A 57,671-nucleotide genomic window follows, 5' to 3' on the forward strand; every position below is an offset into this window, starting at 1 on the left:
CCGGCAAGATAATGCCGAAAAACCCTCATTATGTAAAGAAGTGATGAAGATCGCCGCATTATTCACAGTGATTAAGATCGCTGTTTAAGGTGACGGCAGAGAGGGTTTGTGGTTGCCAGCAATCGGGCGCCAGCGTTAAAGGTAGTAACTGACTCAGCAGGGCCAGAAAGTCGCGTCGTGGGATGTCCCTTGCGCCTAACGAGGCCGTGTGTGAGTTCAATACCTGACAGTCTATCAGTTTTCCGCCCTGTTGCCTAAAGAAACGGCAAAAAGTCAGCAACGCGATTTTGGATGCGTTATCCCGCCGGCTGAACATGGATTCACCGCAGAACAAGGCACCTTGTGCTACGCCATACATTCCCCCGACCAATTCATCCCCATCCCAGGCTTCAACCGAATGTGCATATCCTAGGGTATGCAGCCGGTTATAGGCCTGGGCGACATCGGGGCCAATCCAGGTGCCTTGCGTGCCACGATCGGCGCACATGGCCAGCACTTCCGGGAATGCCTGGTTAAGTGAAATACGGTACGGACAGTGCCGGGAAAACCGTTTTAGGCTGCGGCTAATGTGAAACTCTTGCGGATAGAGTACGGCACGGGGATCTGGTGACCACCAGAGGATGGCGTCTCCAGGCGAATACCAGGGGAAAATACCCGATTGGTATGCCATCAGTAACCGTTCGGGAGACAGGTCGCCACCAAAGGCCAGTAGCCCGTTGGGTTCATGGAACGCCGACGCCGGCGCGGGAAAGCGCAGCGAATCGTGGGACAGTCTGTAAAGTCGCAGGTTACTTGCCGTATTATCCGCCTTGCCTGAAATGGGATCGCAGCATTATAAGCCTAAAGGCTGGTGATAGTGGTAATAATGTCCCTGTTTGGCCATCAGGCTCTGGTGGTTACCTTGTTCGCTTATCATGCCCTGTTCCATAATATAGATCCGATCCATTAATTCCAGCCCTTGTAATCGGTGGGTGACGATAATCAGCGTTTTATGCATAACGAGTCGCTGCAGTAGGACCATTATCTGCATCTCGGTGGCGGCATCCAGGCCTTCGGTGGGTTCGTCTAGCAACACCAACGGTCCGTTGTGCAGCAGGGCGCGGGCGATGCCGACCCGCCGCTGTTCGCCACCGGATAATGGGCGTCCGCCTTCGCCAAGCCAGGCATCAAACCCTTCGTTTTCCAGTAGTTTTTCCAGGCCCAATGCTTCTAGCAGGGTGGTCAACTGCTCATCGCTGGCGTTGGGGGCGCCGAGGCGCAAATTATCGCGCAGGGTAGCGCTAAAAATATGCACTCGCTGCGGGACCACGCTTATCATCGACCGCAGCGAGGGTTCATCCCAGTCGGCAAGCGGTCGGCCGTTGAGCTTAATGCAACCTGCGTCAACATCCCAGGCGCGGTTTACGAGTTGCAGCAGGGAGGATTTGCCGCTGCCGGTATGGCCGAGGATGGCCACATGCTCTCCCGCGCCGATGGGTATTGAAAGGTGGTTAACCGCCGGCTGCGTTTGTCCGGGGTAGGTAAACGATACGTTCTGAATGTCCAGCGCCGCCCGGTCGGCGGTCGAGGGTCCCGTATCAGGAAAGGTGACCGCCGGCTGACGATGTATGATGTCAGCAATACGCCCAGCGGAGGCGATGACCTGTCCGAGATGTTGAAACGCCCCGGCTACCGGTCCCAGCGCTTCGAAGGCCGCCAGGCTGGTAAAGACAAACAGCGCAATCAATGCCCCTGGTTGACTGTCGCCGCCAATACCGCCCGCCGCCAGCCATAGCACCAGAGTGACCGTGATGCCAGTGATCAGGGTGAGCAGACTCTGGGCGCCAGCGGCCAGATTGGCCTGTTGGTACTGACGCTGCTGCCAACGTTGCTCGGTGTAGTCCAACTGCTGGCGATAACGCTCAGCCGCGCCGTAGACAGTGAGATCCGCATGTCCCTGCAGCCAGGTGCCCAGTTGTAGGCGGTAGGTCGCACGCAGGTGGGTAAGGTCGCGGCCCAGGGGTTTTCCCGCTTGATAGAACAACGGGGGGATCACCAACAGCGTAGCCAACATAATGCCTCCCACTGTCAGGGCCAGGGTGACGTCAAGCCAGCACAACCCTAGTGTGACTACCAGAATGATGGTAAACGCGCTTAGCAGGGGCGATAGCACCCTTAAATAGAGATGATCCAGGGTATCAACGTCCGCCACTAGCCGATTGAGCAGTTCCGCTTGGCGAAAGCGGGCAATCACGCCAGGCGAAAGGGGCATAATCTTTTCGAAGGCATAAATGCGCAGGTGTTGCAATACGCGAAAGGTCGCGTCATGGCTGACCACGCGTTCCGCCCAGCGTCCTGCTGTGCGGGTAATGGCCGAACCGCGTACACCAGCGGCTGGCAAGAGGTAGTTGAAGCTGTAAAGGCCTGCAGTACCGGCGAGAGCGCACCCGGCCAGGAACCAGCCGGAAAGCGTTAATAAACCAATACTGGCCAACAGCGTGATGATAGACAGCAACATGCCAAGCGCTATTTGCCAGGCATGGCGGCGATATAATGCCAGAAAAGGGAGTAAAACGCGCATGTTCAAAGTCCTCCACGGCGTTGGGCAATCAGATCCGCAAAGGGACCGGGTACAGCGGCTAACTGTTTATAAATGCCTTGCTGCAGAATCTGGCCATGCCCCATCACCCAAATGGCATCATAGTCACGGATATCCGCCAATTGATGCGTCACCAATACTGTGGTTTGCCGGCGGGAAGCCTCGTCCAATGCACGCATAATCAACCTTTCACTATGGGCATCCAGGCTGGCAGTCGGTTCATCGAGCAATAACAATCCCGGTGATTTCAGTAATGCGCGCGCCAAGGCCACCCGCTGGGACTGGCCAACCGATAACTGGGCGGCATCGTCGCCAACCATCGTGTCAAGTCCTTGAGGCAGTAACGGCAGAAATTCGTCAATATAAGCACGCTTGACCACCAATGCTAACGCGGTGTCATCGGCAGTCGGTTGCCCGAGTAAAATATTATCGCGCAAAGTCGGTGCGGGTAAATACGGGTTTTGGCTGACCCAACTGAGTTGTTGGCGCCAGTGCTGTGGTGCCAGATCCCGTAGCTCATGGCCGTCGAGGGTCAGCGAGCCTTGGTAAGGTAAAAAACCGAGCAGCACCTGTAATAGCGAACTCTTGCCCGCACCACTTTGCCCGACAATAGCCAATCGGGCACCGGCGGCCAAGGTAAAGTCCAGCGGACCGACCAGGCGGGTCCCGTCGGGAGCCATGACCTCTAGACCTTGCGCGCAAATGGACAGCGCGCCGAAAGTCGGTGTGTTCTGTCCTTCACCTTGCGCACGGCCGTCGGACTGCAAAAAGTCGACCAGGGATTCCGCTGCGCCCACCGCCTGTGCCTTGGCATGATAAAACGTACCCAAGTCTCGCAGCGGCTGGAAAAATTCCGGTGCCAGGATCAATACCAGAAAACCGGCAAATAACGTTACTCCGGTGCCGTAGCTGCCAAAATTCAGTTCACCGAGATACGAAAAACCAAAATAAACCGCGACCAGGGCGATGGAAATCGAAGCAAAAAACTCCAATACTCCCGAGGAAAGAAATGCCAGACGCAGCACCTCCATGGTGCGCAAACGAAAATCATCGGTTGCCTGGCGAATATGATCAGTTTCAGCTTGCGCCCGGTTAAACAGGCGCAGTGTCTCGAGTCCGCGCAACCGGTCGAGAAAGTAGCCGGAAAGGCGCGACAGCGCCAGAAAGTTGCGGCGGTTGGCATCGGCGGCGCCCATGCCGACCAGCGCCATAAACATAGGGATCAGTGGCGCGGTGCAAAATAAAATCAGGCCTGCCATCCAGTTCACTGGAAACACCACAATGAGAATCAGCAGCGGCACCAGTCCGGCCAGATACATCTGCGGAAGATAGCGGGCATAATAGTCCTGCATGTCCTCGATTTGTTCTAGCAGCAGGCTGCTCCAACTGCCGGCGGGTTTGCCCTGAATCCAGGCCGGCCCCAGCCGCTCCAAGCGGTCGAGGGCCTGACGGCGGATTTCCCGGCGAATTTCCCGGCCGGCGATAAACCCAACACGTTCACGCAGCCATCCCAATAGCGCCCGGACACAAAACAGCACCGCCATGGCGATAAACCAGCCGGTTAATTCGTCCCGGGAACGCTGTTCGATAATGAGTGCCTGTAATAAATGAGCCAATACCCAGGCGTGGGCGACGATCACCAGACCGCTTAACGACCCTAGCACGAGGGAAAGACGCAGCCAGCGCTTAACCAGCACACTTTGCAACTTGAGCCAGCGGACGAGCACGTGTTGTCGATTTTTATTCATTGAAGACAATTTTCAGCCGATATGTGATGTGTAGGCGCAAATCCCACCAGGGGATACGAGATGCCGGCGAAAAGGTTAATCAGCCTGGCGCACCAATATATTACTCTGTTGCGGGAGCGGAGAAAATAATAAGGCGGCACATTGCCGCCTTAAGTGACTCAGCCGCTGCCCGGTGTTGCCTCGCAGCCTGCTGGCCTTTAGCGATCGTTAACCGGCGCTAGACCGTCCAGATAACGCTCGGCATCCAGTGCAGCCATGCAGCCGGTTCCGGCCGATGTAATGGCTTGACGATAAATGTGGTCCATAACGTCACCGGCGGCAAAAACACCGGGAATACTGGTTTGAGTAGCGTTCCCCTGAATACCCGACTGAACGCGAATATAGCCGTTTTCCAGTGCAAGCTGGTCAGCGAAGATTGCAGTGTTGGGGCTGTGGCCGATGGCGATAAACACCCCGGCCAGATCAATGTGTTCGATAGCGCCAGTGGCGAGGTTCTTTAGCTGTGCACCGGTCACGCCCATCTCATCGCCCACCACTTCATCCAGAGTATGGCCGGTATGCAGGACGATGTTGCCGCTGGCGACTTTCTCCATTAGCCGGTCGATGAGAATTTTCTCCGAACGGAACATATCACGCCGATGGATCAGGTGCACCTCGGCGGCAATATTGGACAGATAAAGTGCCTCTTCCACTGCAGTATTCCCGCCGCCGACCACCGCCACCTTTTGGTTGCGATAAAAAAATCCATCGCAGGTAGCACAGGCCGAAACGCCTTTGCCCTTGAAGGCTTCCTCGGAAGGCAAACCCAAATAGCGCGCCGATGCACCGGTGGCGATAATCAGTGCGTCGCAGGTGAATTCAGCCGTATCGCCAAATAAACGAAATGGGCGGCTTTGCAGGTCAACCCGGTTGATATGATCGAAGATAATTTCGGTATTGAACTTGGCTGCGTGGGCGTACATGCGTTCCATCAGCAGGGGACCGGTCAAACCTTCGGGGTCTCCCGGCCAGTTTTCTACCTCGGTGGTGGTGGTTAATTGGCCACCCTGTTCCATGCCGGTTATCAGCACCGGATGCAGATTGGCGCGAGCGGCGTAGACTGCAGCCGTGTAACCCGCAGGCCCAGACCCCAGGATAAGTAATTTACTGTGTTTCACCGTAGACATGTTTTCCTCGTTTATACCGCACACACTTCAACGGGTAGATTGTAAGAAAATTACCAGACTCTGCATAGGATGCAAAAGGTTGTTAGCTATTTTTATCATCGTTACAGACTATTGATCCGCCGATTTAAGTGGTAGATAGGACCTATTCATGAAAAAAAAACTGGTTAAGCCCCTGAGTTAGCGCTGTGATTGGTTTTATTTGGCATGTTGTTCTGATTTTCGTTGTTTTACTTTGACAATCCGCTGTGCTTTTGCGAAAACATCAGGGTAAGAAGAAATGAAGATATGGGTTTGAACAGGCAGTATGCATGGTAGTAGACGCAGATGACCTAAAAAAAAAACAGACAAGGGTCTTCAATCAAACCCTGATACATTGAAGTCTGCAGGGGTGTGGCAAGCTCAGGGAAGGAATTTAGAGAGACAAACAATAATGGTAGATAATAAGAAACGCCCGGGAAAGGATCTCGACCGAATTGACCGTAACATCCTCAATGAACTGCAAAAGGATGGACGTATTTCCAACGTTGAACTGTCAAAACGGGTAGGTTTATCCCCGACCCCTTGTCTGGAACGCGTGCGGCGCCTGGAGCGCCAGGGTTTCATTCAAGGTTATACCGCTTTACTTAATCCACATTACCTGGATGCGTCTTTATTGGTGTTTGTAGAAATAACCCTTAACCGGGGCGCACCCGATGTGTTTGAGCAATTTAATACCGCCGTACAAAAGCTTGAAGAGATTCAGGAATGTCATTTGGTGTCGGGTGATTTCGACTACCTGCTAAAAACACGGGTGCCGGATATGTCAGCCTACCGTAAGCTGCTCGGCGAGACGCTGCTGCGTCTGCCGGGAGTAAACGATACCCGCACCTACGTGGTGATGGAAGAAGTAAAACAGAGCAATCGTTTGGTGATTAAAACGCGTTGAGTAACAACACAGGTGCAAAACGGGCGATTTTTAGTTACACTCCTGTGCATCCATACAGTTTCAGCGCCGGTAAGCCTTCCGGCGCTGTTATTTAAGCAAATATAGCGGTTTAGAGAACCCTGGAGAGCCTTTCTTGAGCCAGGAATATACGGAAGATAAAGACGTAGTACTAAAAAAACTCAGCAGCGGCCGTCGGTTACTCGAGGCTGTGCTGGTGGTCATGGCTATTTTTGCCCTCTATTTGATGATTTCCCTGGTCAGCTTTGACCCTTCCGACCCCAGTTGGTCGCAAACCGCCTGGCATGGGCCTATCCACAACCTGGGTGGCGGGGTAGGGGCGTGGCTGGCCGATACACTATTTTTTACCTTCGGGGTACTGGCCTACGCCTTGCCACCGATCATGTTGATTTTCTGCTGGACGTCGTTTCGTCAGCGTGAGGAACAGGATTACGTCGATTATTTCGCCCTGTCATTGCGCTTGATCGGCTCACTGGCGCTCATCCTCACCTCATGCGGCTTAGCTGCGCTGAATGTTGACGATTTGTACTACTTCGCCTCCGGTGGTGTTATCGGTAGCCTGCTCAGTAACGCGATGTTGCCCTGGTTTAATGGCATCGGGGCTACCCTGACGCTGCTGTGTGTCTGGGCGTCGGGGTTGACGCTGTTTACCGGCTGGTCCTGGCTGACCATCGCTGAAAAAATCGGTGGCGTAGTCATGGGATGCCTGACGTTTATGTCAAACCGATCGCGTCGTGACGAACAGGATTATGACGATTGTTATGATGATGACAATCGCTATGATGATGCCAACGATGGCGATGGGGAAACGGTTTCAGCGGTGAGCGACTCAGGGGATTCACTGAAAAACACCGTGGTTGACCTTGACGACCCGCTCTTTTCACCTGCGATGACGCGGGATGCTAACCGCGCGGTATTGGCCAATGCTGTGGCACCGGCGGCTATCGGAACGGTGCCTGGGCCAGCGGCCACCACGGCTCACCCTGAGGTCGCAGCGCCCTCAGACAACAATTTGGTGGACAGCGTTGCCAAGGGGCTGGTATCACAAAACAGGATGAGCGGTGAGTTGACGACCCCTGTGATCGCCAACCCTGCGGACGTATCCACGATAACAGGGCCGATCGTACCCTCTGTTGCCTACGACGAACAGTCCTCCACGCCGCAGACCGGTATCCAGGGTGTCTCAGCCGTACCTCAGTATCGTTTTGAATTGCCTGCTGCGCCAGGCGGTTATGCCAGTGCTGACGATGGCGATGATAGCCCACGCATGGGTAACTGGCAGGTCGAAACCAGTGAACCCCGCGATCCTTATGATTTCAGTGTCGCCCAACGCGATAGCGATCAGGTAGTCGGGGCGGCGGCTGCGCTGACGTTTATGCCTGCTTTTAGCGCCACCAGTGATGACAACCCTCAGGTTAAGCAAGGCATGGGTCCCGAATTACCGCGTCCCAAGCCGGTGCGCATTCCGACGCGTCGTCAACTGGCGTCCTTCGGTATCAAAATACCCTCGCATCACAACACAGGCCAGCCGCAAGGCCAAACAGAACCAGAGCCGTTGGCTGACCCGACCCAGTCGCCGTCCGATGAAGACGATCTGGCTCAGCAGGCTGCATTACAGCAGGCATTCATGCAGCAACAGGCTCAACGCTATGGCGCTGATACCGATGCTGAAGACGAGGCTGCTGTACAACAGCAGCGCTTGGCGGCAGAATTTGAGCATCAGCAGGCGGGTCGGTACGATAAAAAAAACAGCACTGCCGATAACGCCGAAAATCGGTCGTCTTCCACCGCGCCGCGGGCTGCGGCCTCGCCGATTTCGCCCATGGCCGGCATTGATACCCATTCGGCTTTTCATTTTTCCCCGTTGACGGAATTATTGGATGATACGCCGGTGGAACCGCTGTTCACTCCAGCCATTCATGGCGAACGCAACGGCGAAAGCCATGATCCGGCGCGCAGTAACAGTCAAATGACCATGGACGCGCTATCCGCCCATCAGGATTCGACCGAGCGTAATACCCCGCCAACGGCGCCGCTAGCCAGGCCGATGGCACTGGCGCCGACGCCGCCTTCGGCTATGGACAGCCTGATCCATCCTTTTTTGATGCGCAATGAACAGCCGCTGCATAAACCGACCACGCCGCTGCCGACGCTCGATTTATTGACGTCGCCTCCGCTGGAGGATGAGCCGGTGGATATGTTTGCCCTGGAACAAACCGCCCGATTGGTTGAGGCGCGTTTGGCGGATTATCGAGTGAAGGCCGAAGTGGTCGGCATCTCCCCTGGGCCGGTGATTACCCGCTTCGAGCTGGATTTGGCCCCCGGGGTTAAAGCGGCACGAATTTCCAACCTGTCACGTGATTTGGCGCGATCCCTCTCGGCTGTGGCGGTGCGGGTCGTGGAAGTGATTCCGGGCAAACCTTATGTGGGGCTGGAGTTGCCGAATAAGCGTCGGCAGACCGTGTATCTACGCGAAGTACTCGATTGTGATCAGTTCCGCGATACGGTCTCGCCGCTGGCTATTGTTCTGGGCAAGGATATCGCCGGGCAGCCGGTGATCGCCGATTTGGCCAAAATGCCGCATTTATTGGTGGCTGGTACCACGGGTTCAGGTAAATCGGTGGGGGTCAACGCCATGATCCTCAGCATGCTGTATAAAGCGACGCCTGAAGAGGTACGCTTTATCATGATTGACCCGAAAATGCTTGAACTGTCGGTTTACGAAGGCATTCCCCATCTGCTGACCGAGGTGGTAACCGATATGAAGGATGCCGCCAACGCCCTGCGTTGGTGCGTCGGCGAGATGGAGCGCCGTTATAAGCTGATGTCGGCGCTGGGCGTGCGTAATCTGGCAGGCTATAACGAGCGCATTGAACAGGCTATTGCGATGGGCCGTCCGGTGCCGGATCCGTTCTGGAAGCCGGGTGACGGCATGGCTGATTCACCGCCGATGCTGGAAAAACTGCCGTATATCGTGGTGCTGGTAGATGAGTTCGCCGATTTGATGATGGCCGTCGGGAAAAAAGTGGAAGAGCTCATTGCCCGCTTGGCGCAAAAAGCCCGTGCCGCCGGTATCCATTTGGTGCTGGCAACCCAACGGCCTTCGGTGGATGTCATTACCGGCCTGATTAAAGCCAATATTCCTACGCGAATCGCTTTTACTGTCTCAAGCAAAATCGATTCCCGCACTATCCTCGATCAGTCTGGCGCGGAATCGCTGCTCGGCATGGGGGATATGCTCTATTTGGCACCTAACTCCTCTATTCCGGTGCGTGTGCACGGTGCGTTTGTGCGCGATCAGGAAGTGCATGCAGTGGTAAGCGACTGGAAAGCTCGAGGTCGGCCACAATATATTGACAGCATTACCCGTGCTGGCGAAGACGGCGAGCCGGGTAGCGGTGGCATGGACAATGACGAGGAACTCGACCCATTGTTTGACCAAGCGGTACAGTTCGTGGTGGATAAGCGACGGGCCTCGATATCGGGTGTGCAGCGTCAGTTTCGCATCGGTTATAACCGTGCTGCACGTATCATCGAGCAAATGGAAGTCCAGGGGATCGTCAGCTCACAAGGCCACAACGGCAATCGTGAGGTGCTGGCGCCACCATCGCAGGAATAATCACCGGTTTAAGACTGTCGCGGTAACCGCCTGTTGGCGGTGGTTATAAATAGAGACATAAAAGAGTCGTTTTCAGAGCAATAGCCTATGAATACACCTCGTTATTCCGCTACAGTAATGTTATCCGGGCGGGGTTGATTTGCCGATATAACCTGCAAATTTCATGTTGCAGGTGCATTGGCGCGCGTGTTCACCCGAATCACTTATCTCAGCAAGTTTGCCGGGGTTCTTTTGCTGGCCGCCTTCGAGCAACTCGAAATCGAGTCGGGATGTCGCGATAATGCAACGATTGGCCCGCCATTTTCCAAGGAATGTTAATAATGAAAAAAAGCGTATTTGCCGCCTGTTTGTTAGGTGCTGTAGCCGCCGCACCCGCTTTTGCCGATGATGCAGGCGTGTTGCAAAACCGTCTTAACCAGGTCAACAGTTTTCACGCCAGTTTCACCCAGACCGTCACCAGCGCTGATGGCGGTGCGGTTCAGGAAGGTAAGGGGGAACTGTGGGTTAAGCGGCCTAATCTGTTTAATTGGCATATGACCTCACCAGATGAAAGTCTGCTGATATCTGATGGTAAAACATTGTGGTTCTACAACCCCTTTGTGGAACAGGCTACTGCTACCTGGCTGAAAAATGCCACGGGTAATACGCCGTTTATGCTCATTACCCGCAATAGCCCAGATGATTGGCGCCAGTACCATGTGAAGCAAGTCAACGATAAATTTGAGCTGACGCCGAAAACCGCCAGCGGCAATCTCAAGCAGTTCACCATCAACGTCAGCCCCAGCGGCACCATCAACAGTTTTACTGCTGTCGAGCAGGATGGGCAGCGCAGCGCCTATCAGTTGAAAAGCCAGAATAATGATCAGATCGACCCAGCGAAATTTCACTTTACGCTGCCTAAAGGCGTGACGTTGGACGATCAGCGTCAATGAGGTGAAAATGAGCAATATGTCGCTTGATTTTTCCCATAACGAGTTCCAGCCGTTAGCCGCGCGCATGCGGCCAACGACCCTTGAACAGTATGTCGGTCAGCAGCATTTGCTGGCCCCCGGAAAACCGCTGCCCCGAGCCATCACCAGCGGGCAACTGCATTCGATGATTCTATGGGGGCCGCCGGGTACGGGTAAAACCACACTGGCGGAGTTGATTGCTCGTTATGGTAACGCCGATGTGGAACGTATCTCCGCCGTAACGTCGGGTATCAAGGAAATTCGCGAAGCGATAGAGCGCGCGCGGCATAATCGCGATGCGGGTCGCCGTACCATTTTGTTTGTGGATGAAGTCCACCGGTTTAATAAAAGCCAGCAAGATGCTTTTTTACCGCATGTGGAAGAAGGTACCATTACGCTGATAGGCGCGACCACCGAGAATCCCTCTTTTGAGCTTAACTCGGCGCTGCTCTCCCGCGCCAGGGTATATCTGCTCAAAGCGCTTACCGGCGAGGATATCGAACAGGTGCTTATCCAGGCCATGACCGACTCGGAACGCGGTTACGGTGGCCAGAAGATTGTTCTGCCGGACGATACCCGGCGCATGTTGGCGCAGTGGGTCAATGGCGATGCCCGGCGGGCGCTTAACAGCCTGGAAATGATGGCGGACATGGCACAAACCGATGACCAGGGAAATCGGGTGCTGACGGCGCAACTGCTAAACGAAATTTCTGGTGAGCGCAGCGCCCGGTTCGATAATAAAGGCGATCGCTATTATGATTTGATCTCCGCGCTGCATAAATCGGTGCGCGGTTCCGCCCCCGATGCGGCGTTGTACTGGTACGCCCGCATCATTACTGCGGGTGGCGATCCGCTTTATGTGGCGCGCCGTCTGTTGGCCATCGCCTCCGAAGATGTGGGTAACGCCGATCCCCGTGGCATGCAGGTGGCGCTGGCCGCCTGGGATTGTTTTACCCGTGTGGGACCGGCAGAAGGCGAGCGGGCAATTGCCCAGGCCATTGTCTATCTGGCCTGCGCGCCGAAAAGCAATGCAGTGTATACCGCTTTCACCGCAGCGATGCGGGATGCGCGGGAAAAAGCCGATTATGATGTGCCCGAACACCTGCGTAACGCCCCGACCAAGATGATGAAAGATATGGGGCTGGGCGCCGAGTACCGTTATGCACATGATGAACCGAACGCCTACGCCGCCGGCGAGGACTATTTTCCGGCCCAGATGGCTCGCACCCGTTACTACTACCCCACCGCGCGCGGATTGGAAGGTAAAATCGGTGAAAAGCTCGCCTGGCTTGACGCACAGGATCAAAATAGCCCAACAAAACGCTACCGATAAAAGGGTCATTGCGGTAAGGTTAGCGAGAAAAAACGCGTCGCGCGACGCCCGTCCGGAGAGCCTCTGGCGGGGGGTGTGAAGCCATAAACATCAATCTGATAACACTAAGCACAGGACTAGCATGCTCGATCCCAATCTACTGCGCAATGAGCTAGATGCCGTTGCCGAGAAACTGGCTCGCAGAAACTTTAAGCTGGATGTTGATACTCTGCGCAAACAAGAAGAACGCCGTAAGGTGCTGCAGGTGGAAACCGAAACGCTGCAGGCTGAACGCAACTCCCGTTCGAAAAGCATTGGCGCGGCCAAGGCGCGCGGCGAAGATATCGAGCCCTTACGCCAGGAAGTCAATCGTCTGGGTGAACGCCTGGACACTGCCAAGTCCGAGCTGGATATTCTCCAGGCGGCGATTCGCGATGTGGCATTGTCGTTGCCCAATATTCCCGACGATCGGGTGCCGACTGGCAAAGACGAAAACGACAATGAAGAAATCATCCGCTGGGGCGAGCCACGGCAGTATGATTTCGAGGTGCGTGATCATGTTTCCCTCGGTGAACTGTCCGGTGGCCTGGATTTTGCCGCCGCAGTGAAACTCACCGGGGCACGTTTTGTGGTGATGAAGGGGCAAATTGCCCGCCTGCACCGCGCACTGAGCCAGTTTATGCTGGATCTGCATACCGAGCAGCATGGCTACCAAGAAAATTATGTCCCTTATCTGGTGAACCATGACTCGCTTTATGGCACGGGCCAACTGCCAAAATTCGCCGAGGATTTGTTCCATACCCAGCCGTTGAGCGAAGAAGCGGATACCAGTGCCTATGCATTGATACCGACGGCGGAAGTGCCGTTGACCAACCTGGTGCGCGATGAGATCCTCGACGAAGACCAACTACCGCTAAAGATGACCGCCCATACCCCCTGTTTTCGCTCAGAAGCCGGCTCCTATGGTCGTGATACCCGTGGTTTGATTCGTATGCATCAATTCGACAAAGTGGAATTGGTACAAATCGTCAAACCCGAAGATTCCATGCGTGCGCTGGAAGAGTTGACCGGTCATGCGGAAAAAGTGCTGCAACTGCTTAATCTGCCTTACCGCAAAATTTTGCTGTGTACCGGTGATATGGGTTTTGGTTCGTGCAAGACGTATGACCTGGAAGTCTGGCTGCCGGCGCAAAATACCTATCGGGAAATCTCCTCGTGTTCCAATATTGGCGATTTTCAGGCGCGGCGGATGCAAGCGCGCTATCGTAGCAAAGACGATAAAAAGCCACGTCTGGTACACACGCTCAATGGCTCCGGCCTGGCAGTAGGTCGCACGCTGGTGGCTGTAATGGAAAACTACCAGTTGGCGGATGGCCGCATCGAAATACCCGCAGTGTTGTTGCCGTATATGAAAGGTCTAACGCATATCGGGTGATCGCAGTCTGGCTTTTAAAAAGCGCCTTTTGGCGCTTTTTTTATCATTCCGGGGCCAGAAAATATCGGGCCGATATCAATAAATGCTGCCCCATATTAAGGCCGATTGACTTTTGCCATAGTAGTGGCATGATGCGCGCAATCACTCTATTCTGAGCCCGGTTTCCCTATCATGTCTGTCTATTCTCGCCCTGTGGTGATGTTACTCACAGGGCTATTGTCATTGACCATCGCCATCGCGGTATTGAATACGCTGGTCCCACTGTGGTTATCCCATGAGTCCATGCCGACCTGGCAAATTGGGCTGGTCGGATCGTCTTATTTCACCGGCAATTTTGTGGGTACACTGCTGGCCGGGGTGTTAATCAAATGGGTGGGATTTAACCGCAGCTACCACTATGCTTGTCTGCTGTTTGCCGCCGCGACGCTGGGACTGGCTATCACGGTGGAATTTAACGCTTGGCTGGTTTGCCGTTTTATAGCCGGTGTGGCTTGTGCATTGATTTGGGTGGTGGTTGAGAGCGCGTTGATGCGCAGTGGCACAGTGCGTACGCGCGGGCAACTGCTGGCTGCTTACATGATGACCTACTATATGGGCACGGTTATCGGTCAACTGCTGCTCAGCGGTGTATCTACCGCACTGCTGGCGGTGTTGCCGTGGGCTGCCGCGCTTACCATCGCTGCAATCATGCCAGTACTGTTCCACCGTATTGGTGCCCAAGGCACCGAAGCACCAAGAATTGCCATCTGGCCCATGCTCCGGCGCCGCAATGCCCGCTTGGGTATCAACGGTTGTATCATCTCCGGGGTGGTGCTGGGGTCGCTGTACGGCCTGCTGCCGCTGTTTTTGTCCCATCAGGGGCTGAGCGACGGCAATGTAGGCTATTGGATGGCGCTACTGGTTAGTGCCGGGATCCTAGGACAGTGGCCGATTGGCCGATTGGCAGACCGCTATGGCCGGCTAATGGTGCTGCGGGTGCAAATTTTTATGGTGATCGTAGGCAGCCTGTCGATGCTGAGTAACGATGCCATGGCCCCTGCACTGTTTGTCCTCGGTTGCTCTGGTTTTACCCTCTATCCGGTGGCCATGGCTTGGGCCTGTGAACAGGTCGATGCACAAGAATTGGTGGCGATGAATCAGGCGTTGTTATTAAGCTACACGGTGGGCAGTCTGGTTGGGCCAAGTGCCACTGCAATGCTGATGCAGCGTTACTCGGATCCTGTGCTGTTTGTGATGATAGCCTGTGTGGCGCTGGTCTATCTGGCCATGTTGTTGCGTAAGGGCAATCATCATCACACGCCGGTTACCACCGCGTAGACTATCACCACACACGAGCGTACCCGGGGCTACCTTGACGTCTTGAGCTCATGTGGCCAGGTTGGCCCCATGAGCTCGGGGCAGATCAACTTTGCGGCAATGGACTGAGGTTCAGTACTGCACTACCCTCGCCAACCGGGCGATCGAACCGCCAGCAGCGGGTATGATAACGGGCCACGCTATTGCGATGGGCCACGCTAATCAGCGTCACCTCAGGTAAAATCTCGGTCAGTAGCCGATACATCAGCTGTTCACTCTCATCGTCAAGCGCGCTGGTGGCTTCATCCAAGAACAGAATATCCGGTTTTATCAACAACGCTCGAGCGAATGCCAATCGCTGCTGTTCCCCAGGCGACAGCCAGTGACTCCAGTTGGCCTGCTGTTGCATCATGGGCTTCAGATGGCCCAAGGTGCACAGTTCCAACATGGCCAGCATTTGCGCTTCACTAAAATGATCTGGCGCTTCGGGATAGCACAATGCTTCCATCAGGTTCCCGATGGGAATATAGCTGCGTTGTGGCAAAAATAAGACTTTTTTCCCGGTTTGCAGTCCGATATCCCCGCTGCCGTAGGGCCAGATACCCGCAATAGCGCGCAGTAGCGTTGACTTGCCACAGCCCGATGGCCCAACCACCAGCACCCGTTCACCGGCGGTAATGGCCTGAGAAAACGGCTGGAACAGAGTACGGCCCGAAGGGATGGTCAAGCTGAGGTCCTGCAATGCCAAAGCATACTCTGGGGTGTCCTGGCGGGTGATGTCGGTTTTTTTACTGCTATGCCGTTCTACTGCGGCATTAAACCCGGCTAACCGGTTGATGCAGGCCTTCCAGTTGGCTAATTGGTTAAACGCATCGATAAACCAGGATAGCGCTCCTTGGATTTCACCAAATGCCGATGAGATTTGCATCAGTGTGCCGAGCTGTATTGCGCCAGCAAAATAGCGTGGTGCGGCCACCAATATTGGAAAAATAATGGCGAACTGGCCATAAAAATTACTGGCTACGTTTAGTCGTCGACTAACCCGCATGATTGACCACCAGTTAGCGCGGATAGATTCGAACCGCCCATCTAACTGCTTGGCCTCACGGTGCTCACCTTGGTACAAGGCAATGGCATCACTGTTCTCGCGGATACGTATGAGCCCAAAGCGGAAATTTGCCTCGAACCTTTCCTGTTCAAAGCCTAAACGCACTAACGGGCGACCCACAAACCAAATTACCAAAGAACCCAGACCGGCATATAAAATGGCAAACCACACCATATACCCGGGCACGGTAAACTGATGTCCAGCCAGCGTAAAGGCTAACGGGCCGCTGACCGACCAGAGAATGGCGATAAATGAAACAAAGGTTACCACGCTTGATAGCAAGCCTAGCGTCAGGGCCAAGGTGCCGCTGGTCAATGCGTTAAGATCCTCAGCAATCCGCTGGTCGGGGTTGTCCACGGTCTGTTGTTGTTCGGTGTGATAATAAACGTGATGATGCAGCCACTTATCCATATATTGGCGGGTCATCCAACGCCGCCAGTACATTTGCAGGCCCTGGGTCAGGTAGATTTTATAGATAGAAATAAGAATAAACAGCAGCGCTAGCCAGGTAAATCGGATTAGCTGGCTTTTGAAAACCGCATAATTTTTCGTTTGCAACGCATCATAAAATACCCGATTCCATTCATTAAACAGCACGCTAATGTACACGGTAGACAATGAGAGGGCGATGATCACCATCAGCATTCCCCATGCACGCCATTTCTCTTCTGAAAGCCAAAAAGGTTTAATTAACTGCCAAATTTCTCGCCAATGTGCGGCTTTAATAGGGGTTGGTTTCATAGGGTACGTATCATTTCAATTATCAATATCAAAAAAGTCATAATACGACAAAGCTGATACTGGTAGCCAAAGATAACGACGTTGATTAGTAAGAAAACATGTAATGCGGATGGCTAAAAAATATTATCGCTTGTACGGCATAGGGTGCAACGGAAGATTGAAATGCGTCAAAGTAGGGTAGGTAAGCGCTACCTACAGGCCGTCTGGCAATCCTATGCAGGTTTGCCAGACGGTTTGTACTGGTTCAGTACATCACGTTATGACCGTAACCGAGCAGTATGTTTTTCACGCGTTCCATGGTTTCCGTGGTCGGTGGGTTGACATCATCGAGTTTGTACTCTTCACCCATGGCAATCCATTTATGTTTGCCCAATTCATGATAGGGCAGTAGTTCGATTTTTTCTATGTTGGCCATATCCTTGGTGAATTCACCCAGCATATGCACAGATTTATCATCGTCGGACCAGCCCGGCACGACCACATAACGGATCCAGGTACGTTTGTTTATTTTGGCCAGATAACGGGCAAAATCCAGCGTTCGGTGGTTGGATACACCCACCAGGTTCTGGTGAATGTCATCATTCATTTCTTTAAGGTCGAGCATGACCAAGTCAGTGACTGCCAGCAGTTCGTCAATCACCGGGTCGTAGCGCCTGACGTAACCGTTGGTATCCAGACAGGTGGTGATCCCCTCGGCGTGGCAGGCGCGAAACCAGTCGCGTACGAATTCGGCCTGTAAAATGGCTTCACCGCCGGACGCAGTGACACCGCCGCCGGAGGCATTCATAAAGTGGCGGTAGGTCACCGTCTCTTTCATGATCTCTTCCACCGAGATTTCACGGCCGATATGGGTATCCCACGTATCACGGTTATGGCAATAAAGGCAGCGCATCAGGCAGCCCTGGAAAAAAATAATAAAGCGTATGCCTGGACCGTCAACGGTACCACAGGATTCAAACGAATGGATGCGACCAAGTATTGACATTGCGGGGTTTTCTCCATTTTATGCGGGAAATTTGTTTTGGCTGCTGGCCATTACTATAGCTTTCAGCCAAAGCAAATTGACTGCCACGGGGGTTCGACCATTAAAAAGGCCCCACTTGCGTGGAGCCCTTATTTTACGCCATTTCAGACGGTGTGGGAACTTACATTGACGCAGTGAAGGTACGGGTAATGACGTCCTTCTGCTGTTCTTTAGTCAATGAATTGAAGCGTACAGCATAACCAGAAACACGGATGGTCAGGTTAGGGTAATCTTCAGGATGTTCCATGGCTGCAACCAGCATTTCACGGTTCATCACGTTGACGTTCAGATGCTGACCGCCTTCGACGCCGGCTTCATGATGGAAGTAACCATCCATCAGGCCTGCCAGGTTGGCTCTACGCACGTCATCATCTTTGCCCAATGCTTTAGGAACGATGGAGAAGGTGTAGGAAATACCGTCTTTTGCATAAGCAAACGGCAGTTTGGCAACCGAGGTCAAAGAGGCAACGGCGCCTTTCTGGTCACGACCATGCATCGGGTTGGCACCAGGTCCGAACGGTGCGCCTGAACGACGGCCATCAGGAGTGTTACCCGTTTTCTTACCATAAACCACGTTAGAGGTAATAGTCAGAATTGATTGAGTTGGTACTGCGTTACGATAAGTCGGCAGTTTCTGAATTTTCTTCATGAAACGTTCAACCAGGTCACAGGCAATATCATCCACGCGTGAGTCGTTGTTACCGAATTGCGGGTATTCACCTTCGATATCGAAGTCAACCGCCATGCCTTCAGCGTCACGAACAGGCTTCACTTTGGCATATTTGATGGCAGACAGTGAGTCAGCGGCAACGGACAAACCAGCGATACCACAAGCCATGGTGCGATAAACATCACGATCGTGCAACGCCATCAGCGCCGCTTCATAGCTGTACTTGTCATGCATGTAATGGATAACGTTCAGCGCAGTGACATACTGTTTAGCCAGCCAATCCATGAAATGATCCATGCTCTTAAGCACGGTGTCATAGTCGAGGACCGCATCCATAATCGGGGCAGTTTTTGGACCGACCTGAATTTTGGCTTTTTCGTCCATGCCGCCGTTGATTGCGTACAGGACCATTTTGGCCAGGTTGGCACGGGCACCGAAGAACTGCATTTGCTTACCCACAACCATCGGGCTTACGCAACAGGCAATCGCGTAGTCATCGTTGTTGAAGTCCGGACGCATCAGGTCATCGTTTTCATACTGCACTGACGAGGTATCGATAGACACTTTAGCGGTAAATTTCTTCCAGCTAATCGGCAGTTTTTCTGACCACAGAATGGTCATGTTTGGTTCAGGCGCCGGTCCCATAGTGTACAGAGTATTCAGGAAACGGAAGCTGGTTTTAGACACCAGGGTACGACCATCAACACCCATACCGCCCAGGGATTCAGTGGCCCAAATCGGGTCGCCGGAGAACAGTTCGTCATACTCAGGGGTACGTAGGAAACGGACCATACGCAGTTTCATGACCAGATGGTCAATCAGTTCTTGCGCTTGTTCTTCAGTGATTTTACCTGCTTTCAGATCGCGTTCGATAAAGATATCAAGGAACGTAGACGTACGGCCGAAGGACATCGCGGCGCCGTTTTGGGATTTCACAGCGGCCAGATAGCCGAAATAAGTCCACTGTACAGCTTCCTGAGCAGATGTTGCCGGAGCGGAAATATCGCAACCGTATTTGGCAGCCATTTCTTTGATTTGGCCCAGAGCGCGATGTTGTTCAGCAATTTCTTCACGCAGACGGATGGTTGCTTCCAAATCTTCGCCGTTTTCCAGTTTGCTTTGCAAAGAGGTGAATTGGGCGAATTTATCTTTCATCAGATAATCAATACCGTACAGTGCAATACGACGATAGTCACCAATGATGCGACCACGGCCGTAGGCGTCTGGCAAACCCGTCAGCGCGCCTGTTTTACGGCACTTAAGGATGTCAGGGGTATAAACATCAAATACACCCTGGTTATGGGTTTTACGGTATTCGGTGAAGATTTTTTTGACTTCAGGATCCAGCACTCGGTCATACGCTTTGCAGGAGCTTTCAACCATTTTAATGCCGCCGAACGGGATAAGTGCACGTTTCAACGGAGCATCGGTTTGCAAACCGACGATTTTTTCCAGACCTTTATTGATATAACCAGCGTCATGGGAGGTGATGGTAGCAGCAACATCAGTATCAAAATCAACCGGCGCATGGGTGCGGTTTTCGGTTTTGATGCCTTCCATCACTTTGCCCCAAAGGGTAGTGGTTGCGGCGGTGGCGCCCGCTAAGAAAGCTTCATTGCCTTCATAAGGGGTATAGTTGGTTTGGATAAAGTCACGAACATTGACTTCATTCTGCCAGTCGCCTTTACTAAAACCTTCCCAGGCAGTGGCTAATTTTGTGTTCAGATCGGTCATTGTATACCTACCTTCTAATGTGGATTTCTTGAAACCCGGCTTTACGGGCGGAGAGCAACAAATTAATGCCGGTTCCCCCCGCGCAGATAAATTACCCAATATGTCAATCCTACCAGTAACCCTCCACCAATAATGTTGCCGATCGTAACCGGTATCAAATTATCGATAATAAAGTTGCCCACGGTAAGATGTGAGAATTGCTCCGGCGCCATGCCAATGGCTTGCCAAAATTCCGGCGCCGCGAAGTCTTTGATGATAATACCTAACGGAATCATAAACATGTTGGCAATACTATGCTCGAAACCACTGGCCACAAACATTGCCACTGGCAAGATCATGGCAAACATTTTGTCGGTCAGGCTACGGCCGGAATAACTCATCCACACCGCCAGGCATACCATCAAATTCGCCAGGATGCCTAAACATACGGCTTCGACAAAAGTATGGTGCATCTTATGGTCAGCGGTCTGCAGTACATTCAGACCCCAGGCGCCATTGGCCACCATATGCTCACCAGAGAACCAAATCAGTGCAACAAACAGGAGCGCGCCAACCAGGTTGCCCAGATAGACATTAATCCAGTTGCGGATTAACTGCCCCCAGGTAATGCGCCCACTGGCCTTGGCGACAATAATCAGCACCGTCGAGGTAAACAGATCGGCACCACAAACCACCACCAGCATTAAACCAAGAGAGAAACAGATCCCACCGATAAGCTTGGAAATGCCATAAGGCATGCTGCCGGCACCGGTGGTTGCTGTGATATAAAAAGCGAAGGCTATGGAAATAAACACGCCTGCAGTAATCGCCAAAAAAAACGTTTTAGAAGGTTGCTTGGTGGCTTTGTAGACTCCAGCCTCTTCGGCAATGTCGGCCATGGCATCCGGTAATTTTAGATCAAAGGGATTGTCAGCCTTCACACATACACTCTCGTCGGATTAATTATCGAGTTAATTCTAACAAACGAGTATAGAGCAAAAATTGACATAGATCATAATGGCCCAAAGTTAATAGGGGCGTGGTGGGTAAAAAAAAACCTAAATTAATACTAATCAATTGATTTATAAATAAAAAATAAATTTTAAATATTACACAAAGATTTGAATATGACATTTTTTGTACATTTTAAGCCGTTACTAAATAACCCAATATGTGGCTTTTTTGTTTCAAAATGGCGATTAATTTTTTTTATTTTACTTTTGTGAAACAATAAACCACAGCCGAAAACGTTTCAATCAACGTTATTTTACCTCAGCTGTTTTAACCGGAATACAGGTCATTCTGATCTATAACCAATAGGTGTTAATGTGCACCAAGGCGATAAGTACTACCGATTGAGCCTAATGTCAAAGTTGTGTCCCGCAAACCACCGCCAGCGCCGCTGACAGGTGTTGCGGGACACCATCATGTTAGGCGTTGCGCTGCCAGTAGCGGCGCTTGGCCTCCTGCAGCTTCTCGTAAGCCGCCAGCAGCGCACGATGCGCAGGCAGGGCCAGCAGGTCGCTGTCAATATCAAACAGACCATCAAAACAGTTCTCGCCGTTGAGCGCCGCCAGCGCCCGCGCCAGAGTATCCTCGCCATACATGCGGCTAAAGGCTGCGTGGTACTGGCGTGGATCGCGGTGCTGCTCTTGGGACAACTGTAGCAGTGTTTGCAAACAACGGTAAAAGGTCTCCCGTTGTGGGGAAAAAACCGAGATATTGAAATCCCGGGTCCACTCGGCCCACAGCAGCGCTTGCTCAAGATCGCCGCCCGCCAGTGCCAGCATCACCTTCAGTTCGCCCACCCGCAGGGTGTACCAACCGTTGTTTTTGCCGGTCGCCAGGCCGAGTAGTTCCCGCACGCGGGTAAAATCATCCAATCCCTCATCGTCCAATTGTTCAATCAGCGCCAGGTAGCGCGCCTTGGGCCAATGGCTGCCGGGTAGACTGGTAATGGTATCGCGCAGATGAATGGCCATGGCATTGTTGGCCATCAGCAAATCTTCCACTGGATAAATGTCCGACATGCCGGGCACCAAAATTCGGCAGCCATATACGCCAAGATGCTCATAATCTGCAATATAAACCGGCGCGTCCTGCTGCTGGAATATGGCCATCAGCGTGGTGAACTCCTCGGCGGTGCCGCCACTGAAATCCCAATCCACAAAGGCATAATCGGCGTCTTGTTTGAACAGATCCCAGGAAATCAAGCCGCTTGAGTCGATGAAGTGGGTTTCCAGATTGGTTTGCTCGGCCACTTCATCTTCATCAAAGGTAGGTGGCGTGAAAACATCCAGATCTTTAAGCTCCCGGCCCTGTAACAGTTCAGTCACCGTGCGTTCCAACGCCACCCCAAAATCCGGATGGGCACCGAAAGAGGCAAAACAGGTCCCATTGTCTGGATTGAAAAGCACGACACAAATCACGGGGTAAACACCACCCAAGGAGGCGTCATAGGCAAAAATCGGAAACCCCTCGGCTTCCAGACGGCCGATCGCCTCGACCACACCAGGATAACGTGACAGGACGCTGGACGGGATAGCCGGCAGACTGATGGATTCGGCGATAATACGGTTTTTAATATGGCGTTCGAACACTTCTGAAAGCGCCTGCACCCTGGCTTCATTGGCTGTATTACCCGCTGACATGCCGTTGGATACATAGAGATTACCGATAATATTCATCGGGATATAAACCGTCTGGCCATCTGACATGCGGACAAAGGGCAGGGCACAGATGCCGCGCGCGGCGTTGGAGGACTGCATATCCACCAGCATGCCGGCGGTCAACTCCTGGTCCGGATCGTAAAACGTGCGCAATGCCTCATCAAGGATGCCATCGGGCAGGCGGTCATCCGTGGGCAGGGCAAACCACTTTTCGTTCGGATAATGGACAAACTCGCCATTGGCGATAGTCGTGCCGAGATAAAAATCCGCAAAAAAATAGTTGGTGGATAAACGCTCGAAATATTCACCCAATGCCGAGGCCAATGCAGCCTGTTTACTGGCGCCTTTGCCATTGCTAAAACACAAAGGACAGTCACGATCGCGAATATGCACTGACCAGACATGGGGAACCGGATTGAGCCATGAGGCCTCTTCTATAGTAAAACCTAAATCGCCGAGCCGCTGGTAGAAACGAGCGATCGTATCCTCCAGCGCGGCGTCTTTGCCGGGTATAAATGTTTGTGACATGCAGGTTCTCTTCTTATTGTCTTGAAGGCTGTATAATACGGTGTTTTCTCGCACGGCTCCATGTATTCTCACGTGCGCAGCCGCGCAATAGACAACCATTGCCGACTCCCTCGCGGTTTGGCGTTGTCACCATGTGAGAGGGAATATTGCGTAACATACGCAATAACCATTGCGAGGCCCGAAGGTGAGTGATAAAAACAGTATATCCTTCATACTTCACGTTGCAGGTGTTGGCTGTTCTCGCTCACCCCAGTCACTTACCAGTGTAAGTGACTGGGGATTGATGAATTTCATCCCTGAGGTTCACCTTTGAGCCAGCGCAAGCGCGGTTCAAATTCGTTCCAAACTGATTTGTCATTGCGTTGGCACCTTCCTGCAACTGGACGTATTTAGGGTATAGCGCATTTAAATGCCCAATCGCTTTCAACTTGCCCGAAGGTGGCACGCGAGAACCCTGAGCTTACTGAGTGGTTGAGGTGAATGAGCGTTGCTAACGTAACGGTTATTTGGATGATGGCGGGTATACACTAATTTTTTGGCCAAGTGGTGAGGGGAAATGAATCAGGTGTTTAATTTTAGCGCCGGTCCGGCGATGATTCCGGCGGAAGTTTTGCGCCGCGCGGAACAGGAATTAAGAAACTGGCGTGGATTGGGTATGTCGGTGATGGAAATCAGCCACCGCAGTAAAGAATTTATCGAGATGGCCAATGAATCCGAGCAGGATCTGCGTGATCTGCTTAAAATCCCAGATAATTACAAGGTTTTGTTCAGCCAAGGTGGTGCCCGTGCACAGTTCGCCGCTGTGCCGCTGAATCTGCTGGGTGTGAACGGCAGCGCCGATTACATTGATGGTGGCTATTGGGCACATTGCGCGATTGACGAAGCGCGCAAATATTGCGACCCGCGGGTTATTGATGTCAAAACGCGAGTAAATGGTCAACGTGGGATCCTGCCTATGAAGGAATGGGCGCTTTCATCCGATAGCACCTATGTGCATTACTGCCCGAATGAAACCATCGATGGCTTGGCCATTGACGAACTGCCGGACTTTGGCGACAAAGTGGTAGTGGCTGATTTTTCCTCGACCATCCTCTCCCGTCCGCTGGACGTCAGCCGTTTCGGCGTGATTTACGCTGGTGCGCAAAAAAATATCGGCCCGGCCGGCCTGACGCTGGTGATTGTGCGTGATGACCTGCTCGGCAACGCGCGTCGCGAGCTGCCATCGGCGCTGGATTATCAGGTGTTGGCGAAAAACGATTCCATGTTCAATACCCCACCGACGTTTGCCTGGTATCTCTCCGGCCTGGTGTTTACGTGGTTAAAAGAACAGGGTGGACTGGTGGAGATTGATAAACGCAACCAAGCCAAGGCGCAGACGTTGTATCAGTATATTGACCAAAGCGGCTTTTATCGCAACGATGTGGCATCGGCCAACCGTTCGCGCATGAACATCCCGTTTTTACTGGCGGACGCCGCCCTGGATAAATTATTCCTTGAAGAATCCCTCGCCGCAGGTCTGCACGCCCTGAAAGGCCATCGGGTCGTCGGCGGTATGCGGGCTTCGCTGTATAACGCCATGCCGCTGGCCGGGGTAGAGGCGCTGGTTGACTTTATGTCCGGGTTTGTCAAACGTCACGGCTGATTTCCCCCCGGTCAAGGTGACGTATGACCGGAATACCTTTTTTCACCGCCCCGGCCCAGTGGTCGTGGTCGGTGAGGTTTTATTTGTTGGAGAACGTGTTTTACATGCTGGAATCCCTGACCCTACAACCGGTTGCACATATCGACGGTACCCTCAATCTCCCTGGTTCGAAAAGCGTATCGAATCGGGCACTGCTGCTGGCGGCCCTGGCCCGTGGCACCACGCGTCTGACCAACCTGCTCGACAGCGACGATGTCCGGCATATGCTGGATGCACTTGGCGCGCTCGGTGTGGTTTACCGACTGAGCGCCGATCGCCGAGGCTGTGAAATCGACGGGCTGGGCCACAGCCTGACGGCGCCGGTTCCCCTTACGTTGTTCCTCGGCAATGCCGGCACCGCAATGCGCCCCCTTGCTGCAGTTCTGTGTTTGGGCCAGCATGACGTTCAGCTTACCGGCGAACCGCGAATGAAAGAGCGGCCCATCGGCCATTTAGTGGATGCGCTGCGCCAGGGTGGGGCGAAAATTGACTATATCGAGCAGGAAAATTACCCGCCGCTGCGCCTGCGCGGCGGCTTTCGTGGCGGCGATATTACCGTTGATGGCAGCGTGTCCAGCCAGTTTTTGACCGCTTTGCTGATGACCGCACCGCTGGCTGCCGAAGATACCGTCATCCGGATCAAGGGCGATCTGGTGTCCAAGCCGTATATTGATATCACCCTGGCGCTGATGAAAACCTTCGGTATCGAGGTGCATAATGAGGACTACCGCAGTTTTCAGGTACAAGGCCGGCAGGAATACCGTTCGCCAGGCGACTATTTAGTGGAAGGAGATGCGTCATCCGCCTCCTATTTTCTGGCGGCCGCCGCCATCAAGGGTGGCACGGTCCGCGTGACGGGTATCGGCAAAAACAGCGTGCAGGGCGATATTCGTTTTGCCGATGTATTGGCGCAAATGGGTGCGGTGATCCGCTGGGGCGACGACTTTATAGAATGCACTCGCGGGGAATTGCATGGGGTGGATATGGATATGAACCATATCCCGGACGCCGCCATGACGATTGCCACAACCGCGCTGTTTGCCCGTGGTGTCACCACCTTGCGTAATATCTATAATTGGCGAGTTAAGGAAACCGACCGACTGGCGGCAATGGCGGCAGAATTACGTAAGGTGGGCGCGGTGGTTGAAGAAGGGCAAGACTATATTGTCATCACGCCGCCGGCGCGGTTGCACTCCGCGCGCATCGACACCTATAACGATCACCGTATGGCCATGTGTTTTTCGTTGGTGGCATTGTCCGATACCCCGGTAACCATCCTCGATCCCAAATGTACCAATAAAACCTTTCCGGATTATTTCCAGCAGTTGGCCGCCATGAGTACCCTGGCCTAATCAGCGTTGTGAATGTGTCCCCAGCCCGGCGAATACCCCCTACGCCGGGTTGGGTAACCAGAACACTGACCGGCTACTCTGTTGTCATTGCCTGGAAATATCCTAAATTTTGCTACCGTTCCTGGGTTCCTGGCACCTAAGGTTAACCTTTGCGACCCATGATGCGTATAATGTACCGCGACACTTAAGATGCATTCGAACAAAAAATCACCGCTGAGAGGAGAATATAATGGCAGCTGTAGTCCCAGTGATCACCATCGATGGACCGAGCGGTGCGGGGAAAGGTACGCTGTGTAAAGCCTTGGCGGAAACGTTGGGGTGGCATTTGCTTGATTCCGGTGCTATTTATCGCGTGTTGGCGTTGGCGGCCTTGCATCATCAGGTGGATATCAACGCCGAGGAGGCGCTGGTGCCGCTGGCCGCGAATCTCGATGTTTGTTTTAAGGTAAAAGCCGGTGAGTTGGAAATCGTCCTTGAGGGTGAGGATGTCAGCAACGAAATCCGCAATGAGAACGTGGGTAATACCGCCTCGAAAATTGCCGCTTTTCCGCGGGTGCGTGAGGCGCTATTGCGCCGGCAACGCGCGTTTCGCGAGGCCCCAGGCCTTATCGCCGACGGGCGAGACATGGGGACGGTGGTGTTTGTCGACGCACCGGTAAAGATTTTTCTCGATGCTTCTTCGGAAGAAAGAGCCCATCGCCGCATGCGGCAGTTGCAGGAAAAGGGCTTTAGTGTTAACTTTGAACGCCTTTTATCTGAGATAAAAGAAAGGGACGAGCGCGACAGAAGCCGCACAGTGGCACCTTTGGTTCCTGCACCGGATGCTCTGGTACTGGATTCCACTCGCATGACTATTGATGAAGTGATAGCCGAGGCGTTGGTGCATTCTAGGCGTATTTTGGCGTTGTCGTAGCCTTAGATACCATAACCCCTAACCCCTTTGCAAGGATCAGCAAGGGGGCGTGTAAAACAACCCCATCGAGCAGGATGCCGGATGGACGTTAATCAAAAACACCTGAAGATTATCAAATATGACAGAATCTTTTGCTCAACTCTTTGAAGAATCCCTGAAAGAAATCGAAACCCGTCCCGGTTCCATTGTTCGCGGTACCGTTGTTTCCATCGATAAGGATGTCGTACTGGTTGACGCCGGTCTGAAGTCCGAATCCGCTATTCCCATTGAGCAGTTTAAAAATGCTCAGGGCGAACTGGAAATCAAGGTTGGCGATCAGGTTGACGTTGCTCTTGATGCAGTGGAAGACGGTTTCGGTGAGACGCTGTTGTCTCGCGAAAAAGCCAAGCGTCATGAAGCCTGGTTGATGCTGGAAAAAGCCTATGAAGAAGCCGCGACTGTTACCGGCATCATCAATGGTAAAGTGAAGGGCGGTTTCACCGTCGAACTGAACGGCATCCGTGCGTTCCTGCCAGGTTCACTGGTAGACGTGCGTCCGGTACGCGATACCCTGCATCTGGAAGGCAAAGAGCTTGAGTTTAAAGTGATCAAGCTGGACCAGAAGCGTAACAACGTCGTGGTTTCTCGCCGCGCGGTTATCGAGTCCGAAAATAGTGCTGAACGCGACCAACTGCTGGAAAATCTGCAGGAAGGCATGGAAGTTAAGGGTATCGTCAAGAACCTTACCGACTACGGCGCGTTTGTTGACCTGGGTGGCGTGGATGGCTTGCTGCATATCACCGACATGGCCTGGAAGCGTGTTAAGCATCCGAGCGAAATCGTGAATGTTGGCGACGAAATCACCGTTAAGGTACTGAAATTCGATCGTGAACGTACCCGTGTTTCTCTCGGCTTGAAACAGCTTGGCGAAGATCCTTGGGTTGCTATCGCGAAACGTTATCCGGAAAGCACTCGCCTGACCGGACGTGTTACCAACCTGACTGACTACGGCTGCTTCGTTGAAATCGAAGAAGGCGTTGAAGGCCTGGTGCACGTTTCAGAAATGGATTGGACCAACAAAAACATCCATCCGTCCAAGGTTGTTAACGTGGGTGATGTGGTTGAAGTCATGGTTCTGGATATCGACGAAGAACGTCGCCGTATCTCCCTGGGTCTGAAACAATGCAAATCCAACCCGTGGCAGCTGTTCGCCGAAACCCATAACAAGGGTGATCGCGTTGAAGGCAAGATCAAGTCAATCACTGACTTCGGTATCTTCATCGGTCTGGAAGGCGGCATTGACGGTCTGGTTCATCTGTCCGATATCTCCTGGAATGTAGCCGGCGAAGAAGCCGTGCGCGAATACAAGAAAGGCGACGAAATTGCGGCCGTAGTTCTGCAGGTTGATGCAGAGCGCGAACGTATTTCACTGGGCGTGAAACAACTGGCTGAAGATCCGTTTAATAACTATCTGTCTTTGAACAAGAAAGGCACGATTGTTACCGGTAAAGTCACTGCAGTGGACGCAAAAGGTGCTACAGTTGAATTAGCTGGCGGCGTTGAAGGCTACCTGCGTGCTTCCGAAGCTTCCCGTGACCGCATTGAAGATGCTACTCTGGTTCTGAATGTTGGCGATGATGTTGAAGCTAAATTCACCGGCGTTGATCGCAAAAATCGTGTTGTCAGCCTGTCCGTTCGTGCCAAGGATGAAGCTGATGAGAAAGATGCTATCGCCACTGTGAACAGCACCAACAAGCAGGAAGATACCAGCAACTTCTCCAGCGCAATGGCTGAAGCGTTCAAAGCAGCTAAAGGCGAATAATAATGGTGGAGCGGATAATTACCCGCTCCTGGACGGTAGCTAAGCTAGTTGCATACTTGCCTTTGGCGAGGTATGCAAACTTGGAGGATTTATGACCAAGTCTGAACTTATTGAAAGACTTGCTGGCCAGCACGCTCACATCCCGGCGAAAGTCGTGGAAGATGCCGTGAAAGAGATGCTCGAACATATGGCGACAACCCTTGCCAGTGGTGAGCGCATCGAAATTCGTGGTTTCGGCAGCTTTTCGCTTCACTACCGTGCACCGCGTGTCGGACGTAACCCTAAAACCGGCGATAAAGTTGAACTGGAAGGCAAATATGTCCCCCATTTCAAACCCGGCAAAGAGCTGCGTGACCGCGCCAATATTTACAGCGTATAACGCTGCGTTTTTTTAAACGCAACCGCGTTATCGTTAGTCGCATAAAAAGGCACCTTTGGGTGCCTTTTCAGCTTGCTGAAGCACCCCATGTTTTTCGTGGGGTTCTCTTTTTTAGCGGCCGAATGTCGCGATCGCGTTCTGCTTTCTCTGAAGCCCTGAAGGTTTTTTGATAACATCATTAGCGTTTAGAACTCGCGGGATAGCGTCAAATATCCATTAAAACGTACTGAACATTCATCGTTATTCAGTAAGCTGTAAGCGATGAAAACATCGCGCCTACTCTTCCCGTCTGTAAAGGTGTATTTCGCCGTAATGTTTTTTGCTCCGTTTGTATAATAGCTTTCGAAAAAGTCCTCTTTCTTGAGCGTAATCCCGGTTTGCATTTCACTATCTGTGGTCGCTAACTGCTCGGCGAATACTTCAGACACCGGTGTTATTGCCAGAATGTCGACCGAAGCGTGTTTCTCTTGCAGCGACCCAGCATCGATATGCAGATCGCGCACTACAGCGGCTGTTAACGCTACATACATCGATGCCCCGACCTTTGCGCAACCAGCACTATCAGCCCATGACAGTCCCGGAGCGACAGCAAGGCATAACACACACAATCTTTTCATGCGTTATTCCACCGTCAGATCGTGATCGCCACTGGCGGCAACGCAATAATACCACGTGTTTTTGTACGATAGTTAAACAACAACCTGAAATGCAGGGTAAGTACATCGTATTACATGCACTTTATTTAATGAGTAAATACAGGGTATTTTTAATTAAGGTGGCAACTAAAATCATGCATAAAAATTGCACTTGAAACGAAAATCGATGCCTCCGGGGGCCTTTTTTATGTCTAAAGGGGGTTCGGCGCATCCGGATTTGCAAGGCGGGTTCTACTTTTCTCTAAGATAATGTACGCGGTAGAAAAGGCTTGCTACGCCCGATGCAAGTCACTTGCAGGACACTAGCATCAGGTCGAAAGCGGGGTAATATCGGCTGCCTGTGCCTCAACAGGATGCTTGCCTTATGCCTACACCTAATCTCGTGCAGTGCCGATGCCGCTATCATTAAGCCAGCTCGCGCTGGCGGTCATTATTGGCATTATGCCGTTAATCTGGTTGCCTGAATTGCCGTCTGACGTTTTGCGTTGTGGCATCGCCGCCGCTGCTTGGCTACTGATTGGGATTCGCCTACCGGGATGTCGTTTGGCGGCACTAGCGCTAGCCGCTTTCACCTGGGGATGTTTTGGCGCCGCACAGTTATTAACTCAAGCAACGCAGCTATCTCAGCCCCGGCTGGTGGTGCGGGCGCAGATCGTCAGTCTCTACCATGCCGATCATGCCCGATCCGGTGCGGTCATCAAGCTGACCTCCGCCGGGGGGCAGCGGATTTTCCCGCCGGTATATGCCGCAGTAACCTGGGCCAAACTTCCTGAGCCCTGGTGCGCCGGCCAGCAATGGCAAATGATCGTAAAGCTGCGCCCACAGCACAGCCGGTTAAACCAAGGCGGCTTCGATAGCCAGCGTTGGGCGGTGGCTAACCATCAACCCCTCGTGGGAAGGGTGATTAAAGCCAGAGCCATCGATGCGCGCTGCGGGCTGCGCCAGCGGTTAATTGATCATAGCCGCCAGCAATTCCACGGCTTGCGTTGGCCATCAATTCTTATGGCGCTGGCGTTTGGCGACAGTAAAACCATGCCGGAGGACATTCGCCTGGTGCTCCAGCAAACCGGTACCGCCCATTTAATGGCTATCTCAGGCCTGCACATTTCCCTGGCGGCGCTGTTTGGCTGGCTGGTGGCGCGTGGTGGGCAGTTTTTTCTGCCAATGGGGTGGATTTCACCGGCGCTGCCGTTGATGGTGAGCTGGCTGACCGCCGCGGGTTATGTTTGGTTGTCCGGTGCTAATTTCCCGGCCATGCGGGCGCTGGTGGCGCTGAGTCTATGGATAACGCTGCGTATGCGTGGCGTACGCTGTAGCCCGTGGCAGGTCTGGTTATGGTGCGTAGGGTTGATTCTCGCCAGCGATCCACTGGCTATTTTGTCCAGCAGTCTTTGGTTGTCCTGTCTGGCCGTGGCAGCGCTGATCTTCTGGTTCCAGTGGGCACCGCTGCCGGTGCGGTGCCAATCGGGCCTGCGCTGGGCATGGCTGCGTTGGCTGCATTTGCAGGTTGGCATGACCCTATTGTTGTTACCACTGCAGTGGGGCTTATTCCACGGCGCTAATCCTTGGTCATTGCCCGCCAACCTTTGGGCTGTCCCGTTGGTTTCATTTGTCACCACACCGCTGGTGCTATCCGCCGTCTGCCTGTCTTTTTGGCTCTCAGCCAGCCGACTGTTGTGGTCATTGGCCGATGGATCGCTAACCTGGGTCTTCAAGCCCCTGCCGTGGTTACGAGATGGATGGGTTGAACTCACCGACGCCGGTATCCTGTTAAGTTTGTGCGGCTGGCTGGCGGTGATCGTGTGGCGCTTCGGCTGGTGGCGCACCTACCGGATGAATCTGGTGGCCATTGTTTTATTGTTTATGGCGCAGCGGGAAAGGGTTGATATACCGCGCTGGCGTCTGGATATGCTGGATGTTGGACACGGGCTGGCGATCGCCATTGAACGCAACGGCAAGGCATTGTTATACGATACCGGTGCAGGCTGGCGTGGCGGCGATATCGGCAAGGCGGAGATTGTGCCGTATCTCAAATGGCGCGGGCTGACGCCAGAGGCGATCATGCTTAGCCACAGCCATCAGGATCATATCGGGGGTCTTAATACGCTCAAACGTCTCTATCCGGGGATCCCGGTGGCCAGCTCTTACCGTCGCCGCGACCATTTCCCCTGCGTGCGCGGGCGTAGCTGGCGCTGGCAGGGTTTGCACTTTAGCGTGCTGTGGCCGCCGTCGCAGGTGAAAAAAGCCGGTAATGATGACTCCTGTGTGGTGAAAATTAATGATGGCAGATTTAGCGTATTACTGACCGGCGATATCGAAGGGCCGTCCGAGCGAGCCTTAGTGAGTTCCGCACGCCTTAGCCTGCGAGCAGATATCTTGCAAGTGCCTCACCATGGCAGCAAAACATCCTCCACCCGCGCATTTTTAACGGCGGTCAGCCCCAGAGCCGCGCTGGCATCGGCGGCGCGGTTCAGTCCATGGCGCTTACCTGCGCCCGTTGTCATGGCGCGCTATCAGCGTCATGGCATCCCTTGGTACGATACTGCGCATTCTGGTCAACTGAGCGTGCGCTTTTATCGTGATAAATGGGTGATAAAAGGGTATCGAGAACAAATAATGCCGCGATGGTACCACCAGTGGTTTGGCGTCCCGGCCGATAATGGGTAGAATGGTCGGCTATTTAGACTTCGCCTGGTTAACTGAATGCTCAATGATAAAGATCTCTCCACCTGGCAGACATTCCGTCGCTTATGGCCGATGATCTCTCCTTTTAAAACGGGGCTGATCGTAGCGGCCACTGCGTTGGTCCTTAACGCTGCCAGCGACACCCTGATGCTGTCATTGTTAAAACCGCTGCTGGATGAGGGTTTTGGTAAAACTAACACCAGTATTTTGGTCTGGATGCCGCTGGCGGTTATCGGGCTGATGATGGTGCGGGGCGTGACCAGTTTTGTTTCCAGCTATTGTGTATCGTGGGTGTCGGGTAAAGTGGTTATGCATATGCGTAGGCGGTTGTTTAGCCATATGATGGCCATGCCGGTATCGTTTTTTGACCAGCAGTCTACGGGCACGCTATTGTCACGTATTACTTATGATTCTGAACAGGTGGCCTCCTCGTCGTCCGGCGCGTTGATCACGGTGATCCGTGAAACAGCCTCGATCATCGGCCTGTTTATCATGATGTTTTATTACAGTTGGCAGCTTTCTCTGATTCTGGTGGTCATTGCCCCCATCGTGTCCATCGCCATTCGCCTCGTCTCGAAACGTTTTCGCAGTATCAGCAAAAATATGCAAAACACCATGGGGCAGGTGACCACTAGCGCCGAACAAATGCTGAAAGGCCACAAGGAAGTCTTGATTTTTGGTGGCCAAAAAGTGGAAAACGAACGCTTTAACCACGTGAGCAATCGCATGCGCCAACAGGGCATGAAGATGGTTTCCGCTTCATCAGTGTCAGATCCGGTGATTCAGTTTATCGCATCGCTGGCACTGGCTTTTGTTCTGTATGCCGCCAGTTTTCCGAGTGTCATGCAAAACCTGACTGCCGGTACCATCACAGTGGTGTTCTCCTCCATGATTGCTTTGATGCGCCCGTTAAAATCGCTGACCAATGTTAATGCCCAGTTTCAACGTGGTATGGCTGCGTGCCAAACGCTGTTTACCATTTTGGATATGGAACGGGAAAAAGACGAGGGTACGCTGGTCATTGATCGTGCACGTGGCGATGTGGAATTCCGCGATGTGACTTTTTTCTATCCAGGCAGCGAGATCCCATCGCTACGGAATATCAGTCTGGTCATTCCGGCGGGTAAAACGGTGGCGTTGGTCGGGCGATCCGGTTCCGGCAAGTCTACTATTGCCAACCTGCTGACTCGATTTTACGACGTACAGCAGGGGGCGGTGCTGCTTGATGGTCACGATCTGCGTGAATATGAACTGGCCTCCTTGCGTAACCAGGTGGCGCTGGTATCGCAAAATGTCCATTTATTTAATGACACCATTGCTAACAACATCGCCTACGCCCGCCAAGACCAATTTTCTCGCGAGCAAGTAGAGCACGCAGCCCGTATGGCTTTTGCCATGGATTTTATTGATAAAATGGAGCAGGGGCTTGATACGGTCATCGGCGAGAACGGCGTATTGCTCTCCGGTGGGCAGCGTCAGCGCATCGCCATTGCACGAGCCCTGTTGCGCGATTGCCCGCTGTTGATTCTTGACGAGGCCACGTCGGCATTGGACACAGAATCTGAGCGTGCCATTCAACAGGCATTGGACGCGTTGCAGAAAAACCGTACCTCACTGGTGATTGCCCATCGGCTATCCACCATCGAAAAAGCGGATGAAATACTGGTCGTCGAAGATGGCCGTATCGTGGAACGCGGAGCGCACGATATTTTATTGGCGCACAAAGGTGCCTACGCCCAGTTGCACCGGTTACAATTCGGTAATGATTAATCGCATCTGGTTTGGCGGCTCGCGGTGGTATTGGCTGCTGCTGCCGTTTTCCTGGCTGTACGGTCTGATAAGCGGGCTGATCAAACTCGGTTTTCGCCTGGGATGGCGTAACGTTCGTCATTTTCCGGTAGCGGTAGTGGTTGTGGGTAATCTTACCGTCGGTGGCAATGGCAAAACCCCGGTGGTGTTGTGGCTGGTTGAACAACTGCAACGGCGTGGCTGGCGGGTAGGGGTAGTGTCCAGAGGTTACGGTGGGCGTTCAGATCATTATCCACTGCTGCTGGACACCACTACCACCACAGGGCAGGCGGGGGATGAACCGGTGCTGATTTTTCAGCGCACTGGCGCCGCTGTTGCCGTGTCACCGCGTCGAGCCGACGCGGTGGCGGCATTGCTCGCGCACCAACCGTTGGATGTGATCATCACCGATGATGGTTTGCAGCATTATGCATTGGGCCGGGATATTGAATGGGTCGTGGTGGATGGTTTACGGCGTTTCGGCAATGGTTGGTGGTTGCCCGCAGGGCCCATGCGCGAGCGTGCGGGCCGTCTGCGCAGTGTTGATGCGGTGATCGTCAACGGCGGCACGGCATTGCCGGACGAGGTGCTGATGCAATTACTTCCTGGCGACGCGGTAAACGTGCTGAGTGGACAAACCTGCCCGGTGACCGAATTACCCGCAGTGGTCGCGATGGCGGGAATTGGCTACCCTGCGCGTTTTTTTGCCACACTGCGTGCGCTGGGGGTGAATGTTGAACGAGAGGTGTCTTTTGCTGATCATCAATCCTATGGCCTGGATCGGTTGGTGGTCTTGACCACGACTCACCAGACATTGCTAATGACCGAAAAGGATGCGGTCAAGTGCCGTGATTTTGCCCAGCCTAACTGGTGGTATTTACCGGTAAATGCGCAGCTACCACCAGACGCTATACCATGGCTATTAGCGTCTATTGAACACAAAATTCACCACTATAACCAATAGTGTTAGTGGGGTTGCCAAGGCATGTGCGGCAATCATCCGCAAAGGGCGATTCCGCGCCACTACCAACTAACCACACCGATTAACCACGGCTTGCCAAAAAACAATCGGCCCGGACATCAATGATGGCCGGGCCGAGAGAACGATGATTTTTTGTGGCTTAGCGGCTAAAATTAGCAAACAAAGCAACTATTTTATTGAATGTTTTCATGGCAGGTTTGTCTCTTAATTATCAAAAGTGTGATGTAGCTCACAAAAAATATTACGCTCTTCGAATTTAGAGATCAACACTATTTTGCAGAAATGTTAATAAAAATCGCAACCCGGTGCCACCGCCGTGCTGCGGTGATGCTACTGGTACATCGGAACCATTCCCGCCCATCGCTGCATTATGCTATTCTCTCGGCCAAAGACGCATCGCTGGATGTGTAAGTCGGAGGAATTATGGATCATCGTTTATTGGAAATCGTGGCGTGCCCAGTTTGTAACGGTAAGCTGTATTTTAATAAAGAAAAGCAGGAACTCATCTGTAAATCGGATGCCCTGGCGTATCCGGTGCGTGATGGCATTCCGGTATTATTGGAAAGTGAGGCGCGTGCTCTGACCCTTGATGAGACTAACCAATGAGTTTTATCGCAATCATTCCGGCACGGTATGCTTCCAGCCGTTTGCCTGGTAAACCCCTGGCGGATATTAATGGTAAACCCATGGTGGTGCATGTGATGGAGCGGGCCCAGGAATCCGGCGCGGATCGGGTCATTGTTGCCACTGATCATGACGGTGTGGTGGATGCGGTGCGCCAGGCGGGGGGGGAGGTGTGCATGACCCGTGCCGACCATCACTCCGGCACTGAACGCCTGGCGGAAGTGATTGAACGTTATCAGTTCACTGACAGCCAGATCATCGTCAACATCCAGGGGGATGAACCCTTAATTCCACCGGTGATTGTTCGTCAAGTGGCCGATAATCTGGCGCACTGCGAGGCCGGCATGGCGACCCTGGCGGTGCCGATCACCACAGCGGAAGAAGCGTTTAATCCTAATGCTGTTAAAGTTGTCATGGATTCTCGCGGTTTTGCACTTTATTTTTCCCGCGCGGCCATCCCTTGGGATCGTGAACGCTTCGCGTTATCCCGTGACACTATTGGCGACACGTTTTTGCGCCATATCGGCATTTACGCTTACCGCGCCGGTTTCATCCGCCGTTATGTGCAATGGCAGCCCAGCCAGCTTGAGCAGATTGAAATGCTGGAGCAACTGCGAGTACTCTGGTATGGCGAAAAAATTCATGTTGCCGTCGCACGCCAAGTTCCGGGTATTGGTGTCGATACCCAGGAAGAACTGCAACGGGTGCGTGAACTGATGCAACGGCGCTAAATTTGCGCGGCTGATCCCCTCAAGATTGATCTGAAATCAAGAATTTTGCCGATGACGCCAGCATGATGACGGGCATATTCGCTTATTCACTAAAGGCCAGATCTGTTATGGAACGGTTGAAAGCAGAGTTAAGCGCAGTATTGGGAGAATCATTAAGCCGTCTCGAACGGATCAGCGAACAGCCTTATGCGCATCTTTATGCTATGTATGATAAAGAAGGTAACCCACTTTCATTGCTGGCGAAGAGCTATATTTGCCAAGGCATCGCCCAACAGGAAGCCTATAAGCTCTCCATGCTGGCTCGTGAGGGGGAAGTCAGATTGCCAACGGTGTTCGGGCTGGTGGTAAGCCAGCAGGCACCCTATAAAGAACTGCTATTGATGGAGCGCTTGCGCGGGGTCTCAGCGGAAGCCCCCACCCGTACCCCGCAGCGTTGGATATCACTTAAAGATCACATCGTCGACAGTATGTTGGCCTGGCACCGCATCGACAGCCATGGTTATGTGGGTACTGTGGACAGTACCCAGGAAAATACCTGGCCAAAATGGTACGCACAACGCGTCGACGTTATCTGGTCAACATTACTTAAAGTCTCGGCACCACGGCTAACCTATGAAGACCGTAATCTCCTGTTTCGCACCCGCCAAAGCCTTGACCGATTATTTGCCGATTTTCAGGACAATTGCGTTTTGGTTCACGGCAATCTGACCCTACGCAGCATGCTTAAAGATCCACGTAGCGACCAGCTCTTGGCCATGCTTAATCCTGGCCCCATGCTGTGGGCACCTCGTGAATATGACCTGTTTCGCCTGAGCGAGGAGGGCATGGATAACGATCTCCTGTTTCACTATTTGAGCAAAGCACCGGTGGCGGAAGCCTTTCTCTATCGGCGATGGGTGTATGGCATCTGGGAAGCGGCAGCGCGTTATATCCATACCGGTCTGCTGGATCGCACAGCCTTTGAATTGGCCGGCCGAGAACTGCAGCCATGGCTGGAATAGGCTGACTTCAATCACGGGTGGTGTTGCGGGTTAACCACTGCCAGGCGCTACCCAAGGTTTCATACCAAGCGCGATCGGCGTGCTCCAGCCACAGTGGGGATGGTAAGACCCGTTCCCAACTATTTAACGGGCTGGTGATCGCCATTTGATTGGCCGGTGCAGGCAGGGGGGAAAGTCCCTGCGCGGCAAAAAATACCATCGCTCTCGGCAGATGATTGGCCGAGGTTACCAATAAAAACGGCTGTTTGCCCACCAGGAGCTTAATACTGGCGGCTTCCTGACGTGTATCCCGAGGCTGGTCGAGCGTGATGATATCCGCTACTGGCACCCCTAGACTTTGCGCCACCAGAGACGCGGTTTGCGCATTACTGATCGGATTTTTACCCGCCGCTGCGCCGGTAAATACCAGTTTTGCCCCAGGATGATCTCGATAGAGACGAATGCCTTCGGCCACTCGCGGCAAACTATTATTAATCAGATTTGAACTGGGTGCCCATAGTGGGTTAAAGGTGTAGCCACCCCCCAAGACAACCACATAGGCGATCCCCTTCTGCTGTCCATGGTAGGTGGGATACACCGCTTCAAGTGGCGAAAGCAATCGGTCGGCCACCGGTTGCAGACTTAGCAGCAATAAACACCCCCAGCCGAGGCTGACCAAACTCTTTGCGGTCCGTTGCCAGCGGGTCAGCCATAACAATAATAATCCGACACCCATCAGTAAAATCAACAGCGGCAGCGGCATCAGTAGGCCACCAAGGATTTTTTTAAGGGTAAAAAGCATTAAAAAACACTCCAATTGGGTGAAATATGGTCAACCAGGCGCGATCCGGCACCCGAAGGATCCATTCTAGACTAGCCTGTGACAAAATAGTCTCTTGAAGGCGGGTTTTTGGCAAAACGCCCTTTTCGTCCGCTATGCCCGGAGCATCTATATTTATGCAGGACCGCAATTTTGACGATATTGCTGAAAAGTTTGCGCGCAATATTTATGGCACCACCAAAGGGCAAATTCGTCAAGCGGTAGTCTGGCAGGATTTGCAAACGCTACTCACCCGTTTGCCTGACCGCCCGTTGTATGTGCTTGATGCCGGCGGCGGTGAAGGCCGCATGGCGTGCCAATTGGCGGCGCTGGGGCATCAGGTGTTATTATGCGATCTGTCGGCTGGCATGATTGAGCGGGCGCAGCAAGCTGCGCAACTGCACGGTGTGAGCGCCAACATGCAATTTGTGCAAAGTGCCGCCCAGGACATTGCACCCCATTTGGAAAGACCGGCTGATCTGATATTGTTGCATGCGGTACTGGAATGGGTGGCCGAACCACACGATTTATTACGGGGACTGTATGATAGTCTGGCTCCGGGTGGTGCTCTGTCGCTTATGTTTTACAATAAGCACGGCCTGGTCATGAGAAATATGATTTTGGGCAACATCGACTTTGTGGCTGCCGGCATGCCAAAGCGCAAGAAGCGCTCGCTGATGCCAGAGCATCCATGTGATCCTGCCCAGGTGTTCGGCTGGTTGGCGGAGATGGGGATGACGGTAAGCGGCAAAAGCGGGGTCCGGGTGTTTCACGACTACCTGCAGAACAAACAGCAGCAACAGGATGATTTTCCTGCTTTATTGGCGATGGAACAGCGTTACTGCCGGCAGGAACCCTTTATCAGCATGGGGCGCTATATTCATGTCATGGCGCATAAGCCCTTTCTGAAGGATGAATTATGAGTGAATTTTCCCAGACTGTACCGGAACTGGTCGCCTGGGCCCGGAAAAATGACTTTTCATTGTCGCTGCCCATTGAGCGTCTGGCGTTTTTGTTGGCGATAGCCACTCTCAATAGCGAGCGCATGGACGGTGAAATGAGCGAGGGCGAACTGGTGGATGCGTTTCGCCACGTTAGCCAGGGTTTTGAACAGACCCATGAAACGGTGGCGATAAGGGCGAACAACGCCATTAATGACCTGGTACGCCAGCGCTTGCTCAACCGTTTTGTCAGTGAACTGGCGGATGGCAACGCCATCTATCGTCTGACGCCGCTGGGTATTGGCATCAGCGATTATTATATTCGCCAACGAGAATTTTCCACGCTGCGCCTGTCAGTGCAATTGTCCATCGTCGCCCAGGAGTTGCAACGGGCGGCGGAAGCCGCTGAAGAAGAGGGGGATGAGTTCCACTGGCACCGCAACGTGTTTGCCCCGCTAAAATACTCGGTGGCGGAGATTTTCGACAGTATTGATATGACTCAGCGCATCATGGATGGGCAGCAACAATCGGTAAAAGACGATATCGCGGCGCTGCTCAACCAGGACTGGCGTGCGGCTATTGCCAGCTGTGAGCTGTTATTGTCTGAAACCTCCGGCACCCTACGTGAATTGCAGGATACGCTGGAGGCGGCGGGGGATAAACTGCAGGCCAATCTGCTGCGTATTCAGGATGCTACGTTGGGACACCAGCATCTGACTTTTATCGACAAGTTGGTGTTTGACCTGCAAGCCAAACTGGATCGTATTACGAGTTGGGGCCAGCAGGCGATAGATTTATGGATAGGCTACGATCGCCACGTGCACCGTTTTATCCGTAACGCCATTGATATGGATCAAAACCGGGTATTCGCCCAGCGTCTGCGCCAATCGGTACAACATTATTTCGAACATCCCTGGGCTCTCACCTACGCTAATGCGGATCGTCTGCTGGATATGCGCGACGAAGAGCTGGCACTGCGTAGCGAGGAAGTCACCGGTGAACTGCCGCCGGATATGGAGTATGAAGAGTTCAGTGAAGTGCGCGAGCAACTGATGGCCATGATTGAAGAAGCGTTGGTGCATTACAAACAACAACAGTTGCCTCTTGATCTTGGCCAGGTGATGCGTGATTACCTGGTTCGTTTTCCACGCGCACGACAGTTTGACGTCGCGCGCATTTTAGTTGATCAGGCTGTACGCCTTGGCGTGGCCGGATCGGATTTTTCCGGATTGCCAGCACAATGGCAGGCAATCAACGATTACGGTGCTAAGGTACAGGCCCATGTCATCGACAAGTATTGAAGAAACCATGCCGCTTAAGCTGGCAAAGGCGTTGTTGAACCCTATTTTCCCGGCATTGGACAGTGCGCTGCGTTCCGGCCGGCATATCGGCGTGGAAGAGTTGGATAACCATGCGTTTATGATGGATTTCCAAGACGAACTCGACGGTTTTTATCGCCGCTACAATGTGGAGTTGATCAGGGCACCCGAGGGCTTTTTCTATCTACGACCGCGTTCCACTACGCTGATCCCGCGCTCGGTACTGTCCGAGCTGGATATGATGGTGGGCAAGATACTGTGCTATCTCTACCTCAGTCCCGAGCGTTTGGCCCATGAAGGTATTTTCACCCAGCAAGAACTGTATGACGAACTGCTCGGTCTGGCCGATGAAAATAAATTGTTAAAGCTGGTCAATCAACGTTCCACCGGCTCTGATCTGGACCGGCAAAAACTCCAGGAAAAAGTCAGAACCTCGCTCAATCGCCTGCGTCGGTTGGGTATGGTGTGGTTCATGGGGAGCGACGCCACCAAGTTTCGCATTACCGAAGCGGTATTCCGTTTCGGTGCTGATGTGCGTAGTGGGGATGACCCGCGCGACGCGCAGTTGCGCATGATTCGCGATGGCGAAGCCATGCCCATAGAGCAAACTTTATCGCTTAATGACGAACAGGATGACGACCATGGCAATCTCAACGCGAGATCGTCAGAAAGCGCCGAGGATGAACTGGCATGATAGAACGTGGTAAATTTCGCTCTTTAACCTTGGTTAACTGGAATGGGTTTTTTGCCCGCACCTTTGATCTGGATACCTTGGTCACCACCCTGTCCGGTGGTAATGGTGCGGGAAAGTCGACTGCCATGGCGGCCTTTATTACCGCACTGATTCCGGATTTGACGTTACTGCATTTCCGTAATACCACCGAAGCCGGCGCCACCAGTGGCTCCCGCGATAAGGGACTGCATGGCAAGCTGCGCGCCGGGGTATGTTATGCGGCGTTGGATGTGGTCAATTCCCGCCATCAGCGCGTGCTGGTCGGCGTGCGATTGCAACAAATCGCCGGGCGCGATCGTAAGGTAGATATCAAACCCTTTATGATCCAGGGCCTACCCATCGCCACACAACCGACGGAGATCCTCACCCAGATCGTGGGGGAACGCCAGGCTCGGGTGTTAAGCCTACAGGAGCTAAAAGAACGACTGGAAGAACACGAAGGCGTGCAGTTTAAAGTATTTAACTCGATTACTGATTACCACTCTTTGATGTTCGATCTGGGGGTGATTCCCAGGCGCCTGCGTTCAGCTGCCGATCGCAGCAAATATTACCGGCTAATCGAAGCGTCGTTGTACGGCGGTATCTCCAGTGCCATCACGCGCTCGCTACGCGACTATCTGCTGCCGGAAAATGGCGGCGTGCGCAAAGCCTTCCAGGACATGGAAGCCGCGCTGCGGGAAAACCGCATGACGCTGGAAGCCATCAGAGTCACCCAGTCTGATCGTGACCTGTTTAAACACCTCATTTGTGAAGCGACATCCTATGTGGCGGCTGACTATATGCGCCATGCCAACGAGCGGCGTGTTAATCTCGACCGGACATTGGTACTGCGCCGGGATCTGTTAGGTGGCCGCAAACAGCTAGGCGTTGAGCAGTATCGACATGTGGATATGGCCCGTGAACTGCTGGAAATTACCGCCAGTGAATCGGACCTGGAAACTGATTATCAAGCTGCCAGCGACCATTTGAACCTGGTGCAAACCGCCATGCGCCAGCAGGAAAAAATCACCCGCTACCATGATGATATCGACGAGTTGACCTTCCGACTCGAGGAACAAAACGAGGTAGTGGCCGAAGCCAGCGACATTCATCAGGACCACGAAGCGCGTGCCGAAGCCGCCGAGTTGGAAGTCGATGAGATCAAGAGCCAGTTAGCGGATTACCAGCAGGCGCTTGATGTACAGCAAACCCGAGCGATTCAATATCAGCAGGCGCTGCAGGCGCTCGAACGCGTACGCGAATTATGCGCCTTGCCCGAACTGTCCGCCGACGACGCCGAACAAGAATTGGCGCTATTCCAGGCCCGTGAACGGGAAAAGACCGATGTGTTGCTGGGGCTGGAGCAAAAGCTAAGCGTTGCCCAGGCAGCGCATAGCCAGTTTGAACAAGCCTACGGGCTGGTGGTGAAAATCGCAGGACCCGTCAGTCGCGCCGAGTCGTGGCAAACCGCTCGGGACCTGCTGCGCGACGCGGCCTCACAGCAGCATCAGGCCGATCGGCTACAGGCCCTGCGCAGCCAGCTCGACGAGCTGGAACAACGTCTGCGTGAGCAGCAGGAAGCACAGCGCTTGTTGGCTGAGTTCAATAAACGCGCCGGCACCGATTATCCGCCGGAACAGTTGGAAATAGCCCAGCAAGAGTTGGATGCTCGGGTCGATGCACTGTCGGTGACGGTCTCGGAGGCCGGCGAACGGCGTATGGGGCTGCGTCAGGATCTGGAACAACTGTTGCAGCGGCTGCAATTGCTGACGCAGCGCGCGCCAGCCTGGCTGGCGGCGCAGGATGCGTTAACCCTACTGGGCGAGCAGAGCGGCGAAATCTTGGAAAGCGGCTCCCAGGTTACCGAGGTGATGCAACAACTGCTGGAGCACGAGCGCGAAACGACCGTCGAACGTGACGAAGTGGCCGGCGCCAAACGCATCCTGGAGGAGCAAATCGAGCGATTGAGCCATCCGGGCGGCAGCGAAGACCTGAGGTTGGCTACGTTGGCGGAACGCTTCGGCGGCGTTTTGCTATCGGAAATCTACGATGATGTGACTTTCGACGACGCGCCTTATTTCTCCGCGTTATACGGCCCGTCGCGCCAAGCCATTGTGGTGCCGGATTTATCACGCATTCGCGATCAGCTAGATGGGTTGGATGAGTGCCCGGACGATCTTTATCTCATTGAGGGTGACCCCCAATCCTTCGATGACAGCGTGTTTGGTATTGAAGAATTAGAACGCGCGGTACTGGTTAAAGTAGCCGATCGTCAGTGGCGTTATTCCCGCTTCCCCGCCGTGCCGTTATTTGGTCGCGCAGCGCGCGAGAATCGTTTGGAGAGCCTCAACGCCGAGCGTGACGAACTGGCTGAGCGTTATGCCACGTTATCGTTCGACGTGCAGAAAATTCAGCGACTGCATCAGGCTTTTGGGCGTTTTGTCGGCACACATCTGGCCGTGGCTTTTGAAGACGACCCAGAGGCGGAAATTCGGCGTTTGACCAGCCGGCGCGGCGAGTTGGAGCGGCAACTGGCTGATTATGAAGGCCAGTCACAGCAGCACAAACAGCAATATGAGCAGGCACGGGAATCACTGGGCCTGCTTAACCGGCTGATACCGCGCATTTCCCTGTTAGGGGATGAGCAACTGGAAGACCGGCACGAGAGCGTACGGGCCGAGTGGGAAGACGCCCAGGATGCGGTGCGCTATTTGCAACAGCATCGTAGCGCGCTAAACCAGCTGGAACCCATGGTTGCGGTGCTGCAAAACGATCCGCAACAACATGAACAGCTGTTGGCGGATTATCAACAGGCACAGCAAGCGCAACGCCAGGCCAAGCAGCAGGCTTTCGCTCTGACCGAAGTCATCCAGCGGCGTGCCCATTTCAGTTACTCCGATTCCGCAGGAATGTTGACGGAAAACTCAGATCTCAATGACAAGCTGCGCCAGCGGCTTGAACAAGCGGAAACTGAGCGCAGCCGCGCGCGGGAGGCATTGCGCCAGCATCAGGCACAGCTTACGCAACTTAACCAGGTATTGGCTTCGCTCAAAAGCGCCTATGACGCCAAGCGCGACATGTACCAGGAACTGACTCAGGAGTTAAAGGATATCGGTGTGCAGGCCGATGCAAATGCTGAAGCGCGCGCTAAAGAACGGCGGGACCATCTGCACGCCGCCCTGGGACAAAATCGTACCCGTCGTAATCAGCTCGAAAAGCAACTGACACTGTGCGAAACGGAAATGGGCGCCCTGCGCAAGCAACTCAACAAGCTTGAGCGGGAATATTACCAGATGCGCGAGCAGGTGGTCACTGCAAAAGCCGGCTGGTGCGCCGTGATGCGCCTGGTCAGGGATAACGGCGTCGAACGCCGGCTACACCGGCGCGAACTGGCCTACATGGAAGCGGATGATTTACGTTCCATGTCCGACAAAGCACTGGGGGCGCTGCGCCTGGCCGTGGCCGACAATGAACATTTACGTGATGTGTTGCGGTTATCCGAAGATCCTAAGCGGCCAGAGCGTAAAATCCAGTTTTTTATCGCAGTCTATCAACATCTGCGTGAGCGTATTCGTCAGGACATCATTCGTACCGACGATCCGGTGGATGCTATCGAACAGATGGAAATTGAGCTGGGTCGGTTAACGGAAGAGCTGACCGCCCGCGAACAAAAACTGGCTATCAGTTCGCGCAGCGTAGCCAACATTATCCGCAAAACCATTCAGCGCGAGCAGAACCGTATTCGCATGTTGAATCAGGGACTGCAAACGGTTAGCTTCGGCCAGGTGAAAAGCGTGCGGCTCAATGTGAATGTGCGCGAAGCCCATGCAACCTTGCTGGACGTCTTGGGTGAACAGCAAGAGCAGCATCAGGATTTGTTTAGCAGCATACGTCTGACCTTCTCGGAAGCGCTCGCAAAATTATATCAACGGTTAAATCCGCAAATTGATATGGGCCAGCGTACACCGCAGACGATTGGCGAAGAACTGCTCGATTACCGTAATTACCTTGAAATGGAGGTTGAGGTCAATCGTGGTGCCGACGGTTGGCTGCGCGCCGAGAGTGGGGCGTTATCCACCGGTGAAGCCATTGGTACCGGTATGTCAATACTGGTGATGGTGGTGCAAAGCTGGGAAGATGAATCCAGCCGCTTGCGCGGTAAGGATATATCCCCCTGCCGCTTGTTGTTCCTTGACGAGGCGGCGCGGCTTGACGCCAAATCCATTGCCACGTTATTCGAGCTCTGTGACCGTTTACAAATGCAACTGATTATCGCCGCGCCGGAAAATATCAGTCCGGAGAAAGGCACCACCTATAAGCTAGTGCGTAAGGTATTCAATAATCAAGAACATGTGCATGTGGTGGGGTTGAGGGGATTTGGCACGGACGTGCCGGCGATTCCTGTGCCCGCTACCGCGTCGGAAACCATGGAATAGTCAGTCTGGATCAAGACCCTGTGGCAGGTGAGGAGAGCACCCCCCGCCACCGCCACAGGGTGTTGGCCTTTATTCCCGCAGTGTCGCTGTATACAAAATCTGCTTTACCTAGGCATCAGGATGCGAGGCGTTGGTTTATCCACTGATCTGCAGCCAGGTGGCGCGTAACGCTTCCCCCCTTCATCATGACGTAAAAACAACCTCTTACACATTGCCAACCTACCGCTGACCTGTCGAGCGAGGCAAACCAGAAGAAGACTAGGGTGGTGAATGTTGTCTATGCCCATGAAGTGGCACTTTTCTTTACCATTAAGCTTCATTTGTACAGCGCGGTTTTGTCATTCTGCTTATATACTAGGGTTTAAATGAGTGTAAAGAAAAACAGCATAATAATTAACAATTCTGTATACAGGGGACAAGGGATGTTACGGACCAATACTGTGTTATGGCGACGTACGGTTACCAGCTGCCTGCTGGCATTGACCCTGATTCCACTGATAGGCGCACAAGCGCAGGTGACGACGGCGCCTATCCTGCCCAATACCCAGAGCCTGGGCCATAGCCGCGCTGCGTTGTCGACGGTACTACCCGCAGGCATCAAACCTTATTATGCAGGTCAACTGGCGGCGATCTATGCTGCCCGACATAATCAACCACTGTGGCGAGATCGCACCGCCGTCCAGCAATTTCAGCAGCAACTGGCGGAGTTAGCCTTGTCTGGCGTACAGCCGCAGTTCATTACCTGGACCCAATGGCTGACCAACCCCAATATCAGCCCGATAGGACGTGATATTATCCTGTCTGATGCCATGCTGGGCTACCTGCAGTATGTCTCCGGGGTTGAGAAAAACGGCGAAACCTGGCTGTATGGCAATAGTGCTTATCGTCTGGCACCGCCGCCGGCACCGGCGGTCGAACATTGGTTACATGCAGTGGACGATGGCGGCATCCTGCAGTTTATTGCCAGCCTGGCGCCACAGCATCCGCAATATCTCAAAATGCATCAGGCCTTGAAAACGATGCTTACGCAGACCCGTCCGTGGCCGCAGCTTACTGGTAAGGATAGTCTGCGCCCTGGTCAGCTCAGCGACGACATTCCGGCGCTGCGTGACATTCTGCGCCGCAGCGGTATGTTAAGCGCCGAGCCGTCATCCCCATTGCCTACGGCTGACAGTGTGCCGGCAGATGTACGGACTAGCCCGCCGCTGAGTGCTGCCCAGCAATCGGTAGTGGTCAGTCCGGCCGCTGATTCGCTCAATCCATCCCCCTCGACCTCTGATCCGGCGGTGGTCGCCACCGTTGATCCACAAGATAAGGTCTTTTCGCCTGACCTGGTGGAGGCGGTCAAACGTTTTCAGAGCTGGCAGGGGTTGACCGCCGATGGCATTATCGGTCGCCAGACTCGCGACTGGCTCAACGTCTCGCCACAGACGCGGGTCACGCTGTTGGCGCTTAACATTCAGCGTTTGCGGTTATTGAACAATCGGATCTTGACCGGCATTCAGGTGAATATTCCCAATTACTCCCTTGTGTATTATCAGCAGGGTAACAAAGTGCTGTCTTCCCGGGTGATCGTCGGCCGACCGAGCCGAAAAACCCCCTTGATGCGAAGCGCGCTCAGCAGCGTGGTGCTTAATCCCCCGTGGAATGTGCCCGAATCCCTGGTGCGTCAGGACATCATTCCTAAAGCCATGCACGATGCAGGTTATCTACAGCGTAATGGTTTTGTCGTATTATCGGGCTGGAGCGGTGACGTGGAGGCGATTGATCCAGACACGCTGAATTGGGGAATAATCTCCCCCGCACATTTCCCTTTCCGTTTGCGCCAGTCTCCCGGTGCTAATAATGCCCTTGGGCGCTATAAGTTCAATATGCCCAGTTCGGATGCTATCTACCTGCACGATACGCCCAATCACAACTTGTTCTCAAATGATATGCGGGCACTGAGTTCTGGCTGTGTCAGGGTCAATAAAGCCTCGGATTTGGCCAATATGCTGCTACAAGACGCCGGCTGGGGCAATACCCGGGTCAGTGAGACCCTTGAACAGGGTAATACCACTTATGTCTCTATTCGTCATCGGATTCCGGTAAATCTGTTTTATCTCACGGCCTGGGTGGCGGACGATGGAAAACCGCAGTTCCGCACAGATATTTACAATTATGATACGTCGATAAAGTTGGGTGCCAAAAGTCTGCCCACGGCGGAGCGACTGCTGCAATAAGTTGATGAACCCATGAGAATTAGCTGAAGCCGGGTTATTTATGACCCGGTGCAGCGTTTGTGCATCTTCACATAGCTTGACAATCGGTGGGTTGACTGCGCCAATAACTGCGGTTATGGTTCACGACGGTGCACATAGGGTGTGCAAATCGTTATACCCGTCATTTTTCAAGCTGCAGGTGGGTATAGTCTTCTTACGCCAATTGGTTATTTACCCATGGATCACATAAATCATCGTCGACGCAGGTTGCTGGCATTAAGTTGCACCGCTCTGGGTTTGGCCGTGTTACCGCAGACCTCCTTCGCTATGCTTTCCACACCTAGACCGCGGATCCTCACACTCAATAATGTGAATACCGGCGAGTCGTTAAAAGCCGAATTTTTTAACGGTAAAGGGTATAATCCAGCGGAGCTATCGCGATTGAACCACTTTTTCCGTGATTATCGAGCAGAAAAAGTGACGAAAATTGACCCACGCCTGTTTGACCATCTCTATCGGTTGCAAGTGTTGCTGGGTACCCATAAACCGGTACAGCTGATTTCCGGCTATCGTTCGCGTGAAACCAACAGAGAACTGCGCGCGAGCAGTTCAGGTGTTGCCAAACACAGTTACCATACGCTCGGTAAAGCGATGGATTTCCATATCGAAGGAACGCAACTGGCTAATATTCGCAAAGCAGCCCTAAAGCTACGGATGGGCGGCGTCGGTTATTATCCCAGCAGTAATTTTGTTCATATTGATACCGGCCCGGTAAGAACGTGGTAAAAGCGTTGGTCGCTTTGGCCTGGTTTTGTTATCCGGCTGACGGAATCAACACTTTTACGTTAGGTTTTAACGGAGCATCATGAAATACCACATTATTCCGGTTACCGCCTTCAGCCAGAACTGCACTTTAGTCTGGTGTGACAAAACCGGCGACGCGGCGCTGGTCGATCCCGGTGGTGAAGCAGCAAAGCTGATCGCTGCGGTGGCAGATCGTCCCGTGACGATCACGCAAATTTTATTGACTCATGGTCATTTGGATCATGTGGGCGCGGCGGCGGAACTTGCTGCGCATTATGGCGTGCCAATCGTTGGCCCACAGCGGGAAGATGCCTTTTTGCTGGCCAGTTTACCGGAACAAAGCCGGATGTTTGGTTTGGACAATTGTCAGCCCTTTACGCCGGATCGCTGGCTGGAGGAGGGGGATGTCGTGTCGCTGGGTGAAGAGCGGTTCGCCGTTTTACACTGCCCGGGCCATACCCCCGGTCATATTGTGTTTTACAACCGTCAGGCGCAGCTTATCTTGATGGGTGATGTGTTGTTTTATGGTGGCGTGGGCCGCAGCGATTTTCCTCGTGGCAACCATCAGGCGTTAATTAATGCCATTCGCACCAAACTGCTGCCCCTAGGGGATGATATCGAATTTATTCCTGGCCACGGGCCGATGTCCACCCTCGGTCATGAGCGGCAGACCAACCCCTTCCTGAGATAACCCACTGGGGGCAGTTATGCATGGGGAAACTATGCATGAGGCCACTATGAATGGGGCAACTATGCCAGGCGCATAGCTGCCCCATGTCAACGACAATCGCCGAAGGGCGATTACGTCAATGACTTATCTGCCCGCGTAGCTCAGAGCACCGCGACTATGGCTTCGCATAACTGGGCCATGTTGTCCGGTGTCATGCCGGCGACATTGACCCGGCCGGAGTTCACGGCATAAACGCCAAATTCACCGCGCAGACGCAGTACCTGCTCTTTGGTCAGGCCGCTAAACGAGAACATGCCGTTTTGCTCCTTAATAAAGCTGAAATCCTGTTGGGCACCTTTTTCCTTTAGCGTTGAAACAAACAGCTGACGCATACGCTGAATACGCTGGCGCATTTCAGTCAGTTCTTGTTCCCATAACGCCTTCAATGCCTCGTTGTCCAAAATGGTGGCCACAATGGCGGCGCCGTGAGCCGGGGGATTGGAGTAGTTGGCGCGAATACAGGATTTTAGCTGGCTAAAGACCTTATCAGCCGTTTCAGCATCTGCCGCGACCAAGGTACAGGCACCGACACGCTCGTTGTAGAGGCCAAAGTTTTTCGAATACGAGCTGGCGATAATCATTTCATCATGGTGTTGGGTAAAGATACGCAAACCTTCAGCATCCTCTTCCAGACCGCGGGCAAAACCCTGATAGGCAAAATCGAATAACGGTAACCAACCCTTAGTATGCGATAATTCGGCCAGAACGCGCCACTGAGCAGCTGTGGGATCAATGCCTGTGGGATTATGGCAGCAGCCATGGAATAGCACCACGTCGCCAGCCTGGGCATCCTGCAGGCTGTTAAGCATGCCATCAAAGTCCAGTGTATGTTGCGTCGCATCGTAATAAGCGTAATCGGCAGTGTCTAAACCCACGGCAGCAAAAATATTTTTATGGTTAGGCCAGGTGGGATTACTGATCCAGACCCGCTTGGTGCGGGTGTTTTTAGCCAGGAAATCAGCGGCAACGCGCAAGCCGCCGGTGCCGCCTGGGGTTTGCGCAGTGCGGGCGCGTTTAGCGCTGATAAGGGCGCTGTCGGCGCCAAACAACAAGGTCTGGGTACAGTGGCCGAACGCGGGCAAACCGTCGATGCCAAGATAATTTTTACTGGTTTCGTTTTCCAACAAGAACTGTTCGGCTTTTTTAACGCTGGTTAATACCGGGGTACGGCCGGTTTCATCTTTATACACCCCAATGCCTAAATTGATTTTATTCTGGCGGTCATCAGTGCGAAAAATATCAAGTAATCCAAGAATAGGATCGGCGGCGGCTAAAGGAATATTTTCAAACATGTTAGGCGATTCCAAAGGGTAACTAACGGTGAGCACAGAGTCTTATCAGGTTACCGCCAGACGATCGGTTTGCCAACCGTTTGCAACAAAAAACACTGGAACGTGCGGGGATATTACTGCTGCTTATGACGCATAAAAAAAGCGGGGTGGAAACCCCGCTTTTCATCTTTACCTGTGGCAGAAAAGGACGCTGCCAGTAAAGCTACGTCAACTTAGAACTGGTAAACCAAGCCCAGTGCAACGATGTCGTCGCTGGAAATGCCCAGTTTGTTGTCAGAATCAATTTGGTTGATGTAGTAATCAACGTAGGTCGACATATTTTTGTTGAACGCATAGCTTGCGCCGACTTCATAGTATTTGACCAGATCGACATCGCCGATACCGTTGTCAATGTTTTTGCCTTTGGACTGAACATAACCGATGGACGGACGCAGACCAAAGTCAAACTGATACTGTGCAACTATCTGGATGTCCTGGGTCTTGTTGGCAAAACCAGCATCTTTGATCTCTGCGCCGGTTGAATCAAAAGTGCCCGTCGCTACGCTGATGCCAGTTGAGTTACGGGTTTCGCCGTAGGTCGCTGCCAAATAAACATTGTTGGCGTCATATTTTAAAGACGTTGCCCATTGTTCAGCACGGTCACCGCGGCCATATTGTGACTGGTTCTGCGCATTGGTACGGTCAGAAGAAGCATAAGCGCCAACGATACCTACCCCAATCGGGGAAACGTAAGAAACTGAACCACCGTAGCCGTCGCCGTTAGCTTTATTAATGTCAGTACGGTCATTTTTACCCTGGTATTGCAGAGCAAAGTTCAGGCCGTCAACCATACCAAAGAAGTTAGTATTACGATAAGTCGCAACACCAGTAGTACGGCCGGTCATGAAGTTGTCAGTGTAAGCTGTATCACCGCCGAATTCCGGCAGCATATCGGTCCAGCCCAGTGCATCATAAACTACGCCGTAGTTACGACCATAATCGAATGAACCGTAGTTGGCGAATTTTAAACCGGCAAAACCCAGACGGGTTTTATTGCCATGTTCAGCAACTGTAGGATCGCTGCTTTCCGGGTTGTTCGCCTGGAAGTTGTATTCCCACTGGCCGTAACCGGTCAACTGGTCAGTGATTTGGGTTTCACCCTTGAAGCCAAGACGAGCATAGCTCTTGTCGCCATCGCTGCCGCTGTCATCGGAGAAGTAATGCAGGCCGTCAACTTTACCGTACAGATCCAGTTTGTTGCCGTCTTTGTTGTAAACTTCGGCTGCATGTGCTGCGCCTGCAGCCAATAAGGCCGGAATTATCACTGCAAGAAGATTGCGCTTCATCATTATTACTACCCTCATTGGTGTTATTCGGACACCTGCCACTGCCGCTAATATTTCTTTATGAAACATTATTGAGAGTTTGGTGTCTTCCTGTGTCTGAACGCAGTGTTCCATTCGTGGGCATGTTAATCCACCCCGAAAATGATACAAAGGTCGCAATAATGTTTCAGCGGGAAACCTAGTGTTTCAAAATGTAAATTTTGCGGAACTTTGTGAGAGATCTCTAACTTTGAAAAGATAAAGGCCAGCATCGCTGACCTTTATTGATTATCTATATGTTTTTCTTATATTTTAAGATAAAAATTAGAAATTAGCGTTGCGTGGACTGCGCGGAAAAGGAATTACGTCACGAATATTTTGCATTCCTGTTACATAAACGATCAACCGCTCAAATCCGAGTCCAAAACCGGAATGTGGCACGGTACCGTAACGGCGAAGATCACGATACCACCAGTAATCCTCCTTTTCCAAACCCATTTCTGCTAAGCGTGAATCGAGGCGATCGAGCCGCTCCTCACGCTGGGAACCGCCGATAATTTCGCCGATTCCCGGAGCCAAAATATCCATGGCGGCAACGGTTTTACCGTCGTCATTCATGCGCATATAAAATGCCTTGATATCTTTCGGGTAGTTTTTGACCACCACCGGCGCTTTAAAATGTTTTTCTGCCAGGTAGCGTTCATGCTCAGAAGACAGGTCGATACCCCATGACACCGGATTTTCAAACTGTTGTCCGCTGGCCAGCAAAATAGCGATGGCTTCGGTGTAGTCCACCTGGGCAAAATCCGACGAAATAAACTGCTCTAGTCGGGTAATCGCCTCTTTGTCGATCCGCTCGGCAAAGAATTTCATATCATCGGCACGTTCAGTCAGTACCGCCTGGAAGACATACTTCAACATGGCTTCCGCCATGCCGGCAATATCGTCAAGAGTAGCGAACGCCACTTCCGGTTCCACCATCCAAAATTCAGCCAGATGACGGCTGGTATTGGAGTTTTCCGCGCGGAAAGTCGGGCCGAAGGTGTAGACCTTGGATAAGGCACAGGCATAAGTTTCAGCGTTTAACTGGCCAGAAACGGTAAGAAAGGCTTCTTTGCCGAAAAAATCTTCCTCAAAATTCACCTTGCCCTGCGGGGTGCGCGGCAGATTTTCAATGTCCAGGGTGGAAACCCGGAACATCTCACCCGCGCCTTCGGCATCCGACGCCGTGATTAACGGAGTAGACACCCAGAAAAATCCCTGTTCGTTCATAAACCGGTGGATCGCCTGGGCCAGCGTATGACGCACGCGCGCTACGGCGCCGATCATGTTGGTTCGTGGGCGCAGATGGGCCACTTCACGTAAATACTCTACGCTGTGGCGCTTTGCCGCCATCGGATAGGTGTCGGGATCGTCAACCCAACCCAAAACGTCAACTTTTTCCGCCTGGATTTCGAACCGTTGGCCGCCGCCGAGTGATTCGGTTACCCGCCCGGTCACTGCCACCGAGCAACCGGTGGTCAGGCGCAAAATGTCATGTTGGTAATTTGCCAAAGTATTATTAATGACGGCCTGTAATGGATCAAAGCAGGAACCGTCATAGACGGCGAGAAAGGAGATACCGGCTTTAGAATCTCTCCGGGTACGCACCCAACCATATACAGTGACTTCACTGTCAGCCGGTATGCGCCCATGCAGTACGTCGACTACAGGCACTACGCTCATAAAATACTCTCTTAACTCAGTGTGATGTGGGGTTGGTTATTCTCGCCGATGCGAAAGCTGTAATATGTTACTTGGCAGCCAGAAGGACACAAGCGAAAAACGTCATTTTACCGACAGAATTCGCTTTATGGGGAAAAAAATACTCAGCTCGGGGGATCAGGGGCGGGGATCACCGTCAGGCGAAACGGTCCATCGCGCGGACAAGCAAGGTGAGCGCCGCGCGCGATGGGGTAAACTTAGCTGGCTTTCCTGACCAGCGGCACATCAAACGCCTTGCGCAATGCCAGGATAAAATCTTTATCCTGGCACATGCTTTTGCCTGGGCTATCGGAGAGTTTGGCCACCGGTTTGCCGTTGCATTCCACCAGTTTGATGACGATATTGAGCGGTTTGATACCCGGAATGTCGCAGGTGAGCTTAGTACCGATACCAAACACCAGATTTATCCGCTGCCAAAAATGACGATACAGCGTCAATGCCTGATCAAAGTCCAGACTATCGGAAAACACCAATGTTTTGGTCATGGGGTCAATGCCTAGCTTGAGATAATGGGCAATGGCCTTCTCACCCCATTCCACCGGATCGCCAGAATCATGGCGCAGGCCCTGGTATCGCTCGGCGAACTGCAAACCGAAATCACGTAAAAAGGCATCCATGGTGATGCAATCAGTTAACGCAATGCCCAGTTGGCCGGGATATTCATCCAGCCATGCCTGCAACGCGGCACGTTGGCTATTGGCCAGTGTAGGACTGATTTGCTGATGGGCCTGGAACCATTCGTGGGCCTGAGTCCCAACCGGCGTCAAGTCCAGGCGTCGGGCCAGATCATAATTGCTGGTGCCGATCAAATAAGGAAAGTCATGCTGAAGGCGCGTCACCACGTCAGCGTGTAGTCTGCGAGAGAAGCGCCGGCGGGTGCCGAAATCCATCAACTTAAAGTGGGATATATCCACATCTCGGCTGCAGTCATGAAAACGGCGCAACTTCTGTTCGAGTTGATTTAACGCCATTTCACGCACATCAAAGGGTGAGCGCCGGCGATGGACCACTTCACTGATGACGGCAAGCAAGGGCACTTCCCACAAGATAACGTCGCGCCAGGGGCCGGTTATCCGAATGTCTAATTTGCCATGATGATTGCGTACTCTGACCTGGTGAGGGTCGAAACGAAAAGCCCGCAGCCAGACCAGGTAATCTTGATGAAAAAAAGGCAATTCCGAGAGATAGTGATATTCCTCATCGCTAAGCGACAAATGGCGCATGAGCTCAATTTGTGCACTGATATCGCGGGCAAACTCACCTAACAGGTCATCGCCTCGGCAGCGGAATTCTGCTGTGACGGTGACATCATGGTAGCGGTGGTAAACCGCTTGCTGCATGTGTAGTTTGTAGGCATCAGTGTCAAGTAGCGACGTTAAAATCGGGTCAATGGCTAAATTCATGGTGCGTTACAGCATCCTCTTGCGACACATAAATACAGTCGGTTACCCCCTCCAGCTTTCAGGCTGCAGGGGGTTTGTCGGCGCTCGTTCACCCGAATGACTTACCTGTGTAAGCGCATTGGGATCCGCTTGCTTGCCGTCAGCCCACAGCGTGAAACCCAGTGGGTATCATTGGACAACGACTGAAGTGTACCCGGCTTATTCTGTAAGTGTAGTCACATCAAATCATAAATGGCGTGATAACGTCGAGGCTTAAACGTGCCGTTGTGGCGAAATTCATCGGCATAGTCACGTTTAAGTGGATAGATAAACGGCATCAACTCTTTGAGCTGTGCATTTTAATGGGCCTCTCCGCTTAACAATGGCAACATGGCCGTAACAGGAATAAACTCATCTTAATGAAATCAATGACGATGCCAAAAGGTTAATTATGACTCAACAGCCGCTAGTTAAATACCGCCATGATTATCGTGCGCCGGATTATACCATCACCGATATCAGCCTGGAATTTGATCTTAACGCCGAGACCACTACCGTGACCGCGGTCAGTAATGTCGTCAGGAGTGGTCAACCTGGCGTACCGTTGATATTAAACGGCGAAGATCTGGAACTGCTCAGTGTCAGCATCAATGGTCAGCAATGGTCGCATTATCGTCAGGAGGGGTCATGCTTGGTCGTGGAGCAGTTGCCCGCAGCATTTACCCTCACTATCGTTAATGTTATCCACCCTAATCAAAACTCGGCCCTGGAGGGATTGTATCTGTCCGGTGATGCCCTTTGCACCCAATGTGAGGCGGAAGGATTCCGTCATATTACCTATTATCTCGATCGGCCGGATGTACTGGCTCGGTTTACCACGCGCATTATTGCTGACCAGGGCCGTTATCCCTTCTTGTTGTCCAATGGCAACCGTATCGATGCTGGTGAGATGAGTGATGGCCGCCATTGGGTAGTCTGGCAAGATCCGTTCCCAAAACCCTGCTATCTGTTTGCCTTGGTGGCCGGCAATTTTGATGTGCTGCGCGACAGTTTTACGACCCGGTCAGGGCGTGACGTAGCGCTGGAACTGTTTGTGGATCGCGGCAACCTGGATCGCGCCGATTGGGCGATGACGTCGCTTAAGCAATCGATGCGCTGGGACGAAACCCGTTTCGGTCTGGAATATGATCTCGATATCTTTATGATCGTGGCGGTAGATTTCTTCAATATGGGCGCCATGGAAAATAAGGGGTTGAATGTTTTCAATTCAAAATATGTTCTGGCGCGGGCCGAAACCGCTACGGATACGGATTATCTGAACATTGAGCGGGTGATTGGCCATGAGTATTTTCATAATTGGACCGGTAACCGCATTACCTGCCGGGATTGGTTCCAGCTCAGCCTGAAAGAGGGCCTGACGGTGTTTCGCGATCAGGAATTCAGTGCCGACCTTGGCTCCCGTGCGGTGAACCGTATCGCCAATGTGCGGGTGATGCGTGGCTCGCAGTTCGCCGAGGATGCCAGCCCCATGGCGCACCCTATCCGGCCCGATAAAGTGATAGAAATGAATAATTTCTATACGGTTACCGTCTATGAAAAGGGTGCCGAAGTCATACGAATGCTGCACACGCTGCTTGGTGAAGAGAAATTCCAGGCGGGTATGCGGCTGTACGTGGAGCGCCATGATGGCAGCGCTGCGACCTGTGATGATTTTGTCGATGCTATGGAACAGGCGTCTGGTATCGATTTACAGCTGTTTCGACGTTGGTATAGCCAGTCAGGCACGCCGGTTCTGTCGGTGCGTGATGAGTATAATCCCGAGCTACGCCAATATCAGTTGCATGTCAGCCAGATGACACCGTCTACCGCCGACCAGTCAGATAAACTGCCGTTG

The 57,671-nt window shown here is 53.0% G+C and carries 40 protein-coding genes (1 of these 40 only partly in view); 25 read left to right on the forward strand and 15 right to left on the reverse strand.

Going from position 1 to position 57,671, the window contains the following annotated elements; translation table 11 throughout:
* Window positions 1-58 precede the first annotated feature (58 nt).
* The 4 genes from aat to trxB all read right to left on the reverse strand — a co-directional run bounded on the left by aat (window position 59) and on the right by trxB (window position 5,492).
* Window positions 59-787 carry a leucyl/phenylalanyl-tRNA--protein transferase gene (gene aat / locus SJI19_RS08755; protein ID WP_323477940.1) on the reverse strand — a complete coding sequence of 243 codons (729 nt, stop codon included), beginning with the start codon at window positions 785-787 and terminating at the stop codon, window positions 59-61.
* A gap of 45 nt (window positions 788-832) precedes the next feature.
* Window positions 833-2,560 carry a heme ABC transporter ATP-binding protein/permease CydC gene (cydC, locus tag SJI19_RS08760; RefSeq protein ID WP_323477869.1) on the reverse strand — a complete coding sequence of 576 codons (1,728 nt, stop codon included), beginning with the start codon at window positions 2,558-2,560 and terminating at the stop codon, window positions 833-835.
* A 2-nt stretch (window positions 2,561-2,562) separates the two neighbouring features.
* Entirely contained in the window at window positions 2,563-4,326 is a 1,764-nt protein-coding gene (gene cydD / locus SJI19_RS08765; RefSeq protein WP_323477870.1) for a heme ABC transporter permease/ATP-binding protein CydD, read from the reverse strand.
* A gap of 197 nt (window positions 4,327-4,523) precedes the next feature.
* Entirely contained in the window at window positions 4,524-5,492 is a 969-nt protein-coding gene (gene trxB, locus SJI19_RS08770; protein ID WP_323477871.1) for a thioredoxin-disulfide reductase, read from the reverse strand.
* A gap of 430 nt (window positions 5,493-5,922) precedes the next feature.
* On the opposite strand from trxB, the gene lrp reads away from it, so the two are divergent.
* From lrp to SJI19_RS08800, 6 genes are all read left to right on the forward strand, one after another.
* Window positions 5,923-6,417, forward strand: coding sequence for a leucine-responsive transcriptional regulator Lrp (gene lrp, locus SJI19_RS08775; RefSeq protein WP_005287608.1), 495 nt, complete (start codon window positions 5,923-5,925; stop codon window positions 6,415-6,417).
* Window positions 6,418-6,550: 133 nt separating this feature from the next.
* Complete coding sequence (locus SJI19_RS08780; RefSeq protein WP_323477872.1) at window positions 6,551-10,054, forward strand: DNA translocase FtsK 4TM domain-containing protein; 3,504 nt, start codon at window positions 6,551-6,553, stop codon at window positions 10,052-10,054.
* Between the two features lie 320 nt (window positions 10,055-10,374).
* Window positions 10,375-10,986, forward strand: a complete 612-nt coding sequence (gene lolA, locus SJI19_RS08785; protein ID WP_323477873.1) for an outer membrane lipoprotein chaperone LolA — start codon at window positions 10,375-10,377, stop codon at window positions 10,984-10,986.
* 7 nt (window positions 10,987-10,993) lie between these two features.
* Window positions 10,994-12,337 (forward strand): replication-associated recombination protein A, encoded by a 1,344-nt coding sequence (locus SJI19_RS08790; protein WP_323477874.1) that lies wholly within the window; start codon window positions 10,994-10,996, stop codon window positions 12,335-12,337.
* Window positions 12,338-12,458: 121 nt separating this feature from the next.
* Window positions 12,459-13,751 (forward strand): serine--tRNA ligase, encoded by a 1,293-nt coding sequence (serS, locus tag SJI19_RS08795; RefSeq protein ID WP_323477875.1) that lies wholly within the window; start codon window positions 12,459-12,461, stop codon window positions 13,749-13,751.
* A 171-nt stretch (window positions 13,752-13,922) separates the two neighbouring features.
* The gene (locus SJI19_RS08800; RefSeq protein WP_323477876.1) at window positions 13,923-15,068 is read left to right on the forward strand and encodes an MFS transporter; all 1,146 of its coding nucleotides are present in this window, start codon (window positions 13,923-13,925) and stop codon (window positions 15,066-15,068) included.
* An 85-nt stretch (window positions 15,069-15,153) separates the two neighbouring features.
* Here SJI19_RS08800 and SJI19_RS08805 read toward each other — a convergent pair whose 3' ends face one another.
* The 5 genes from SJI19_RS08805 to ycaO all read right to left on the reverse strand — a co-directional run bounded on the left by SJI19_RS08805 (window position 15,154) and on the right by ycaO (window position 23,500).
* A complete protein-coding gene (locus SJI19_RS08805) occupies window positions 15,154-16,896 on the reverse strand; it encodes an ABC transporter ATP-binding protein/permease (protein WP_323477877.1) in 1,743 nt (580 codons plus the stop codon).
* A gap of 244 nt (window positions 16,897-17,140) precedes the next feature.
* Complete coding sequence (gene pflA / locus SJI19_RS08810; RefSeq protein WP_323477878.1) at window positions 17,141-17,881, reverse strand: pyruvate formate lyase 1-activating protein; 741 nt, start codon at window positions 17,879-17,881, stop codon at window positions 17,141-17,143.
* A 160-nt stretch (window positions 17,882-18,041) separates the two neighbouring features.
* Entirely contained in the window at window positions 18,042-20,324 is a 2,283-nt protein-coding gene (pflB, locus tag SJI19_RS08815; RefSeq protein ID WP_323477941.1) for a formate C-acetyltransferase, read from the reverse strand.
* 62 nt (window positions 20,325-20,386) lie between these two features.
* Window positions 20,387-21,244: a formate transporter FocA gene (gene focA / locus SJI19_RS08820; RefSeq protein WP_323477879.1), complete on the reverse strand. Its 858-nt coding sequence runs from the start codon at window positions 21,242-21,244 to the stop codon at window positions 20,387-20,389.
* Window positions 21,245-21,733: 489 nt separating this feature from the next.
* Window positions 21,734-23,500, reverse strand: a complete 1,767-nt coding sequence (gene ycaO / locus SJI19_RS08825; protein WP_323477880.1) for a 30S ribosomal protein S12 methylthiotransferase accessory factor YcaO — start codon at window positions 23,498-23,500, stop codon at window positions 21,734-21,736.
* A 556-nt stretch (window positions 23,501-24,056) separates the two neighbouring features.
* On the opposite strand from ycaO, the gene serC reads away from it, so the two are divergent.
* The 5 genes from serC (at window position 24,057) to ihfB (ending at window position 29,626) form a co-directional block, all read left to right on the forward strand.
* Window positions 24,057-25,142 (forward strand): 3-phosphoserine/phosphohydroxythreonine transaminase, encoded by a 1,086-nt coding sequence (gene serC / locus SJI19_RS08830; RefSeq protein ID WP_323477881.1) that lies wholly within the window; start codon window positions 24,057-24,059, stop codon window positions 25,140-25,142.
* A gap of 107 nt (window positions 25,143-25,249) precedes the next feature.
* Window positions 25,250-26,533 carry a 3-phosphoshikimate 1-carboxyvinyltransferase gene (gene aroA / locus SJI19_RS08835; protein WP_323477942.1) on the forward strand — a complete coding sequence of 428 codons (1,284 nt, stop codon included), beginning with the start codon at window positions 25,250-25,252 and terminating at the stop codon, window positions 26,531-26,533.
* 229 nt (window positions 26,534-26,762) lie between these two features.
* Window positions 26,763-27,446, forward strand: a complete 684-nt coding sequence (gene cmk / locus SJI19_RS08840; RefSeq protein ID WP_323477882.1) for a (d)CMP kinase — start codon at window positions 26,763-26,765, stop codon at window positions 27,444-27,446.
* Between the two features lie 118 nt (window positions 27,447-27,564).
* On the forward strand, window positions 27,565-29,247 hold the full coding sequence (rpsA, locus tag SJI19_RS08845; RefSeq protein ID WP_323477883.1) for a 30S ribosomal protein S1: 1,683 nt from the start codon (window positions 27,565-27,567) through the stop codon (window positions 29,245-29,247).
* A 91-nt stretch (window positions 29,248-29,338) separates the two neighbouring features.
* A complete protein-coding gene (gene ihfB / locus SJI19_RS08850) occupies window positions 29,339-29,626 on the forward strand; it encodes an integration host factor subunit beta (RefSeq protein WP_323477884.1) in 288 nt (95 codons plus the stop codon).
* 185 nt (window positions 29,627-29,811) lie between these two features.
* On the opposite strand, the gene SJI19_RS08855 is transcribed toward ihfB, so the two are convergent.
* Complete coding sequence (locus SJI19_RS08855; RefSeq protein ID WP_323477885.1) at window positions 29,812-30,243, reverse strand: Shiga toxin A subunit; 432 nt, start codon at window positions 30,241-30,243, stop codon at window positions 29,812-29,814.
* Between the two features lie 432 nt (window positions 30,244-30,675).
* Here SJI19_RS08855 and SJI19_RS08860 point away from each other — a divergent pair, with 432 nt between their 5' ends.
* The 6 genes from SJI19_RS08860 to SJI19_RS08885 all read left to right on the forward strand — a co-directional run bounded on the left by SJI19_RS08860 (window position 30,676) and on the right by SJI19_RS08885 (window position 38,093).
* Entirely contained in the window at window positions 30,676-32,949 is a 2,274-nt protein-coding gene (locus SJI19_RS08860) for a ComEC family protein (protein WP_323477886.1), read from the forward strand.
* 36 nt (window positions 32,950-32,985) lie between these two features.
* Entirely contained in the window at window positions 32,986-34,737 is a 1,752-nt protein-coding gene (gene msbA / locus SJI19_RS08865) for a lipid A ABC transporter ATP-binding protein/permease MsbA (RefSeq protein WP_323477887.1), read from the forward strand.
* Window positions 34,730-35,719, forward strand: coding sequence for a tetraacyldisaccharide 4'-kinase (lpxK, locus tag SJI19_RS08870; protein ID WP_323477888.1), 990 nt, complete (start codon window positions 34,730-34,732; stop codon window positions 35,717-35,719). The genes msbA and lpxK overlap by 8 nt, the downstream gene beginning before the upstream one ends.
* 441 nt (window positions 35,720-36,160) lie before the next feature.
* A complete protein-coding gene (locus tag SJI19_RS08875) occupies window positions 36,161-36,343 on the forward strand; it encodes a Trm112 family protein (protein WP_162365646.1) in 183 nt (60 codons plus the stop codon).
* Window positions 36,340-37,092, forward strand: coding sequence for a 3-deoxy-manno-octulosonate cytidylyltransferase (kdsB, locus tag SJI19_RS08880; protein WP_323477889.1), 753 nt, complete (start codon window positions 36,340-36,342; stop codon window positions 37,090-37,092). Before SJI19_RS08875 ends, kdsB begins: the two co-directional genes overlap by 4 nt.
* A gap of 107 nt (window positions 37,093-37,199) precedes the next feature.
* Window positions 37,200-38,093 (forward strand): YcbJ family phosphotransferase, encoded by an 894-nt coding sequence (locus SJI19_RS08885; protein ID WP_323477890.1) that lies wholly within the window; start codon window positions 37,200-37,202, stop codon window positions 38,091-38,093.
* Between the two features lie 7 nt (window positions 38,094-38,100).
* Here the strand turns inward: SJI19_RS08885 and elyC are convergent, their stop codons facing one another.
* Window positions 38,101-38,874: an envelope biogenesis factor ElyC gene (gene elyC / locus SJI19_RS08890; RefSeq protein WP_323477891.1), complete on the reverse strand. Its 774-nt coding sequence runs from the start codon at window positions 38,872-38,874 to the stop codon at window positions 38,101-38,103.
* 155 nt (window positions 38,875-39,029) lie between these two features.
* On the opposite strand from elyC, the gene cmoM reads away from it, so the two are divergent.
* The 7 genes from cmoM to SJI19_RS08925 all read left to right on the forward strand — a co-directional run bounded on the left by cmoM (window position 39,030) and on the right by SJI19_RS08925 (window position 49,996).
* Window positions 39,030-39,815, forward strand: coding sequence for a tRNA uridine 5-oxyacetic acid(34) methyltransferase CmoM (gene cmoM / locus SJI19_RS08895; RefSeq protein WP_323477892.1), 786 nt, complete (start codon window positions 39,030-39,032; stop codon window positions 39,813-39,815).
* Window positions 39,812-41,134: a chromosome partition protein MukF gene (mukF, locus tag SJI19_RS08900; RefSeq protein ID WP_323477893.1), complete on the forward strand. Its 1,323-nt coding sequence runs from the start codon at window positions 39,812-39,814 to the stop codon at window positions 41,132-41,134. The genes cmoM and mukF overlap by 4 nt, the downstream gene beginning before the upstream one ends.
* Window positions 41,115-41,846 carry a chromosome partition protein MukE gene (gene mukE, locus SJI19_RS08905; RefSeq protein ID WP_323477894.1) on the forward strand — a complete coding sequence of 244 codons (732 nt, stop codon included), beginning with the start codon at window positions 41,115-41,117 and terminating at the stop codon, window positions 41,844-41,846. Before mukF ends, mukE begins: the two co-directional genes overlap by 20 nt.
* Window positions 41,843-46,300, forward strand: coding sequence for a chromosome partition protein MukB (mukB, locus tag SJI19_RS08910; RefSeq protein WP_323477895.1), 4,458 nt, complete (start codon window positions 41,843-41,845; stop codon window positions 46,298-46,300). The genes mukE and mukB overlap by 4 nt, the downstream gene beginning before the upstream one ends.
* Window positions 46,301-46,722: 422 nt before the next feature.
* Window positions 46,723-48,522, forward strand: coding sequence for a L,D-transpeptidase (gene ldtD / locus SJI19_RS08915; protein ID WP_323477896.1), 1,800 nt, complete (start codon window positions 46,723-46,725; stop codon window positions 48,520-48,522).
* Between the two features lie 216 nt (window positions 48,523-48,738).
* The gene (locus SJI19_RS08920) at window positions 48,739-49,287 is read left to right on the forward strand and encodes a YcbK family protein (protein WP_323477897.1); all 549 of its coding nucleotides are present in this window, start codon (window positions 48,739-48,741) and stop codon (window positions 49,285-49,287) included.
* A 79-nt stretch (window positions 49,288-49,366) separates the two neighbouring features.
* The gene (locus SJI19_RS08925) at window positions 49,367-49,996 is read left to right on the forward strand and encodes an MBL fold metallo-hydrolase (RefSeq protein ID WP_323477898.1); all 630 of its coding nucleotides are present in this window, start codon (window positions 49,367-49,369) and stop codon (window positions 49,994-49,996) included.
* 140 nt (window positions 49,997-50,136) lie between these two features.
* On the opposite strand, the gene SJI19_RS08930 is transcribed toward SJI19_RS08925, so the two are convergent.
* The 4 genes from SJI19_RS08930 to pncB all read right to left on the reverse strand — a co-directional run bounded on the left by SJI19_RS08930 (window position 50,137) and on the right by pncB (window position 55,798).
* Window positions 50,137-51,327: an amino acid aminotransferase gene (locus SJI19_RS08930; RefSeq protein WP_323477899.1), complete on the reverse strand. Its 1,191-nt coding sequence runs from the start codon at window positions 51,325-51,327 to the stop codon at window positions 50,137-50,139.
* 212 nt (window positions 51,328-51,539) lie between these two features.
* Entirely contained in the window at window positions 51,540-52,655 is a 1,116-nt protein-coding gene (gene ompF, locus SJI19_RS08935) for a porin OmpF (RefSeq protein ID WP_323477900.1), read from the reverse strand.
* 300 nt (window positions 52,656-52,955) lie between these two features.
* Window positions 52,956-54,356 carry an asparagine--tRNA ligase gene (asnS, locus tag SJI19_RS08940; protein ID WP_323477901.1) on the reverse strand — a complete coding sequence of 467 codons (1,401 nt, stop codon included), beginning with the start codon at window positions 54,354-54,356 and terminating at the stop codon, window positions 52,956-52,958.
* Between the two features lie 236 nt (window positions 54,357-54,592).
* Window positions 54,593-55,798, reverse strand: a complete 1,206-nt coding sequence (gene pncB, locus SJI19_RS08945) for a nicotinate phosphoribosyltransferase (protein WP_323477902.1) — start codon at window positions 55,796-55,798, stop codon at window positions 54,593-54,595.
* 430 nt (window positions 55,799-56,228) lie between these two features.
* Between pncB and pepN the strand changes: the two genes are divergently transcribed.
* A protein-coding gene (gene pepN, locus SJI19_RS08950; protein WP_323477903.1) for an aminopeptidase N crosses the window boundary here: on the forward strand, window positions 56,229-57,671 show its 5' portion. Its footprint extends 1,173 nt past the window's final position; the window shows 1,443 of its 2,616 coding nt (coding positions 1-1,443); the start codon lies at window positions 56,229-56,231; its stop codon lies off the right edge, out of view.

The sequence above is a fragment of the Acerihabitans sp. TG2 genome (assembly GCF_035013185.1).
In the GTDB taxonomy this organism is placed as follows: Bacteria; Pseudomonadota; Gammaproteobacteria; order Enterobacterales; family Enterobacteriaceae; genus Acerihabitans.

What these genes read in the sequence shown, in the direction of transcription:
- mukB (WP_323477895.1), top strand. Translation starts at nt 41,843, where the DNA reads ATGATAGAACGTGGTAAATTTCGCTCTTTAACCTTGGTTAACTGGAAT.
- SJI19_RS08790 (WP_323477874.1), top strand. Translation starts at nt 10,994, where the DNA reads ATGAGCAATATGTCGCTTGATTTTTCCCATAACGAGTTCCAGCCGTTA.
- pflA (WP_323477878.1), bottom strand. Translation starts at nt 17,881, where the DNA reads ATGTCAATACTTGGTCGCATCCATTCGTTTGAATCCTGTGGTACCGTT.
- asnS (WP_323477901.1), bottom strand. Translation starts at nt 54,356, where the DNA reads ATGAGCGTAGTGCCTGTAGTCGACGTACTGCATGGGCGCATACCGGCT.
- pncB (WP_323477902.1), bottom strand. Translation starts at nt 55,798, where the DNA reads ATGAATTTAGCCATTGACCCGATTTTAACGTCGCTACTTGACACTGAT.
- pflB (WP_323477941.1), bottom strand. Translation starts at nt 20,324, where the DNA reads ATGACCGATCTGAACACAAAATTAGCCACTGCCTGGGAAGGTTTTAGT.
- cmk (WP_323477882.1), top strand. Translation starts at nt 26,763, where the DNA reads ATGGCAGCTGTAGTCCCAGTGATCACCATCGATGGACCGAGCGGTGCG.
- kdsB (WP_323477889.1), top strand. Translation starts at nt 36,340, where the DNA reads ATGAGTTTTATCGCAATCATTCCGGCACGGTATGCTTCCAGCCGTTTG.
- lolA (WP_323477873.1), top strand. Translation starts at nt 10,375, where the DNA reads ATGAAAAAAAGCGTATTTGCCGCCTGTTTGTTAGGTGCTGTAGCCGCC.
- SJI19_RS08805 (WP_323477877.1), bottom strand. Translation starts at nt 16,896, where the DNA reads ATGAAACCAACCCCTATTAAAGCCGCACATTGGCGAGAAATTTGGCAG.
- elyC (WP_323477891.1), bottom strand. Translation starts at nt 38,874, where the DNA reads ATGCTTTTTACCCTTAAAAAAATCCTTGGTGGCCTACTGATGCCGCTG.
- SJI19_RS08875 (WP_162365646.1), top strand. Translation starts at nt 36,161, where the DNA reads ATGGATCATCGTTTATTGGAAATCGTGGCGTGCCCAGTTTGTAACGGT.
- SJI19_RS08930 (WP_323477899.1), bottom strand. Translation starts at nt 51,327, where the DNA reads ATGTTTGAAAATATTCCTTTAGCCGCCGCCGATCCTATTCTTGGATTA.
- ompF (WP_323477900.1), bottom strand. Translation starts at nt 52,655, where the DNA reads ATGATGAAGCGCAATCTTCTTGCAGTGATAATTCCGGCCTTATTGGCT.
- ihfB (WP_323477884.1), top strand. Translation starts at nt 29,339, where the DNA reads ATGACCAAGTCTGAACTTATTGAAAGACTTGCTGGCCAGCACGCTCAC.
- cydC (WP_323477869.1), bottom strand. Translation starts at nt 2,560, where the DNA reads ATGCGCGTTTTACTCCCTTTTCTGGCATTATATCGCCGCCATGCCTGG.
- lrp (WP_005287608.1), top strand. Translation starts at nt 5,923, where the DNA reads ATGGTAGATAATAAGAAACGCCCGGGAAAGGATCTCGACCGAATTGAC.
- msbA (WP_323477887.1), top strand. Translation starts at nt 32,986, where the DNA reads ATGCTCAATGATAAAGATCTCTCCACCTGGCAGACATTCCGTCGCTTA.
- rpsA (WP_323477883.1), top strand. Translation starts at nt 27,565, where the DNA reads ATGACAGAATCTTTTGCTCAACTCTTTGAAGAATCCCTGAAAGAAATC.
- serS (WP_323477875.1), top strand. Translation starts at nt 12,459, where the DNA reads ATGCTCGATCCCAATCTACTGCGCAATGAGCTAGATGCCGTTGCCGAG.
- cydD (WP_323477870.1), bottom strand. Translation starts at nt 4,326, where the DNA reads ATGAATAAAAATCGACAACACGTGCTCGTCCGCTGGCTCAAGTTGCAA.
- SJI19_RS08860 (WP_323477886.1), top strand. Translation starts at nt 30,676, where the DNA reads ATGCCGCTATCATTAAGCCAGCTCGCGCTGGCGGTCATTATTGGCATT.
- lpxK (WP_323477888.1), top strand. Translation starts at nt 34,730, where the DNA reads ATGATTAATCGCATCTGGTTTGGCGGCTCGCGGTGGTATTGGCTGCTG.
- trxB (WP_323477871.1), bottom strand. Translation starts at nt 5,492, where the DNA reads ATGTCTACGGTGAAACACAGTAAATTACTTATCCTGGGGTCTGGGCCT.
- cmoM (WP_323477892.1), top strand. Translation starts at nt 39,030, where the DNA reads ATGCAGGACCGCAATTTTGACGATATTGCTGAAAAGTTTGCGCGCAAT.
- mukF (WP_323477893.1), top strand. Translation starts at nt 39,812, where the DNA reads ATGAGTGAATTTTCCCAGACTGTACCGGAACTGGTCGCCTGGGCCCGG.
- SJI19_RS08800 (WP_323477876.1), top strand. Translation starts at nt 13,923, where the DNA reads ATGTCTGTCTATTCTCGCCCTGTGGTGATGTTACTCACAGGGCTATTG.
- ycaO (WP_323477880.1), bottom strand. Translation starts at nt 23,500, where the DNA reads ATGTCACAAACATTTATACCCGGCAAAGACGCCGCGCTGGAGGATACG.
- serC (WP_323477881.1), top strand. Translation starts at nt 24,057, where the DNA reads ATGAATCAGGTGTTTAATTTTAGCGCCGGTCCGGCGATGATTCCGGCG.
- ldtD (WP_323477896.1), top strand. Translation starts at nt 46,723, where the DNA reads ATGTTACGGACCAATACTGTGTTATGGCGACGTACGGTTACCAGCTGC.
- SJI19_RS08885 (WP_323477890.1), top strand. Translation starts at nt 37,200, where the DNA reads ATGGAACGGTTGAAAGCAGAGTTAAGCGCAGTATTGGGAGAATCATTA.
- SJI19_RS08920 (WP_323477897.1), top strand. Translation starts at nt 48,739, where the DNA reads ATGGATCACATAAATCATCGTCGACGCAGGTTGCTGGCATTAAGTTGC.
- SJI19_RS08925 (WP_323477898.1), top strand. Translation starts at nt 49,367, where the DNA reads ATGAAATACCACATTATTCCGGTTACCGCCTTCAGCCAGAACTGCACT.
- mukE (WP_323477894.1), top strand. Translation starts at nt 41,115, where the DNA reads ATGTCATCGACAAGTATTGAAGAAACCATGCCGCTTAAGCTGGCAAAG.
- SJI19_RS08855 (WP_323477885.1), bottom strand. Translation starts at nt 30,243, where the DNA reads ATGAAAAGATTGTGTGTGTTATGCCTTGCTGTCGCTCCGGGACTGTCA.